Source organism: Litorimonas cladophorae (assembly GCF_014652455.1).
Classification (GTDB): domain Bacteria; phylum Pseudomonadota; class Alphaproteobacteria; order Caulobacterales; family Maricaulaceae; genus Litorimonas; species Litorimonas cladophorae.
This window is the reverse complement of sequence record NZ_BMYV01000002.1, coordinates 574,278-631,948: the sequence shown is the minus strand read 5'-3', so window position 1 is coordinate 631,948 and position 57,671 is coordinate 574,278. Positions and strand designations below refer to the sequence as shown.

Sequence of the window (57,671 nt, the reverse complement as noted above, 5' to 3'; positions counted from 1 at the left end):
AAATTACAGAAAAACAGACTTGGTGCCGTTAACGTGACAAAGCCTTCCCGCACGGCTTCACCCGTAACGGCATCTGTTTCTGCGATCAGGCGACCTTGATCATCATAGTGATAATGGAGATTTTGACCGTCAGGCAGGGTTTTAGAATAAAACTCTTATATTCTTTGCCTAAGTTACTAGATTCAAAAACTTTTTAAAACTGGCCCGATCACGTAAATCTAAATGGCTTGTTTGCAGAACCTTGTTGATCAAGTCTCTCATTTCATGACATTCAATAGGAGACAGTTCACTTACTGAAGGCTTCACAATATTATTAAAGAAATATTCTTGTGTAATATAGAAATCGAACGCCCCCATTAAATTACTACTGGCGCCAATAGGGTATCCATTTTCATCAGGAGTAATATCACACAGCCATTTCGATACCACAGGAATCACCTCTTTAAATCCAGAGATAGTCAAAGACCCAAAAACAACTTCATATTCATACTGATTATCATCAGTAACTTTTTCAAATGGATAAATTAAATCCAATGCTTCTAAAGGTTCTAAATCATCAGAGACGTACAAATGAGGCTTGAGAACAGCACTTTTTTGTTTTTGATCTTTTTGCATAATCATCTCCGAGCGACTTCAGATCCCAAATACAGGATGCAAAAGTTGCAATTCTCACTAACGTGACTTAGGGATTTATAATTTTGTTAGCTCTGTCAAAACGATTCCGTGTGTTTTTAAAAAATACATCCAAAGTTTGCATTAACAACTTTGATTTATCACATGCTACCTGCCTACCATTGGCTCATTCAGACGGACTTACGAGCCTCACATACAAGTAGCGCATAGAAGCCCCATTAAGCTTCCAACTCTGAAACCTGCCCAAGTTGCCGTTGAAATCAGGTGCAACAAAAAGCTGGCATGCGACACAAAAAATTTAACAGCTTTAAGAAATTGTTTTATTTGATTATTTCTACGCTGCGGTGTGTGAGGACACCGTAATTCTCTAAAAAAATCCCCTAGCCTTAGCGGCGCTTGAATTCCCTTCATTCCACCTACTGAATACGGTGGTTTGAATATTTTACGAGCCGGGCTCTTATAGTTTAAGTTTATTATCGCCAATGTCACCTTTGCATCAGATGCGCTGGAATAACTCAGACTGACGGCTTAACTTGAAAAAAACTGTTTAGGGTCAGGCGTCCCAGAGCTGGTTTTGAGGAAAGCTCTGCACCCTGGGGGATGAATCCAGAATGCAGGAGCGCAGAGCGGTAGAGAACAGCCCGGTTTGGCTTTGCCTCCACATGACCAATCAACTCGAATCTATCATCACTGCCGCGCATATAACCCGCCTTGGGGAAGCCCTCCTCCTCCAAAGTCTTTTTATAATGGTCGTAGTTTTTCTCTGAAAGAACGTATAATTTCGTGGCACGGTGGCGATAGAATGCAGTCCCGCCCTGTTCGGATCCGGCTAAATAATGCAGCAATGCAAATCGTCCCGGGTCGAGTGTATCTACATGTGGTAATCGCTGTATTGGCGACAGCTTAGCATCTTTGGTCGTCACTAATGAATAGTTGCATTGAACAAGGCTGACGCCGCGTTGAAGGCAGAAGACCTCTTTTAGGGCCTTTGTCAGGCACTGGGCGACTGGCTGTAAATGTACAGGATCGGCGGGCGCCTGAACACCTGGATAAAACTTTGCGTGACGTGCAAAGGGCGCATTTACGGCAGCTGCCCGAAGCGCATCTAGATCAGGATGAAAGTCATCGATAATGACGACGGGTTCTTCCGAGTTTCCAACATATTTAATTTCGAACATAAATAGACCAGCCCCAAGGCGGCAGCGACAAATCTTTACCGGTTAGTGTTACAGGCGAATTTGTGGGGAACGTCGAATACTGCGCGAGTGTCAAGCCATCGGAGATTTGAAATTTCTGTGTTTGATCGGATAAGTTCACCACGACAAACACAGCGTTATCTTCTTTGTGACGAATAAAAGTGAAGATTTTTTGAGGCTTCGAATTCTCAACCACCTTCGCTCGGGCACCCCATGCTCCATTATGCAAAACTGGGTTATCTGTTTTAAGTTGAACCAAGTCCCGGAAAAGGCCGTTCAATGGATCATCGCAGCGCCACTGAATCAAGTCCTTCTCGAAGAATTCCAATCTCTTAGTGTTTGCACATTCTTGCCCAGAGTAAATTAGCGGGATGCCCTCACCTGTGAAAGATAATACTATCGCCGCTTCATAGGCATCGCCATAAATATCTTGAGGGATACCGTCCCACGTATTTTGGTCATGGTTTGACGTGTAGGCCATTCGCATAGCGCCTTTCGGCCAATTATTCTGATAATCCGTGTAATAGTCAGCCATGTCCTGCGCTCTGGCTTGGCCATTGACAATGTCTTGCATGATTTCCTTCCAACGCCACGCATAGCTGGCATCAAAAGCACTGTTGTGAAGCTCAGGTTCTTGCCACTCTGCGAGCATAAAGACGGGTTTGATCCCATCTAATGCCAGACGAACATCTTCCCAAAAATCGGTTGGCACCATGCCCGCCACGTCACAGCGATAGCCGTCAATGCCCACGTCACTCACCCAATATAGCAGGGACTCCTTCATATAATCGCGCAATCCTTGCCGCGTGTAATCCAAATCGGCCACATCCAGCCAATCCGTGTCTTTTGGATGCCGCATCTGACCCGCCTCATCCTGCGTAAACCAGTCAGGCTGATCCCTGATCAGATGATTATCCCACGCTGTATGGTTCGCCACCCAGTCGATGATGACTTTCATATCAAGGGCATGAGCTGTATTCACCAGAGACTTGAAATCCTCGAGCGTCCCCAGATCAGGATTCACAGAACGAAAATCTTTGACGGCATAGGGACTGCCCATCGACCCCTTACGTTTCTTCTCTCCAATGGGGTGAATTGGCATCAACCAAAGGACATCTACCCCAAGCGCCTTGATACGCGCGAGATCAGCCTCAACCGCGGCAAATGTTCCTGATTCAGAATACTGCCGCGTATTGATTTGGTAGATGACGGCGTTTCTTGCCCATTCGGGCGTTTTAGCCTGAGAAAAATTAATGGATTTGGAGGTCGTGCCTAGGGCCTGAGTCATCGTTTCACTCTTGTCTACCCCACAGGCCGCAAGAGTAAGTGCGGCCACCGACAAAAGGAAAAATTTTCTCATCGCTCTTCTCCACCTTCAGTATTTTTTCCCAGCAATAAGAATTGCAATGGAATATGTACGCGGTTTCGCCACGCTCGTTCGGAATGATCGTGGCCCTCAAATTTTCGCGTCGTCCAATTCTTACCACGCTCAAACCCGGCCGAAATTACGCTCTTGTCCATGCGGTCTTGATAGCCTTCGTAGTTGTGATCAAGCGTGCGTGTACCATAGTCGAAATAGAGTCGATGCGTTGCGGGGTCAGGTAAACGCTCGGAAAAATAGGAAACCAACGCGCCATCCGCCAAAGGAAAATGCGGCGACACCATTCCGGCCGCGCCAAATACATCCGGATATTCGCTAATCGCATAGAGGGAGATTAACCCGCCCATTGAGCTGCCCATGATAGAAGTCTCTTCACGGCCCGGGCGCGTTCGATAAGCTGTATCAATATGCGGTTTCACAACTTCGGTCAAATAACGCAAATAGTTGTCCGCATTTAACTGGCCAATATCATCCCCCAAGTTGCTCGACCTCTCTGGATTTTTAATGTGAGCTTTCTGTGGGAAATAATCTGCATTGCGCGTTTCATCTACGCTATGCAGGGCAACCACTATAGCTTCGATTTCCAGGGCCATCAAAGCTTCATCCACGCCCCAGTCCCAGCCCGAATATTTAGATTGCGAAGGATCGAAAACGTTTTGACCGTCATGCATATAGAGAACAGGGTAACTCCGGTCAGGCGATGAGCCGTAAGACGCAGGCAGCCAAATTTCTATGTCCCTCGGCGCGACCAAATCCGACGACAATGTCAATCGCTCCACAGTTCCCGTGACGCCTTTAAAGTCACCAGCCATAGATGCAGGATCAACGGCTGTTTCGGTATTTACATCAGAGACAGAGGTACAGGCGGAGATCGCCATGCTGGCGAGTAAGACGGCCAACCAGCGGCTCATAGCTTGCGGAACCGAATAGCAAATCCACCCGAACGGGCCAACCGAAGCGACAAGGCGCTCTCCCTCGTCACACGCTGTGTGCGGATGTCCATGGCATAAGGGTTGTCCTCGTAATCAGCCTTAGCGCCATCCGCATAGATTTGAGCTTCATAATCCCCATCATCTAAAAAAAAGAGTTCATCGAACGTGATGTCGCGAGCGTCTGCATTTGTGACAGCACCGACGTACCAATCGTCGCTATTTCGGTCCTTGCGCGCGATGACTGCAAAGTCGCCTACGGAACCGTCGATCGCAATACTCTCTTCCCAATCGGTCGGAACATCTTTTATAAACTGAAATGCATCAGGCCGCTTTGCATATTCTTCAGGCGTATCGACAACCATCTGAATTGGAGAATAGAGCACAACATAAAGAGCGAGCTCTTTGGCCAAGGTATGTTCAATCCGAGATTTTGGGCTGTTGCGCGGAAAGTCCTTTCGTACAGGAGGAACTTCATTTGGTCGCAAAATAAATGCGCCAGCCGTATAATCCATCGGCCCCGACAGCATGCGCGTGAAGATCAAATTTGTGACATGATCAGGACCATTTGGCGGAACGCCCCAAGCGTTAAACTCCTGTCCTCGGGCGCCTTCGCGGCTGACCCAATTTGGATAGGTTCTTCTAAGCCCAGTGTCCTTTACAGGTTCATGCGGATTCATTGCAATCTGATGGTCATGGGCGCGCTTGACGACCTTTAGGTGGTGGTCCACCTGATGTTGACTATCGTGATATTCATAACGGGGCACACCGTTTTCGTCGATACGTTTGATATTCCCGTCATCCGCAACATAGCCAGATTTGATGACCCTCACTCCGCTGGCTTGGTATAGGTCCAGCGCGTCTTCTAATTGATCCTCATAGTTGGAAATATTGCCTGATGTTTCGTGATGGCCAATCAGGCGCGTCCCGACTTTTTCGCCATAGGCCGCAACGGCTTCGATGTCGAAATCGTCATAGGTTTCAGTGAAAGAGAAAACGTCGCCATTATTGAACCAATCATCATCCCAACCAATATTCCATCCTTCAACCAGAACGCCCACAAATCCGTTCTCAGCCGCAAAATCCATATAGCGTTTCGTCCGGTTGGTCGTCGCAGCATGAAGACCCTCCACATCGCCTTGTTTGACGCCCCACGTGCCATTTCGAACATGCTGGTCCCACCAAATTCCTGCGTATTTTCCAGGTTTAAAATACGACACGTCGCCGAGCGCATTCGGTTCATTCAAATTGAGAATAATATCCGAATTGATCAAATCGACAGCTTGACCTCCGATTTGGATCGTACGCCAAGGGGTTATCATGGGCAGAGACGTGACAACTTTTTTCCCGTCACTACGCGGTGCCAATGAAGCCTCCAATATACCTTCACGCTCTTGTTCGAGACTCATACCGGAATAATTGACCAGAGCGGCCTCGTGGATAGAAAGGTGCGTGCCGTTTTGCTTGCGAAACGTCGCGGGCGTGTGCGCCATTTGAATATCTGAAACAGGCGTGTTTCGATAAAGATATTCATAGCGATTATACATGCGCGAGGGAATCCACCAGCTTTCGGTGTCCCTCCCTAGATTGAATTCCGTGAGTTCATCTATGACAGAAACTGCCGCAGGTAATGCGGCCTGTTTCGGAACTTCATATCGAAACCCAATACCATCATCAAAAGCGCGAACACGGATATTGAATCTTATGCCTGGGGCGTTACTTCCAGTGGCGCGCCTAGCTTCTATGAATAGTTCTTGATGCGTGTCGCGCACAGTACGGCGCTCACCCCAAGGCTGCTCCCAACTTAAATCCACATTGCTCTTTTCAATGCCCATGATTTCAATATTCGCATCAGGACCAAATCCTTCCGCGAAGCGCAATCCGAGACGAGACGGCGCAACCGCATCTTCGCCTGCGAAGCTAACTGCATATTTCAATAGGCCGCCTTCGGTAAACACGCGCACATTTATTTCACCATCAGGACTGGAGACGCTGGCGGATTCCATAACTTCATTCCTCACCGCCTCTTGGCTTGTCGCTTTAGAGGCTTCGACAAATTCAGATTTGGCCTCCGCACAGGCGGTCAGTATTACGGCTGCACTCAGCAAAGCGGCTATGCGGATGGACATATTGGGCCTCCCCTTTATAATTTTCATTTCCTTTACATATTTTTGCAATAATTGGAAGCTAATTGCCAGTATTACCAATAATATCGTGTTTTTTTATTGCAAAATTTGTAAAATATGACACCTTCATGTTATGAAATCGGGCAAGCAAATCAGACGTATCGTAATTGTCGGAGGTGGATCCGCAGGCTGGATGAGTGCTGCAGCTCTCTCAAACGCCTTGGGCAATTCTGCGAACATCACGCTTATCGAAAGCGAAGCCATTGGCACCGTCGGCGTTGGGGAAGCAACAATCCCGCCGATACGCAAGTTCAATCAACGCCTAGGCATTTCTGAAGCTGACTTTGTCCGTGCCACTCAGGGCAGTTTCAAATTAGGAATTGAGTTCGCCGGCTGGACAAAAGAAGGGGAAAGTTATTTTCACCCCTTTGGGCATTACGGTGCGGATTTTGATGCCCACGTTCCTTTCCATCACTATTGGTTGTCTGACCACATCCATGGCCGTTCAGCCGGGCCATTGGACGATTACAGCATTTGCTATGCCGCGTCTAAATCCGGGCGCTTCGCACATCCCAACCGGGACCCTCGGCAAGTTCAATCTCGGTTAGACTATGCTTATCATTTTGACGCGACGCGCTATGCGGCCTTTCTAAGAACATATGCGGAAGCCCGGGGCGTCACCCGATTGGAGGCCCGCGTTACTGATGTAGCGTTAGATCCCGAAAACGGCCATATTCTAAACGTCAGTTTGGACAACAACCAATCTATTGAAGGCGATCTCTTCCTAGACTGTACTGGATTTATCGGGGTGTTGATTGAAGGGGCCATGAAGACGGGATACGAGGATTGGTCACGATGGCTGCCGTGTAATCGAGCGGTTGCTATTCCATCTGAAAGCAAGGGCGAACCCCTACCCTATACTCGATCCACATGCCGAGAGGCCGGGTGGCAATGGCGCATTCCGTTGCAGCATCGAACCGGGAACGGCTACGTCTATTGCGATCGTTTTTCGACGGCAGAGAAAGCCGAGCAAGTCCTACGAGATAACCTGGACGGCGCACCATTGGCAGACGCAAAACACTTGCGTTTCCTAACGGGACGCCGGAACAAATTTTGGAAAAAAAATTGTGTAGCAGTGGGTCTCTCAGCTGGGTTTATGGAGCCATTGGAGTCTACGTCACTTCACCTCATTCAATTCGCAATTATGCGTCTTCTGACCTTGTTCCCCGATACTGAAATGTCGCCGCTTTTAGCAGAAGAATATAATCGCCTAACAGTGGCAGAGTATGAACGCATACGAGACTTTCTTGTGTTACATTATATCGCCAATGAAAGAGACGAACCGTTTTGGAAAGAGATGGCAGCTTTGGAAGTTTCCGAGAGCCTTCAGTTTAAAATAGATCACTTCCGCGAAAATGGCGTCATTTCACTGGACGGCCGGGAGCTATTCGGAAAGCCAAGCTGGTTGGCCGTTCTCATCGGTCAAGGCGTTTTCCCAAAACGCGCGCCTGGACTGTCAGGCAGAGCCGCAGAACGCGGCATCCCTGTAAGCACTCGCTTTGCCCAAGTAAAAGATGCGATTACGGTCGCTACAGACACCATGCCTACGCATGCTGAAGCCATCCGTAATCTAATTGGGAACAACTAAACCGTTACATTTTTTGCAATGAACTCTGCGTGTGTCGGCAAGGGCTGAACAGTTTTTGAAATGAGCGCGTCCACGTCAGTTAAAAAATGCTCTAACTTATCGCTGCTCAACCTATCCGCCATACGATGGTAAGACCTAGGCATTAGACCCTGCCCGACCATGACCTGAACCCAACTGCTTTCCCGAAAGATATCATCAATCTCACGGTAGATGTGACCCGTTTCCTGGAACAGCTCCATCTTATGAGCCAAGCTGTCTGGCACCACCATGTTACGGCAATACCGCCAAAATTCCGTATCATCACGTTGGGTTTGCTTATAATGTAGAACCAAGAAATCGCGGACGAGCGCAAACTCCTTCCCAACGATCCGATTGTATTCGGCCCGGTTAGCTACGCCACAGTTCCTATCAGGAAAGTACTCCAAGAGGCGGGAAACATGGCTTTGCACGAAGTGAATGGAAGTCGATTCAAGAGGTTCCAAGAAACCAGATGACAGACCGAGGGATACGCAATTCTTTGACCAAAATTCGCGGCGACGGCCAGTGGTGAATGAGAGTTGCTTTGGCGTGCCAATGATGTCCCCGTCTAAATTCTCAACAAGGCGATCAGTCGCGTCCGCCTGCGTGGTAAACCCATCGCAATAAACATGACCATTTCCAGTCCGGTGCTGTAACGGAATGCGCCATTGCCATCCCGCCTCTCGGGCTGTTGATTGAGTGTACGGCAGCAGAGGCCCCGCGCTTTCACAGGCTGCCGCAACGGCGCGGTTGCACGGAAGGTATTCAGACCAATCTTCATATCCTACTTCCAGAGCACCGCCAATCAAAAGACCGCGAAATCCTGAGCAATCAATGAAAAGGTCGCCCTCAATATAATCGCCAGACTCCAGCTTTACAGAATTTATAAATCCACTTTCAGCATCTAAGCTCACGTCAACCACGCGGCCTTCCTGGCGATTGACACCCAATCTCTCAGAAAACGTTCGTAGATGCCTCGCATACAGCCCCGCATCAAAATGATAAGCGTAAGACAGTCCGCCCATTTGTGTGTTTCCAACGCGTTGGATTGGCGCAAATTTATGTGCATATGCGGCGCGGTGGTGGAGAGAGTAATCCCAGAGTGAGGCGTTTGATCCACCGAGTAATTTTGCGCGAAGCCAATAATGGTGAAACTTGAGGCCTGCTAAATCGAGCCCCGGATCGCCGAATGTATGTAAATAGCTCTCACCGAGATTACCCCAGTCATTAAACTCAATGCCAAGTTTGAAGCTTCCCCGGGTGGCACGGACGAATTCCGCTTCGTCAAGTCCGAGGCTCCCGTTTAACTTTCGGATTTGCGGGATTGTCGCCTCCCCAACTCCAACTGTGCCTATAGCATCAGATTCGACGAGTGTGATTTTGACTGTGTCGCCCAGGTATTTCGAGAGCGACGCGGCCGCAATCCAACCTGACGTGCCGCCGCCTACAATAACAACTTTTTGGATAGGGTCGTTCATGATCACATCCTAGCGCGGTAGAGCTTCAGTGCAATTAAATGCCGTACAGTAAAAAAAATGCCGCCAACGCATAAAGCGCGGGCGGCAAGGTTAAAACAGTAACTTGAGGGGAACTGCTCTATAAATTTTGAACTTAGAACTTCTTTGAAAGAGTGAAGTTATATGTCGTTCCGTAATCTTCGCGGCGGCGGACAAAGTCTTCACCAGCAGCTGTTGTATTTGTTGTGCGGAACGGTTCATCGGTGATGTTATAGACTTCAAAGTTGATGGAAGTTCCGTCCATCAACCCACCAAAGCTATCATCGAAATCATATCCAATTTGTGCATCCAGAATGGTTTCTGACAAAGCTTTTGCGCCGATGTTCTGACCATTAAACTGCAGGATTTCAGCTTGGAAGCCACTACGGTATCGTGCGTTCAGACGTGCCCGGAAACCGCTTTTTTCGTAGTAAATTTCGCCTGAGGCCGTCTCTGATGAGTATCCAGGAATATCAACTTCATTACCTTCAAATTCGACTGTGGCATCACTGTAAGTGAAGGCTGCGTTCACACCGAAACCAGAGAGGAGCTCGTTATCCGTAAGGTCTTCAAATGGCAGGCGAATGGCGATTTCAACACCAGACAAGTCACCCTTGCCGACGTTTGCGGGGCCGCCGACATTGATGAAGGCCGCATTGGGATTAGCAGAAACAAAATCTGAACCTAGGAATTGCGCGGCCAAAGATGCATCGCTAATAATTGTGTTCGAGCCTTGGACATAATCGTCAATATCTTTTACGAAACCTGCGATAGAAATTGCACCCGCAGGTGAGAAATAATACTCAGCCGACACGTCGCCATAGGTTGTTTCATAAGGACGTAAGAACGGGTTACCGCCACCAAATGACAAGCAAACATTAGCTGTATTCGCAGATACGTTCGCGAAGGAGTCAGGACGTCCATCTCCATCTGTATCCGGACACACGAGCGCGCTTGAGCTAACACCAAGATTGGCGGACAAATCGTTTATTTGCGGACGGGAAATTGCCTTACCAGCACCCATACGCAGAACGAGATTTTCGGATGCGTCAAATGAGAGATTTAACGTTGGTAACCAGTGCTCATAATCGTCACCGAGCGTATTTGCGGTGCCTGGACTAGACGCAAATGAGCCAAACTGACCGGTCGATTCTTGGTCAGTCACTACATATTGAAGGCCGACGTTACCGTTGATACGAGACACCTCTTCACCCAGCTTCAACATACCGTAAAGCGTCGTAACATTCTCTTGAATGTCCACAGTTGTAGTCGCAAATTGATCGAGACTATAGGTTCCGTTTTCGATCAGGTTGGACGGATCATAGGCAACAATATCAAATCCTATCGATCCGCTATCCGTGGACCCAATAACGTTTGTAATTGGCGATGTATTATTGGTGAAGCCCCCACCAGCACGCAATGCAGCTGGAATGTCGCTCGTGGACTTCTCGCGCCCTGTATATATCGCACCTGCCACGAGACCGTCGATGAACGGAATATCTAGTTCATGGCTCACCTCCGCGCGAAGCTGCATCAATTCATCATCAACCTCGTTATTACGGATAAAGCCAACTTGGCCCCATCCGCCTGGGTCCGTAAGGAATAGTGAAGACGCATCCGTGTAATCGCGGCCGGTTGCGATAGAATACTCGCCACTTGACGGCGTAGTAAAGGTGAAGTCATCCCGGAAGTCCGGGTTAAAATTGTCAGCACCATAGAGAATATTGCTGCCGAGACCGGCATAGCTTTCATAGTCAACACCATTGGATGAGACTGCGGAATACCCAGCATCAAACATAACCCGCGTTTTCTCGCCAACGCCAAATTCGACGTTACCACCGAGTGCGTAGATTTCAGCTTCGTTGCCTTGTGTGTCTGTCCGAAGAATAGCAGGGTTTTGTGTGTAAGATACGGAATCGACAAACGGACCAGTGCCCGTTGAGCTAGTCACAGTCGGCGGATTGTCACCTGTCCAAGCCGTTGCCAACGGCGTCTCTACGCCTCGGAATACACCAGTGTCATCGAAGTCAGAGTAGAAGCCGTCGAATGTGAAGGAAATATCGGCGGTAGGGTCAAACTGCAGCGTACCCGCAATGGACGTCCGCTCGAAATCGCGGGATTCAACACCGGATCGTGGGTTGTCCAACGGATAGGCCGTATTCGTCCCTGGCAATAGTCCAGTGCCCTGTGTTTTCAAGTCGCGTTGGAAAATTTGAGTAGGGTTGGACTGATGCGTGACACCTAAGGTAACACCAAAAGTGTTGGCATCATTCCGATACGTGCCGGAACCAAAGAGGCGATAACCGTCAGCACCAAAGTCTGGATTTAAATCGCCATTATCATTGATGACATATTTACCAGACACGACGAAGCCTTCATCTGTGTCCAAAGGTTTACGTGTCCGAAGGTCAACGGCGCCAGCAATACCAGTAGCGGCCAATCGCGCATCGGACGTTTTGTAAACAACGCCCTGCCCTATAAGCTCTGATGGAAACTGATCGAACTCGACGCCACGGTTTCCACTCGTAGAAACAACTTCACGTCCATTTAAAAGCGCAAGAGAGAATTGCGGGCCAAGACCACGAATAGAGATAGACTGCGCACGGCCACGAACACGTTGCGCCGTTACGCCTGGAAGACGGGCTAGCGAATCTGCAATGGAAACGTCAGGCAGCTTACCAATGTCTTCGGCCGTAATCGCTTCGATGATCGAGCCACTTTCGCGTTTTAACTTAAGACTGTCTTCAATCGATTGGCGAATACCCGTCGTTACAACAACATCTTCGACTTCTTCTTCAGCGACATCTTGCGCGAAGGCAGGAGCCGCAACCATCAACATGGCAAATGACGCCGTTCCCATAAGAAGCTGGCGACTTAGCGGTGACAACTCGATCATCGACTTATTCATTGGTTTTCCCTTCCGTTGCACCGTTTTATTTCATCGGCGCTATTATCAATTAAGGGATCAAACGTTTAATGGTTTAACCCTATTGAAACTCGCTTACACTTTTTTGCAATCATTTTGCAAATATTTTCTTCGGCCTTCTCCAAATTTACAAAAATTGTGGCAATTTGGACACAAAATCCCAGTTTAACGGCGTTTTCACTCAAAAATATCCAAAATATCAATGCAAACTTTTGCAAAAAGGCTTGCAAGAAGCTTTGCTTTGAAGCTAGAAGACCGAAAAGACGACTTTTAAGATTTAACTTCCAGCCGTCAGTAAAGGGATCCAATAATGAAACAGTTTGCGAAGAGATCATTATGCGGCGCCCTGTTAGCAAGCAGTGTAGCCTTTGCCATTTCAGCTTGCGCACCAACCGTTGATGCCCAACCACAAACAGCTAAGCCCCCCACCTTCGCGGCAATGCCTGATCGCATACCGCAAGACGAGATCGTCTACTTCGTTCTGCCCGATAGGTTTGAAAACGGTGACCCATCCAATGACACCGGCGGCTTTACGGGCGGAGCTCTGCAGCATGGATTTGATCCAACGAATAAAGCCTTTTATCTTGGCGGAGATTTACGAGGCCTGACGGCGCGATTAGATTATATCCAAAGCATGGGGGCCACGGCGATTTGGCTGGGTCCAATATTTAAGAATAAACCTGTTCAAGGCGCGCCAGGGCAAGAGAGCTCTGGTTATCATGGATATTGGATCACCGACTTCACGGCTCCCGACCCTCATTTGGGAACGAAAGAAGATTTGAAGACCTTCGTCGATGAAGCGCATGGTCGCGGGATGAAGGTTTATATGGACATTATAACTAACCACACTGCCGATGTGATCAGTTATAGAGAATGTTACGACCCTAATTATTCCGGTGCCGATAAAGTCGATGGCCCTTGTACATATCGTTCTGTTGCAGATTTCCCCTGGACAACCAAAGGCGGCCCAACGGGCGAACCAATCAACAATAGGTTTTTAGGAGATGCGCCCCACGTGCACACGGCAGAAAATTTTTCCAATCTAACAAATTCGAACTATGCCTACACACCCTACATTCCCGCGGGCGAAGAGACAGTTAAAACGCCCGCATGGCTGAATGATCTTCAATATTACCATAATCGCGGTGAGACGACTTGGGCAGGTGAGAACTCTATCTATGGCGACTTCGCAGGTTTGGATGACCTCTTCACCGCGCATCCTCGTGTCGTTGACGGCATGATTGAAATCTTCAAAGACTGGATTACAGAATATGAGATTGACGGGTTTCGAATAGATACGACCCGTCACGTCAACCCTGAATTCTGGCAGCAATTTTTACCAGCTATGAAAGACCATGCTGCCAGCTTGGGCAATCCGAATTTCTATATGTTCGGTGAAGTCTATGACCCTGACCCTGGCGCGCTAGCCCGTTTCACAACTGTTGACGGATTCGACCAAGTCTTGGATTTCGGTTTTCAGGCGGCGGTCTTTGATGTTGTATCTGGCAAGGAACCAACTTCCCGACTCGATACCTTTTTGAGGGCTGATGATATATATGGGCCTGGTGCTGAAAAAGGGCTTAATCAACCCACATTCCTTGGCAATCATGATATGGGCCGCTTCTCTGGATTGTTGAAAGCTGAAAAACCTTCAATGAGCCAGACAGAGCTCCTCGCGCGCACGCAGCTTGGGCACGGGCTGATGATGACCATGCGCGGCGTACCCGTCATATATTCGGGCAGCGAACAAGGTTTTGTATCTGATGGGGGTGACCAGCTCGCGCGCGAAACACTCTTCCCCAGCAAAGTTGAGGTTTACAACGACAATGATCTTATCGGGACAGACGCGACGACCGCAGAGGCAAACTTTGACACCGAACATCCGCTTTATAGGTACATCGCCGATATGTCGGCGCTTCGGGCTAAGCACGCGAGTTTTCGTCGCGGGGCTATGGAAACGCGGCTTACGGAACTGGACGGGCACGCCTTTGCATTCTCCCGTTTCGACCCAATTGACGGCACGGAATATCTTGTCGTTGCAAACATATCGTCAGAGCCGCGTATAGTGAACACACGCATCGAGCCGAATACGACCCAGTTTTCAGCATTACGCGGAGACTGCCCGGTTGAAGCAGTCACGACCGCGACTGCAACCGTCACTATTCCGGCATTTGGTCTAACAATATGCAAAGGCAATGGCCGCGCGGAGCGTCATATCAAATGAGTGAAGGAGTCGATACACTTGTGGTTGAAGACGTCTCACCAGCGCATCCGGCTTCGGATGATGCGCCGTGGTGGAAGGGCGCGCTGATTTATCAGATCTATCCTCGCAGCTTTCAGGATACAAATAGGGACGGCATTGGCGATCTGCCTGGCATTACACGACGGCTGGAGTACATAGCATCTTTAGGTGTTTCTTGCATTTGGATTAGTCCGTTTTTCACATCGCCCATGGCGGATTACGGATATGATGTCTCAGATTTTTGCGACGTTGACCCAATATTTGGAACTCTAGCAGACTTCGACATTTTGATAAAAAAAGCTCACACTGTTGGGCTCAAGGTAATTATTGACCAAGTCTATAGTCACACCTCGGACCAACATGAGTGGTTTATAGAGAGCCGATCTTCGCGCACTAATGATAAATCTGATTGGTATGTGTGGGCAGACGCAAAAGCTGACGGTTCCCCGCCGAATAATTGGCAATCCGTGTTTGGTATGGGTGCTTGGCAATGGGATGCGCGGCGCGGTCAATATTACTTGCACAATTTTTTAGTCGAACAGCCGGATCTAAATTTACACAATCCGGTCGTTCAAGCCGCAATTCTAGACGTGACTCAGTTTTGGCTAGACCGCGGCGTAGACGGCTTTCGTATTGATGCCTTGAACTTTGCTATGCATGATCGGGCGCTTCGCGATAATCCTGCCGAAACAGAATTTAAACGCCCGCCCACGCGACCTTTTGATTTCCAACGTCATGAAATGAATATGAGTCAGCCAGAGCTTTTGCCTTTCATCGAACGGATCGGCAACGTTATTCAAAATGCTGGCGCGGAGAAATTCACCGTCGCCGAAGTTGGCGGACCGCGCCCACTTTCGGAAATGAAGTCCTTTACGCAAGGAAATAAACGCCTGAGCTCTGCTTATGCATTCGACTATCTTTACGCTGAACAAATTTCGGCGGACCTTGTCAGAAAAACTCAGAAAGAGTGGCCTGGAATAGAGGGTGAAGGCTGGCCTAGTTGGGCGTTCGAAAACCATGATGCGCCGCGCGCTGTGACCCGCTGGAAGGGCTCAAATCCATCAAAACAATATTCAAAATTATTGGTGCTTTTGATGGCAGCTCTGCGTGGAAACGGGTTTATATATTACGGCGAAGAACTTGGTCTCGAACAAGGTGAAATAGATTTTGATGACTTAAAAGATCCAGAAGCCATTGCGAATTGGCCGGAAACGCTGGGCCGCGATGGCGCGCGAACACCCATGCCTTGGGACGGGAATACGAATGTCTATGCAGGATTTTCAGACGCCAAACCCTGGCTACCTCTACAGGACAACCACGCTTCTGCGTCAGTTGCACTGCAATCGAAAGATCCAAAAAGTGTTTTAAATTTCACAAAGCAGGTCATTGCCTTACGAAACGGGTGTGACGTCCTACGCCGAGGCGAAATACAATTCCCAAGCGAAGGTGAACTTCTTGTTTTTGATCGAATGCACGGCGGGAAAATACGTCGTTGCGTCTTCAACCTTGGAGACAACAATTTAGCCTATGATGGACAAGTCGATATCGATGTGTCTGTCGGAAGTGTTGGCTCACTCATTTGTCCCGGGTCAGGCTTCATCAGTAAGGCAAGTTAAGCCCCACAGCTCTCCCGTTGAATGAGTTCGGTTGGCAAACGCTCTGTCTGCATATCGTTTGGTGTCTCGGCATTTAGAAGCTTCATAACCATGAGACGTCCTGCTAGCGGTAAGTCTTGCCCGATAGTCGTCAGAGGGGGTTCAATATACCTCGCGAGTTGAATGTCGTCATAGCCAACCACAGCGACATCACCGGGCACAGTTTTCCCATGCTTTCGCAAAGCCCTAATGACTCCTATTGCGATGAGGTCTGAACTACAAACGGCTGCGTCAAATTCGGTCCCACGGCGGATCAACGCATGCATAGAATTGGCGGCAGACTCGATTTCAAAATGCGCCGGAAAAACGAGGCTGGGATCAAACGCTAAACCTGCTTGATCCAAAGCTGTTTTATACCCCTCAAAACGCTGACTAATTTCAGGCGCATTGGTATCTCCAAAAAACGCGATTCGCCGCCGACCCAGACGCGCCAAATGCGCTGTCGCTTTCCGGCCGCCACGGATATTGTCTGACCCAACTGACGTGTATTCTTGCCCTTTCAGCTCACCACCCCAAACGATAAACTTCATCGGGTGACCTACGAGACGATTAAGGCGTTCGTGCAAAAAACTTTGTCCTAAAAAGATAATTCCTTCAGAGCGCGTGCCGTCCATCAAGCGTGAGAGATCGTCATAATTTTGTGGATCGGCATGACTGACAAGATAATCGCATTGCAAAGACCGAGCTGCTTCTCCGATACCGCCAAGAAGCTCTTGGAAAAACGGGTCAAGAAGCCAGCCCTCCCGGCCTTGTGGTTTCGGTACGATAATAGAAATCGTCGCCTTAGCAGACCACCTAGAGTTAACAGGCAACCCTCGCATGTTATAGCCCTGCACGCGCGCAAGTTCCCATATGCGGCGCTTCGTATCGTCATTGACGACAGGGCTATCCGCGAGGGCGCGAGATGCCGTAGCAATCGATACACCAGCAGCTTTTGCAATATCGTCAAGTTTGACTTTTTTGACCACAGTTCAATCGACCTCTTCATAGGGCACAAAGATAAGTAGCGCTGCGCCGAAAATCATCACTGAGCCCCCGACCACAAGTGTTAGGATAGATTGCCCACCCAGCAGCTTTGTCAACACCGTTCCCATAATTGTACCAACTATCAACTGAGGAATGACAATAAAGTAGTTAAATATACCCATATAAGTGCCCATCCGCTCTGCTGGGAGCGCATCCGCGAGGATTGCATAAGGCAATGTAAGCACACAGGCCCAAACAATTCCGATGCCAATTGCGCTCACCCAAAAAAGGCTAGGCTCAAGCTTCCAGATAGCAATGAAAGACAATCCTCCAACAATCAATGCCAGAGCATATGTCAGTTTCAATCCAATCGCCCGGGTAATCAGGGGGATTAAGAGCGAAAAACCCCATGCCACCAGTGAATAAACCGCGAAGATATTATTTACCGCTAAAGAGCCATCTCCATAGGCTTTGGCAGACGGGTCGCTTGTCCCAAAATGGAAAGATGTGACCGCGGGCTGCAAATAAACCCACAGTGTAAAAAACGCGAACCACGAACAGAATTGCACAAGCGCGAGGCGCTTCATTAAAACTGGCATGGTGGCTAGATCGTCCATCAATGACCCAACCATGCCCGGCGCGCGATCAGACTTTAGCCGAAGACTATTATATCCTAACAATAAAGCTAAGATGCCTACCATCACGGCAAAGACCGCAAGCTGTCGTTCAGCAACGCCCACTGCGATAAGGCTGAACGTTAGAGCTGAGACTATACCAAACCCAAATGCGGCAATTCCAAATGAACGCGCGGGCGGGACGAAGCGGTCAGCCTGACGTGCGAGAGCTAGAGCTGAGGTTTCCGAAGCCTCAAAGATTTCGAGTTCCTCTGACGAATATTCATTTGTGGTAAAAATTGTCCAGAGGACAGACAAGAACAAAAGTCCCGCCCCGATGAGAAATGCGACTTTGACACTATCTGGGACCGCTAGACCATTGGCTGTATTAGAGGCGCCAACAGTTGTTGCCCATTCTGGAAGCTTAGAACCGACATACCCGCCAGCACCAATAAAGAAGCCTTGGATCGCATATCCCAGCGTTCGTTGTCTTGTGTTGAGATTATCTCCCACGAAAGCGCGGAATGGCTCCATCGAAATATTTAGCGCGCTATCCAAAATCCATAAAGAGCTGGCCGCAATCCAGAGTGCCGGTGAGTTCGGCATGAAGATGAGCGCGAAGCTCGCTAGTAACGCACCTAGCAAGAAATAGGGACGTCGCCGTCCAAATCGAGTCCATGTTCGGTCCGAAAAATACCCCACAATAGGCTGAATTATGAGACCCGTCACAGGCCCTGCGAGCCAAAATAGAGCCAAAGTATCGGGCTCGGCGCCTAGAGAGGAAAAAATACGAGATCCATTCGCATTTTGAAGCGCAAACCCGATCTGGAGTCCGAAAAACCCAACGGCCATATTGAGGATGGAGAGAAGTGGTAAGCTAGGTTTGAGCGCGCCTAGTGCGTCAGAGTTGCCAGTGTTGGACATCGTCATGGAGTTCCCTTTTTACAACTCTTAGACCCGCTTGTCAGCAGTTGCAAATTATCTACAATTTTAATGCAATTATTTACATAGTGAAGCAAGACACAATAATTTCGTGACTGCTATGGGACTGCACAGCCCTCACAGATGGCTTTGTCACGGTAATGCAGGTTTTCAGACATTCCACCAATGCACAGCGATGAAAGCATGAAGTTTCTCCCGAAACCGCTACCATCCAATCATTCTCAAACCGTCAATTTGGGTCCAATTTCGTTCCAACATAGTTTTCTGGGATGCCAGGAAAATCATGAAAACTAACGGGTTCAATGCTCAGATGTTCTCATCAGAAACAGAGAACGAAAACCACAAAAATTCTGATCCAGCCATCAAACTCAAAAACTGCTTTCGCCCGACGCTCAGATCTACAATCTCATCAACCATCGACGCCATCTCATTTCAAAAAACACGCTCCTGATGTTCGGGGATGAAAGTAATTTGGAATGGGCACTGGCGACAACACCAATGTCTCCGCGAACGCTAAATTGCGGCAATGGAAGCTCATAGTCGTGGACGTGACAAAGCCGTGCAAAGTAATAAAGTAAATTTAGGTTTTCACCTTATGAGGCGACTAAAAATGAATTCATTGAGAACTTTGCCCCTTTCACAGGCCTTCAAAAAGGCGACTTTGACCATTATTCTGGGTTCACTCGCTACATCTGGCTTCGCAAGTGAATCTGATACGAAAATAAACCAGTCCGTGTCTATCGACGACATATTTAGCAATTCTATGGTCCTTCAAAGAAGCGCCCCGATTAAATTTCGCGGGACAGCAAAGAGTGGGGAACCTTTTTCCCTTGAATTTGCGAGCGAAAACAAAACAGTCCAACCCAATGCTGACGGGCGGTGGAGCGCCAGTTTTACAGCATTACCTGAAGGCGGACCGTTCAATTTGGTCGTAGAAGGAAAGGAAGTCATCTCCGATATATTGATAGGGGATGTATTTTTATGCTCAGGTCAATCCAATATGGAATATCCTATTTATCGAGCGCTTAACCCTGACCGGGAGTTAAGCGCGGAGCATCGCCAAAATATTCGATTGATTACGATCCCAAAAGCCACCGCACTGACGCCAGAATACAATTTTGAGCCTGATAGTAATTGGGTTGTCGCGAATTCAGAAACCTTAAGAAACTTTTCCGCCGTTTGCTATTTCACAGCGCGTGATCTGGAGCTAGCCGCCGAGGTTCCAATTGGCCTAATCGATGCGTCATGGGGTGGTACTAAAATCGAAAGCTGGATGAGTGTTGAAAGCCTGAAAACCACAGGACAGAGAACAAATGATATAGATTTGTTCGAGATTTATACAGATGACAAAAGAGCAGGCATGGAAGTGTTTGGTGAAATGTGGGACGATTGGTGGCGCAACCGAAATCCTGACAAGGCAGAGCCTTGGCTGGAACCCAGCAGATATGACTGGACAGACGTTCCAGATTTCACCAACTGGAAAAACTGGGGTTTGGCGGGGCTCGAGAATTATAATGGGCAGGTTTGGTACCAGACAGATTTCATTCTCACGAAGGCGCACACCGAGGCCAGCTATATTGAACTGGGATCAATTGATGAATTGGATCATGTCTGGATCAATGGACAAAGGGTCGGCACACAGTTTAGTTGGGGCGGAGACCGCCGCTATCCAATTCCAACAGGCCTCCTGAAATCCGGGGTAAACTCTATCGTAGTCAACGTTGCGAGCGCTTGGGATATGGGAGGCATGATGGGTCCAAAAAGCGCCCTCAAACTGACCAATGACGCTGACATTGACATCGCCCTATCAGACTGGTCCTACCGAAAAGCTGAACAGCCAGGAATGGATGCCCCCTTTGCGCCTTGGGAGTCGGTATCTGGTATTACGGGAATTGGCAACGCAATGCTCGGACCACTACGAGGCCTAAAAATCAAAGGCGGGTATTGGTATCAGGGCGAGTCCAATGCCGGAGATGAATATTCATACGAACCTTTGTTAAACGGACTTTTGCAGGACTGGAAAACATACTTTGGCGATGACGCGAAAATGGTTATCATCCAACTGCCAGAATTTGGATCCGTGAGTGACACCCCCGTTGATAGCGGATGGGCCAAGATTAGGGAGGCCCAAAGGCAAGTCGCATTGAAATCAGAAGATGCCGCGCTCGTTGTCGCGATGGGCACCGGCGATGCCTACGATATCCATCCACCCAATAAGCAGGAAGTCGCGCACCGCGCGGCCGACGCCGCCGAGAACTTATTTTACGGGAAAGACAATGCTAATACCAATCGAGACCCACTCGAAGCAAAGCAATCCAGTATTGACGTCACTGTCGCATTATCGGGTTCCAATCGCGCGCTAAAAACACTCTCATCAAATCATGTCATTGGATTAGAGCTCTGCAGCCCGACGCTATGCCAATACGTCATGGGTCAGGTCGAGGACAGTAATCTAATTATCAGCAGGCCGCAAAGCCTGAGCGCGACAAAGGTCCGATATAATTGGTCGGACGTGCCATATGGCAATCTTTTTGATGAGTCCGGTCTTCCAGTGGGACCCTTTGAAATTGCTATCGACTAGTTGCACTAATCTTTTGGCTCTCGAGCGGACCGAGATAGCTTTCCTGTATATCGCCTTGGTTTACCTCAACGCGTTGGAAGACCACACCAGGATCTATGCGCCATAATTTTACGCGATGCTGCCCCGCCGCGTTGACAGAAAAGTCGTGCGTGAGCGTGATTGCATTATTAGCTACGGCTTCGTTCCAAAAAACATCTGTATCCGAGGGAACAGCTTTCAAAGTCTGAGTTTGAGCAATTTGATCATTAACAGACGTGGCAAATGTCAATCCCCCTTTACCCCAATAATCGAGGCTCGGAGCAACAGAGACGGCAAGCCGATAATCTCCTGCCTTAGGCAGAATCACGTCATAAACCAGATGGGGACTGTCCTTACCCAATGTGGAAGGTTTAGCCGAGACTGGATAGGCCGCGACGGCAGATCCGGTTCGGGAAAGGTTGTCTATTGTCTTCCATGTCACATTCCCATTAAGGGCTTGGCTATAGTTTTGGGCATCAATGGCAATGACGCCATTGTTCATCACATAACCTGACAGGTTATTAGAATACTCAAGTCGCAATAGAGGCACCTCAACTACCTGAGTATCGTTGTCATCGTTCACGATTTCGATTTCGGCAATAGACGCTCCCACTGGCACCACCTTCCAATTAACGGTGATATTTATGAGTTCTTCCTGATCGAGCGTCCCTGATAATTTGGATAGCGTGACACCCTCTGTTAGGGAATTAGCTTTCCAGGGCAGAGGTTCCTTACCCGTATTGAATAAGGTGAAACTGGCGGCTTGATCGTGAACATTGTCGATTCTCGGGGTCCGGGCAATAGCTTTGCCGCCGGAATAGGCCGTCACCTCACTGGCGATTGACACGAAAAGATCTCCGTTGATCGGTACATCAATTCGCGTGATCTCCGGCATATTGTTCTGATCAGGCTGCTGCCAATAGGTATATCCTATGTGGGTTTGCGACGCGAAATGGTTCCATTTTCCATCCGCAATTTCCGTGTGGTAATAATCAGTCAGCTCTGCGTCGCGAGCAAATAAAGCTTCCACCTTATCAGCCCAGTCATTGGCAGAGGCTCGGCCCTGCTTAGCGTAAAGCTTATTCTTTGCCGCCGCTATGTATAGGTGGTTTAAATTGGAGCTAGCTTTAATCGGCCACCAAACTAGTTGGTCATAGGCATCATGGTAGCGCTCATCGAGATCCGTACGAACAATGTCAGCAAGTTGCTCCAACTTAACCCATTCTTCCCAAACACGCTCTGCCTCATTGTAATTGATGAGACTGAAGGTGTCGGGTGAAATTAGCTCCGGCTTTCTACGGGCATTAAGTTTGGTATATCCTTTTATCAGAGCACCAATCTCGGCTGCGTGTTCAGGCCCGAATTGATTGCTGGACCAGCTCTCGTAATAATTTGGTAGGTCCTCTAATGAGGTAAAGTCGTTGTCCCAACCCATATCCAGGAAGAAACTGATAGGAAATTCCATAGGTTTAAGATCGCCAACATTGACGATCCAAAGCTCATCCGCACCATATTCACTAGCCAGATGCATTTGCTCCCAAACCCGTTCAATCTGCGTCGTGTTCAGCCATTTATAGTTCCTAGGCCCCCCGACATAATCAAAATGATAGTAAATGCCGTAACCGCCATCGCGCTCGGCATCGAGCTCTGGCAAGCGGCGAATATTGCCCCAATTATCATCCGCAAATAATAAGATCACATCTTCCGGAACACGCATGCCTTGATCGTAATAATCCTGAACCTCCTTGTAGAGAGCCCAGACTTGCGGTGTTTCCTCCGCTGGCTTTCCAGTAACGTCAGTAATAATTTCACGCTGATCTTCGACGATGTTTTCCAACAGAGAAATGGCCGTACCTTCGGTCATCGCCTCGTCCCCGTCACCACGCATACCGATCGTAACAAGGACTTCATTATCCTTCATACGCTCCATACCCCCGCGCCAGAAATCCTTCAGATTTTCCTCGTTGATGTTATAATCCCATGCTCCATCTCCATAGCGTTCCCATTCAACATGGGCACGCCCCAAAGGCTCATGGTGAGATGTTCCAACAACTATGCCATAGTTTCGAGCCAAGGCGCTATTGTCCGGATCGTCGTCGTAATAGGCTTTGCCCCACATAGCTGGCCAAATATAATTGCCCTTTTGGCGCAGAATTAATTCGAAAACTTCAGCGTAAAATTCATCGCCAAACCCACCATAGTTTTCATTCACCCAGCCATAGAGCGCCGGGTTTTCATCATTTAAGAATATTCCCCGATATTTGACATCGGGCTGATCGCTGCGTTGTCCAGCCGTCAGGTAAAGAGTTTCTTTCTCCCGGATCGGAACATCCGCCCACCAATGCCATGGTGACACACCCATCCGTTCAGAGAGATCATAAATTCCGTAGATCGTACCCCGCATATCAGATCCGGCAATGACGAGGGCTTGACTTACGCCCTCGACCGGCTCGTCAACAACAGCTTGGGTATAGCCTTCCCAGACTCCATCAATGGACGAGATATCCAACTTCCCTTCGGAAATCATCGTCTGCAAAAGTTCGGAGGTTTGAACATTACCGACGATAATGACCCGCCCTTTATCCAGATTTGGAGTTCCGCTGACCGCAACAAGGTCATTTTCAAAAGACTTTACTGCCTGCAATATTGCAGGCTCCGCGTCGTCCTCTACACGGATGGAGGTTGCGACACCGTCTACAATTAATTCAAAGCTGCCAATAGCTGCATTTTCGCAAACAACGACCGCTCCCTCGCAGACTTCAACCACGGTAAACGGCATGGCGTCGGATTGCGACACTTCCTCTGAACCGCTGCAAGCGTTTAGGAATGCTGACAGCAATAAACATTTGAAAATGGTAGAGAGTGGATGTTTCATAGCGGTTAGTATCTCCGTTTATTTCGGGTCTTGAACGTAAAGCCCGAAGACTGCGCCGACAAATCCCCCTGCCGTCCGGGTACTCAGGATTTTGCCATCCAGATCAGTCCTTAAATCGGTCCAGCTCTGGTTATCCGTGCTATAAGCGAAATCATAAGCACCGCCTTTGGCCTCAATTCTCAAATAAAGCGGCAAGCTCATATCTTTTGGCAACGCATTGGATGCAACAACTTCCCCGTTGATTGGATCATCCCCGCCGGCCTTGCGTCGGAGTTGCATCATATGATCACCAGTGGCGTTTTTCGTAACGCCTAAGGCATAAAAATAATCGTCGCTTTGAAAAGCCGCCAATCCTGTCTCTGTACCAGCAGCCACAGGCAATTGGTCAATCTTGGTTGTTGCCGTGGCATTGAGATGTTGCTGACGACGTCCGAGCATGGTTGGCTGCTCGCCCTCGCCCAAGCCAGTACCTATATCCATGATATGGAGCTGTCCGTCATCCACACTGTGCCAATTTAATTTTGGCACACGCGGCATCATCCAATAAAATGGAAGCTCCGCTGTTTCAAAATCGTCCATGATAATGAAATTGCCAGAGATCGGGATGGCAGGGGCATCGGTTACAGGAAGGGCCGGCCGAGATTGTACATAACCCACCTTCTCTTCGCCTTGGATGATGATCGGCCATCCGTCTTCCCAACGAACAGGCATAAGGAATGTTTCGCGTCCGGTATTATAAAAGTCGCCTTCATAGGGCCGCACGGCCAAGAATGTGGCCCACCAATCGCCTTTCTCATCTATCACATAATCGGCGTGTCCAACTGAGGTAATGGGGTTGTCGCGATCCGGGTCCAAATGCCGATGCGTCATAATGGGGTTGCCTTCAAATGGTCTATAAGGTCCCTCAACTTCACGCGACCTTAGTATGACTTGCGAATGCCCGACGGCTGTTCCCCCTTCCGCCGCGCTGAGATAGTAATAGCCGTCCTTGAAATAGATATGTGGGCCTTCAATCCAGATGGGATTTGCTTCAGGACGCACGCCGCCATCGATCAAGACTTTAGGCTCTGAAATCGACTCGAATGTTTCCGGGTCGACGGCCCGTATCCAAATGGCACGATGGCCTTGATATCTGGGTTCCCCAACAGGAGCATCGTTATTCATGAGATAAACGGTGCCGTCATGGTCAAAATATAATGACGGATCAATACCACCCACCTCAGGCAACCAAATCGGATCAGACCAAGGTCCCGCAGGGTCCTCAGCGGTAACAACAAAATTTCCGCCGCAATCCACGCAGGTATTCGCTACATAAAATGTGCCGTCGTGGTATTCAATTGTCGGTGCAAAAACTCCGCGAGAGAGCCCCAATCCGTCAAAATTCAACATGCTTGGCCGATCAATCACATTGCCTATTTGTTTCCAGCTAACAAGGTCAGTGCTCTCAAAAACAGGAATTCCGGGAAAGTAGGAAAAGGTGGAGTTGACCAGATAATATTTATCGCCAGCCTGCGTAATACTTGGGTCAGGATAAAATCCGGAAAGGACTGGATTTCGATACTGCGTCCATGCCTCAATCGGTGAGGAGTGAACAGGATCCGCCCCCTCATATTTAAGCCAGTCAAACCGGGCGGTGGATTCAGAATTCAGGTCGGCAGTTTCATTGACACTTTCAATACTGCCTGCACAACCACTCAGGGCCACCGCACACCCAAACGCCAATATTGAGTTTAAAAAATCAGATCTCATTTGCTACTCTCCGGTAAAAACCAACTGACGTTTAGAATTTAGATGCTGCTCATCGAAGCATTCTCAAACCCTCTCGCAACAACATCACGCAAAGCGCCAGAGCCAGAGCCAGAGCCAGAGCCAGAGCCAATTGCCGTACTGGAAGCCACACCCTTACAGCGCGTACCAACAGCGAAAAACTTTTCGGAAAAGGTAGCGTTCAATGTCAATTCTGGAATGAAAGCAAACTTACCTTGTTCAATATCAGTCACCGCCTCAGGTGTGACTGTTAAAGAAGCACAAGCAGCCAATCGTAGAACACCGCTACCTGCTCCCAAAAATTTCCGCTGGTCCACGCGCGCTTTACTCCCTGTTTATTCTAGTTTTTGAGAACCATCTAAAGAAAATTGACAACGTTGTCAAATTTTGCGGTAGTTTGACATCGGTATATTTAAGGTTACTTTTTCCCGATCGGTCACTATTAGTACAAGAACTTCTACAACCGAGCTTATTTTGGAACGAAAAAAAGCCTAGACCCGCCACACCATTTTTAGGGCTTTGTCACGTTGATGTCAGTTCTCAAAAAATCTGCTCATTTCCAGCGATAAAAACCGCAATCTAAACCCATCACCGATTCCATCCAGACATTATCCAACAGGCTCCCTGGCCCTAATTCCAGTTCAACTCGAGTTTTCAAGACGTCACGGAACCCATTATGGAACGCGGCTTCAATGTTTCATACGAACCTATTCTGAGAGCTTGATAAGTTTCGACCCACATTTTCTGAAGCGTATATAGTCTCGATCTGAAAGTACTTCGCCTGTTTGTCATTTAGACGAAGTCTGCATAAAGATAGGTAGGAAAATAGTTTTCTTATGGCGAGCCGATGATGACGAAGGAGCGGTTCTGAACACTGTTGTTTGCAGATGGCGGAATCCTAAAGCGACGACGTGTCCGCAGCGTACATCCCTAAAGAACCAAAGGTCAAAAAAAGTGGCATACCGCAACGGCCTTAGGTCGCGCTTAAGAAAGCAACTAAATGAAAACCGTCAAGCGCTCAGATAACGCGACAAGGCCGCTAACCAATATGAAATTTGAACTGACCGCTACTGGGTGGGGAGCTTCTCATTTATCGCGCCAGAATGCAGCACGGGGGCAGCCTCAATATTTTCCGCGTCGATAATTGAAGCGACCTGCTCCAAGGCGGCAACCAACATGGCCTGTTGCCAGCTAGGAATTTTCTCAAATCGTGTCCTGAAGGTTTCTTGCAACAGGTTCGGCGCTGACAAGATCGCGGCTTCCCCCTCTGGTTCCAGTTTCACCCAAACCTTGCGTCTGTCTTCGTCGCTTTTCCGCCGGGAAACGAATCCTCGCTCCACCATTTTATCGACAAGCGCCGTGATCGTTGCGTGTTTGAGATGGGTAAGTGTTGCAATTTCCCCTGCGGAAGTTTCGCCGCGATCCTGCAGATGCAGTAATACATTCAGCTGAGAAGGCGTAAGTCCTACAGTCTGCGCCAAAATCTTTGACGCTTGATCTGTACGTTGCTGAATCTTGCGAAGGGCAATCAGCGCATCATTGACTCTGGTCGTCACGATCTACTTTCTTTGACTATCTATAAGCGGACCAAGCGACCGCTTTAGCGGGCCGAGATATGGTTCGAATTTCCGCCATTGTCCAACACCGTTTTTATTGATCGGTTTACGCACTTGCTCTGAACTTGCGGTACGGACGGCACGATCAGTTTTGTAAAACTCTAAGCAGCCAGTCTCGAACGGAAGTTCGCAATAATCCAGTATTCGTCGCACTTGCCCAGCTAGGTCATCTAACACATCCTCATGATCAACTCGCAATATGCGCCCTTTCGGTAAGACTTCATCCCAATGCGCCATCATTTCAACATAGGCCACGTAATATTCACCTATGTCAGTAAGGTCATAGGTAAACTCCTGTCCTTCAGCGAAGAGTTGTTTGAACCCTGACCAGCAGCAATCCAATGGGGAGCGGCGCGCATCAATGATCTTTGCATTGGGTAAAAGGGCATGGATCAAACCTAAGTGCCAAAAATTATTGGGCATCTTGTCGGTAAAGAATGCCGCGCCGTGTCGGTGAATTTTCGTCGCCTGAATATATTCTTCGCCAAGACTACGGAGCTCGTCAGCGCTCATATTTTTCAATATTCGCGGATAAAGGTCGCGATCCGTTATTTGATTGCGACCTCTTAACCGGTGAACAATCGAGAGGATGTTTGGCAACTCCAATGTACCGTCAACCTGACTATGAGAGGCTAGGATCTGCTCAATTAAAGTGGACCCCGCGCGCGGCAAACCGACGATAAAAATCGGGTCGGGAGCTTTAGCTCCATGTCCTACTAATCCCTCAATCGTCGATCTGGTGACATGCTTGACTTGTGCGTCAAGTTGTTCGCGCATTTGCGTCGTGGTGTACCGGGTTTGCTTTGATTTCAATCCATTGCCTAAGGCGTAATTCTCAAAAGATCTTTCGTAATCGCCGCCATCTTCAAAGGCTTTGCCCAACGCAAAGGCGATGTGAACGCGGCCCATAAATGCGAGATTTGGATTTTGCTGTATCGACTGAAGTGTATCGAGCTCTTCGGCTGAGAATTGATATGTCTTTAAATTGGCCAGCGCCGACCACGCATCCCCTGCCCCAGCGTCAGCTTTGACGGCCGCGCGGTAAGATGCAATTGCCTCGTCTGACTTGCCATAGGTTTTCAGCGCATGCCCACGTGAGGTCAATGTCGTAGAGTCGTTGGGAAGGATCTTCAGAATTTCATCGAACAGGTCGAGCGCGCGTTGATAATCACCCGATTGCATGGATTCGATCGCGTAGAGCGACTGAAAGACAGGACGAGTTGGGTCTTTATCATATAGACGTCGCGCTTGCTCTAGGCTCTGCGCAAACCTTTGTCGTTTGCGTAGGACTTGAATAAAATCAATGCGCAGTTGGATATTTTCAGGCTCGAGCAAGATCGCTGTTTCGAGCAAAAACTCCGCGTCATCATGAACACCCAAACGAGTCCCAATTTCGGCGAGCAGGCGCATGCCTTCAACATGTCGCGGGTTCTTCAACAAGAAGCTACGTGCGATTTGCTCGGCTTGCAGAACACGGCCTTCGTAAAGGTGATTGGTCACTGCAAGGAGGTCGCGCGGAAGCTTTTGCAGACGAAGCACTTGCGCCTCGGCTACTTGCGCATCAGTCGCACGTCCCATTTCATGCAATAGCGTGGCTTGCGCGTTCCAGCTCGCGGTGAGGGTCGGGTTATATTGGGTCGCGAGCTGAAACGCTCTCAGCGCGCGATCAGTTTTGCCTGTACGGAGACATAAATGGCCATCTTCTTGAAAGGCGCGCCCATAGTCTGGAGAGGTTTGCTTGAGCCTCTCCAGATATTCTTGGGCGGAGGCCTCATCATTCACATAACGTGCGCAGACGGCAGCCATATAAAGCGCATCTCTATGTTCGGGGAGCTGTTCCAGAAAAGGGCCTAGCTGGGCTTGAGCCGTGTCGAAGGCCCCCGATTGCATATCCCGGCGGACGCCTGACAAAATGGCAGCTATCTCTATGTCAGTGTAAGTCACGCCTTATCTAAACGCGCAAAGCCTCGATGGATCAAGGCTTTGCAGGGTCTTTTAGTGTTTTGGTTGGGACTAGTAATTGTAGGCCAAACGAATACCGAATGTGCGCGGGCGCATTGGGTTCACGCGTTCACGGTCGAAGACAAAGTTGTTGCTGAGCTCCGCGTACTCATTCGTCAAATTTGTCGCAAAGAGTTCTGCCGACCAGTTCTCCGCTGTGACCCCCAAAGTCGTTCCTAACAGCATGTAGCCATGTGTCTTCGCTTTGTTGATCTCAATGATGTCTGACACCGCAGAATCAGTGAAGATGATTTGTGGCATGATATGAGCCGTGAGCGATGAACCCGCGACTTCCTGAGAAAGCTCCCACTCGTAACGCGCTCGGAGGTTGCCCTGAAAGCCTGGCGCAAAGGCCAAGTCTGAGCCAACCAAAACATCATTTGTTGGGGTCAAGACGTCAGTGACTTCAGTATCCAAAAAGGAGAATGCCCCCGCAATGGTGAGGCCTTCGACGGAGTATGGCGCCCAGGTGATATCACCCTCGACCCCTTTAATTTCTGCATTTGCAGCGTTGTCAGAGAAAAACAGGTTAGAGATCGAAGGATCGAAAATCGTGGTTTGAAGGTCTTCTACTTTAACGAAGAAAGCCGAGCCATTCATTCGGAAGGAATTATCAAAAAACTCTGTTTTCCAACCAAATTCATAGTTCTGAACATCATCTGTGTCTAACGCAAACGGGACTGTGAAACCGTTCGGTCCTGCTGCGCCACCTGGACGATTGAGCAAGCCGGGACGGAAGCCTTCTGAATAGGTTGCGTAGAGCAAGTAATCCGTTGTTGGCTGCCATGTCGCCGTTGCTTTGACGATCACGCCATCCGTCGCGGCCTTATCAGGTGCGCCGACCGTGTTGTTTGGTGCAAATTGCGCGGAGATATTTGTACCTGCTCGCTGCGCATCTTCTGTTTGACCTAAATTGAAGAATGAGGAGTTGGCGGACCCTTCCAGATCTACTTCAATATCGTAGTAACGCGCACCCAATGTCAGCGCAAATTCGTCCGTAAAGTCGAATGTCGTTTCACCAAAGAAACCCAGCTGCTTGTCGGTTCGCAAGATGTCATTTCGGAAGACAACGCCTTCCGGGAACGGACCAGCTTCACTGAAATATCCGGGGGATGCGCTTCCAACTTCGCCCGTTACAGACGTGTCTGTCAGAGCGTAGTTCGGCGCGAAACCGCTTTGACCGTTAAACCCAATCGCATTGACAGACCCAGGATAGATGAAATCGTTTAGCTCCGTTAGTTCTAGGTCACTGAAGAAGCCACCGAATGTCGCGCGTAAGCGTCGATCGCTTGGTGTGTTGAAACGCAATTCATGCGTTTGAACTTTTGTCTCCGTATTTGATTTCACATTTAGATCAGGAGCCTGACATGTTCCGGATGGTGCACCACCTGGATAGGTGACGGAACCGTCGCAGATGTAGTATGGAAGGTATTGGCCAACGAAAAGATAGTCGGAATAATCAACTTTTTGGTCAGTCGTGCGCTCCGTGTATGCACCTGTGTAGAGTGCGTCGAGTGCGCCAAGACGCCCTTCGAGGGTCCAACTTGTATTGTGGAAATTATCTTCGATCGTATCTTCGCTAAAACGTTCAATCTCGTATTCGCCCAGCTCTGGGTCAGCAAAAAAGACACCGTCACTGTCGAGTTGTTGTTGTGCATGGGTGAGCGATAAGCTCCAATCAGAATCAAACTCATACAAACCACTCAGGCGGAAACCCGCATAGGTCGTGTCATTGAAGTCTTCTTCAGCGATTGCGGAATTATTCGCTTGAATAAATGTAACACCGGACAAATCAGCTCCAGCCTGAAATCCCTCGCGGCCTGCGGAAACCACTGTACCATTGTCCCGTGTTGTACCCGCAGAGCGGAAGCGTGCAGATTCCGACGCATCGCGTGTACCTGCAACGTTATCGATATACCCGCCTTGGTTGTCGGAATAGATCACGCCGCGAAGTGCGAGTTTGTCCGTCACAGGCACATTGATCATCGCTTCGACGCTATTGCTCATTTCGCCACCCTTGGTGAAAGACGTAGACGCCTTAAGATTGGCGTCAAATCCATTCAGATTCGGCTTGTTTGTGATCAAACGCACCGTACCCGCCTGCGAACTGGCACCGAACAGGGTGCCTTGTGGTCCAGAGAGAACCTCGACGCGCTGTAAGTCGGCTGCATAGACATCAAGATTTCGTCCCGGTTGCGCCAAAGGCTGTTCGTCCAAGTAAAAGGCAACATTTGGTGCGAGGCCCGCAACGCCAGCAGTTGTCAAGTTCGGAGTCGTAGAAGCAAGACCTCTAATATAAATCGTGCTTTGCCCGGGACCTGCACCGCCAGCCGTGACACCTGGCAATTGGATAAGGTAATCCGTAAAATTCTTAACGCCGAGCTGATCCAACTCTTGTTCACCTATGGCGGCGACAGTGACGGCGGTGTCTTGCAGGCCGGTAGGTCGCTTGGTCGCTGTTACAATAATCTCGTCAAGACGGCTCGCTGTCGGCTCAGAGGCGTCTTGCGCTGTAGCAACGGACCCAGCCGTGCAAGCCAGTGCGAAAACAGAAGCGCCTGTAAGTAGTCGATACATAGTAAGTCCTTGACCTTTAACCCGCGCAAGAGCGGCGCCGAAGGCTGCCGAATTAGGAATTAGCGCGAGGGTGAACGCGGCCCTTACCACTTGTTTCGATAATTGAAATAAGAATATGGACGATTTGAAAGAATTATACACAACACAGCGCCCATTTTATTGGCATTTTGGCTAAACATATGTAGTTGACGCTACGTCACGCGTAATAAATTGCTTCGATAGCGGAAAAATCTCCGTTCATCACGCTCGCCATATAGTCACTGAATGGACATCGAATGAAGCGGCCTACTGATACCGATATGGAATATGATATCGATTACGAAATTGGGCAGGATAATATTGAGGTCATGGGCCTGGATGTTCACAATCCGGTTTTCTTTACTGCGGCGGGTCTGATATTGCTATTTTCTGGCCTGACCTTGGCCTTCCCGGAACCCGCAGCAGCAGTCCTAGCCTACGGCAAGGCCTCGACTTTGCAAAACTTCGACTGGTTGTTCGCAATCACCCCGGTCGCTATTCTCATTTTCTGTCTGTTTCTCGCGATCTCTCCATTAGGTAAAATCCGATTGGGTGGACAAGACGCTAAACCCATTCATAGCTATGCCTCTTGGGTTGCCATGTTGTTTGCAGCAGGGGTCGGTATTGGCTTCATGTTCTGGGGCGCAGCCGAACCATTAGCCTATCACACGAATTGGGCAGGCACGCCTCTCGCCGCGGTTCAGGGATCAGAGGATTCAAACCGCTTGGCCTTTAGCGCGACGCTTTTTCACTGGGGTCTCTCACCTTGGGCTGTCTATGCGATTGTCGGGCTGTCCCTTGGGTTCTTTACGCATAATAAAGGCCTCCCAGCTTCAATTCGATCTACTTTTTACCCTTTGCTCGGAGAACGTGTCTGGGGTTGGCCAGGTCACATAATCGATCTTCTGGCGGTGGTTTCCACAATTTTTGGCCTCGCAACCACAATAGGTTTGGGCGCAACCCAAGCCGCCAGCGGGCTAGGATATATATTCAACTTCGAACCTAATCTTTGGATTCAAATTGGGCTCGTCGCATCCATGACGGGCCTTGCTATAGTCTCGGTTCTTCGCGGGATGGATGGGGGGATAAAATTTCTTAGCAATATGAATATGGTTTTTGCACTGGGCCTCCTTCTTTTTGTGATCGTTGCGGGGCCAACGACTTTGATTATGACAGGTATGGGACAGAATCTTGTATCCTATATCACTGACACACCCTCTCTCACGAATTGGATTGGGCGCGAAGATCAACAGTGGTTCCATGATTGGACAATATTTTACTGGGCGTGGTGGATTTCATGGTCACCGTTCGTCGGTATGTTTATCGCCCGCATTTCGCGTGGCCGAACTGTCCGTGAATACTTCTCCGTCGTCTTACTCGCGCCCTTCGTCATCTGCATCGCTTGGTTCACAGCCTTCGGCACCACGGCGATAGAGCAATATGAAAATGGCGTTGGTGATTTGGCAAATGGTGTTGAAAGCTCATCCGTAGTCTTGTTCCAAATGTTGGCGGAAATGCCTTTCGGTAATATTGCGTCGCTCGTCGCGATCGCATTGCTTATTGTCTTCATTGTAACATCAGCAGATTCAGGCGCGCTTGTCGTTGATACCATCACGTCGGGCGGAAAAACCAATGCGCCTGTACAGCAACGTATTTTTTGGGCAGCAGCTTTGGGGCTAACCGCCTCAGCATTGCTGGTGGGTGGAGGGAAACAAGCTCTGCAATCACTACAGGCAGGAACAATCACAGCGGCCTTACCTTTCACCATCATCCTTCTGGCGTGTTGCGTGAGCCTCTATATCGGCATGAGGCACGAGCATAAAATTTTGGTGAACTCAACTAAATCAGAAGACGCAACCACGGATAGATAACAAAGCTAAGGCTAATAAGTGGAACATCGTCCACAAAACCGAGGGTCGTTTTTATAAGCCTTCATCGCTCAAATACCTTCTTTCAGATACTTGGCTTGAATAGAGGTCGCCGCGATGTTTGAGTAGATACTAAACAACTTCAGAATGTGGGCAGATAGACTGATTTGGGGTTCGGGCGTGTCGGAAGCTACGGGTCAACCATCACAGACATATCGCGTTAAGCGAGTTCAACAATTTCCAATCTCGTCGCCGTTTGTTCAACTCGACCAAAGATATGATTTACTTGGGAGCTGCGATTTTCGCCATTATTTCACGCGGTGCAAAAAACTACCATAAGTTTGGCGCCCCAATTGATACGGCCTAGATCGATTTTTCGCCAAAGAGCTGGAAGCGGGAAAATGCTGGGATAAAAACGATAGCGAAGCATTTGTAATACAAATGAAACATTAGAAGTTAATTGGTCATACACCCCAATTATTTTTATGGAAATTCCAAGCTGTTTGGATGATGTTCTCAAGACTGGAATGTTGGGGTTTAAAACCGAGAATTTCTTCGGCGCGGGCAGCATCGGCGAAAAGCTGCGTCAGGTCACCTTCGCGGCGTGGACCCTCGTCATATGGCACTGCCAAGCCTGTCACCTCTTCAATTGCGTTGATAATTTGAAGAACGCTATAGCCTTCGCCCGTACCGAGATTGACTTCGGCCTGCGAGAGACCATCATCCATGGCGCGGATCGCACAGATGTGGGCCAGCGCAATATCGTTCACATGTATATAATCGCGCACGCAGGTACCATCCGGTGTGTCGTAATCTGTGCCAAATAGCTTCATGCGGCTGCCCAGACCTGCCGCAGCTTTGAGCGCATTTGGAATGAGATGCGTTTCGGGATCATGCTCTTCACCAATCTCGCCGCTCGCATCCGCGCCAGAAGCATTGAAGTAACGGAAGGTCACATAATTTAGGCCATAGGCCTTGTGGTAGCTTTGAACCAAATGCTCAATCGCGAGCTTGGTTTTACCATAGACACTAAACGGATTCTGAATTTCAGATTCCAACAAAGGCATATTTTGTGTTTCACCATAGGTCGCGCAAGTGGAGGAAAAAATTAATCGATTGGCTTTCGTCTTGCGCATCGCCATCAGCAGGTTCAACGCACCAGAGACGTTATTCTCATAAAATCCTTCGGGTTGATTTTCACCCTCCCCGACTTCAATGGAGCTAGCAAGGTGGACAACCGTTTCGACCTTTGAATAGGTCTGAAAAGCCATGAGGGTTGCAGCGCGGTCTCGGAGATCCACAGTGACGTGTGGCCCCCATTTCACGGCATGTTTATGACCAGCTTGAAAATTGTCGAAAACAATTGGCGTTCCGTTACTTTCCGCAATCGTCTTGCAAACATGCGCCCCGATATAGCCGCCTCCACCGACAACAATAATTTCTCGACCTTTCAGGTCATATACCTGCTCAGTCATATTAAATCCTTGCCTGGAAAAAATTGTTGTCCCGACCTGTTGGGTCACCCAGTCGTGACCAATTCTCGAATTAACTTGAGCGTTTTTAAGAGGTCCGCGGCACCCGTCAATGGAAGACAGCTTGGTGCGTCACACAAAGCAGCGTCGGGGTCAGTGTGAAATTCTAGGAACACGCCATCTGCGCCTGCGGCCACGGCAGATTTCGCAATGATAGGGACGCCTTCGCGACGCCCGCCAGTCGAGGCCCCTGCCGTGCGCGGATCGGCGCCGGGCAATTGTACCGCATGGGTTGCATCAATCGTGACTGGAACATCTAAATCATGCATCGCACCAATGCCCAGCATATCAACGATCAGATTATTATAACCAAAACTGGTGCCGCGTTCGCACATGATGACGCCAAGGTCGGGTGCGACTTCGCCCACTTTTGAGATAATGTTTTTGACATCCCGCGGCGCAAGGAACTGGGCCTTTTTAACGTGAAGCAATCCGCCTGCCGCTTGGGTCGCTTCCGCCATTGCGACGACTAGATCAGTTTGGCGGCAGAGAAAGGCGGGTAATTGAACAAGATCGGCTATCTCAGCAACGCGCTCAGATTGGTTGGCCTCATGAACATCCGTACAAATGGGAACGCCCAGCTCAGACTTCACACGCGCGAGCATGCCTAAACCTTTATCGAGACCCGGCCCGCGATAGGACGTTATGGAAGATCGATTGGCTTTGTCAAAACTGGCCTTAAAAACATAAGGCAGACCAAGGTCCGAACAAATGCGTTTAAGCTCGGACCCCACTTCGAGGGCAAGACCGACGTCTTCGAGAACATTTAATCCCGCGATGACCGCAAGAGGGCCGTCGCCGCCAATTGTCCAGTTTCCGTTGGAAAGCTTGGTGGTTTTCATCGCTTTTACTCACTTCTGTAATTCTTGGACGGCGTCTCGCTGATTTAATTGGGACCGTCAAGCCGCACCTAAGACCCTGGGATTTTATGCAAAAACGACAGTTTTGTGTCCGTTTAGTAAAACCCGGTCTTCCAACAAGTAACCAACCGCACGGGAGAGAACGCGTTGCTCAATCCCCCTACCTTTGCGAACTAGGTCCTTCGGCGTATCGACATGCGTGATTTGTTCGACATCTTGGACGATGATCGGGCCTTCGTCCAAATCTGCCGTCACAAAATGGGCAGTCGCACCGATCATTTTCACGCCACGTTTATGGGCCTGATGATAGGGTTTTGCGCCTTTGAATCCTGGCAAGAAACTGTGATGGATATTGACACAGCGGCCCGCAAGAAACGTAGAAAAATCATCCGATAAAATTTGCATATAGCGAGCAAGAACGACTAGTTCGGCCCCCGTCTCTTCAACAATAGCTTTGATCTGAGCCTCTTGCTGGGGCTTGGTTGCCTTTGTAATCGGCAGGTGATGATAAGGAATATCGCCGAAATTTTTCAAGTGTAATGCGGATTTTGGATGGTTCGAGATAATGCCGACAACATCCATATCTAATTCACCAACCCGCATCCGATAGAGCAAGTCGGCAAGACAATGGTCAAATTTTGATACCATCAACACAACACGTTTCTTGCGGCGGCGATCGGTAAGCGTCCAATTAAGCGACAAAGTCTGCCCGAGCCCGCCTAATCTATCTGAAAGATCAGCCGGCAAATCAGCCTCAGACGCGAAACCAAAAACAACGCGCATGAAAAACTGGTTGTTACCGGAGTCTTTATATTGCTGAGCGCTCAAAATATTGGCGTTGAGATCAAAGAGAAACCCGCTGACCTTGGCCACAATACCAGGTTGATCAGGGCAGGAAAATGTCAGCGTAAAACTCGGTGTAGTCATTTTAAATTCTCAGTTGGATCAAGATGTCGCCGACACCATAGGCAACCTAAAGGGCAGTGGCGAGACTAAAGCCAGGGTTTTGGTTCGACGAGATGTCCCCCCAAATGGAAAGTCGCCCCTTTATGGCAGGATAGGTAGAGGATTTGGATTGGATCTTCGCCTGAACTGACATGATTCAACACGTCAAACATCGCGTTCCGTCGCGCGTCATCGGCATAGACAAGCGCGTCATCCAAAATTACAGGCGCACTCGCCCCCCCGCGTGCCAGCAGCCGTGCATAGGCCAAGCGCGTCAGAATCGCGAATTGCTCTTGCGTACCACCGGAAAGTTGCGTGATTGCTTCGCTACGGCCGTCACGATGAACTGTATCCACACCCAAATTATCGCCCAGCCCAGCACGAGCACCAGGGATCACCATAGATAAAAGCGGCGCGAGTTCTTTGGCGACGGGCGCCGTATAGGCTTCACGCAAACGCGATTGGGTTCGGGTCAGCGTTTCGCGCAGGAGCCGACGGATATCTGTCTGGCGAGAGTGACGAGATAATTCTGCCTGATGACTTGCAAGACGGGCTTCGAGCGCCGCGACTTTCGCATCTGCATCTTCACCCTCAAAGGCCGCATCGCGACGCGCAATGAGACCCGCGGCTTGCGTTTTTAGCGCCTCCATCCCAGCGCGGGATTGAGCGACGACCCGTTCTAAGCGTTTCATTCGCGCTTCCAACATATCTAATGATTGGACGGGTGCTTGGGAGTTCATGGCCTCGACCTTAGCTTTGGCCGCCCGCGCATCTGTTTCATATTTGAGCTTCTCGACGGCGAGAGAATTGGCTTGCGCGGCGCGTTCACCTTCCGTCTCCGGGAGGTTCAACCCTGCGAGACGTTCGCGCAAACGGGCTTGTTCACTTCCAAATTTAGCGAACTTGGTTTGGAGTTGCTCAAGAGCTTCTTCGATGACTGTCAGCTTGGCACGGGTAGCGCGTAAATCATCTGCGATATCAATGTCACACCCGGGTGTGTCCGTCAGATCGCTTCCCAAATCATTAAGGCTGTCCGTCAAGGATTCAATTTCGGATAAGCCCGCTTCCAAATCTGTTTCCAATGCCGCTCGGCCTTGTGGGGCCAGGCGTGCCAGATCCGCAGTGAGACGTTTGCGATCAGTCTCCCAAACATGTCTTTGATCGGCCATACGGATGGCTTGTGTGACATCGGTCACCCCAAACTGTGATAGCAGATTTTTATACTCAGCTTGGGCTTCCACCTGCTCGGCGGAAAGGTCACGCAAGCGTCCGTCATCACTGCGCAGTCGACCAATACCGTCCAAATGCAACACGGTATCGCCCGACAGCTCAAATGGCCCGCTATCTAGAGCACGCCCCTCTACGACAACCTTACCTGCGCCGTCAGGCGAAAGTTCCAAAAAGAGGCGGGTGGACAAAGCCCGAAGTTCAGCGTCCACCTGACGCATTCGATCTGCGGCGCGGCGAAGTGGCTCAATATCTGCGCGACGGATTGGCGGCAGATCAGCAATCGACTCTGTCAGCGAATTCAGACTCAATTGGCCTTTATCTAATTCCTCTACCAGTTCTGACAGGCGCGCTGTCTCTCGCCCAGTTTGCTCAAGGCGTTGAGTTTGTCGGGCTAAAATTTCACGTCGAGAGCGCAAGCGCCCCTGCTCTGCAGTCTTGGCTTCAAACAAGTCAATTTCTTTGCGTAATTCGTCCCGTTCGCGGCGTTTTTCCGTGAGGCTAGCTTTCAATACAGCTTCATCACCTTCGATCGCGACAAGGGCTTTTTGTGTGGCATTAAATGTGACCAGTTTTTCAATCTGCTCATTTTGACGAGCTGTCGCACGTTCGGCTGAGGCAATGGCCTGATCGCGTGTGGCCCTAAGAAGCGCGAGCGCGTTGGCAAAGCTCCGCGCCGCAGTGATAGCTTCTCGAGTTGTCTCGATTTGTGCTGCTATATCAACTTGGCTGGATTCTAACTCTAAGCGCTCCAATTCGGAATGCACGCGCGCCAACTCAACACCTGTCGCTTTAGTCAAATCCCGAAGGCGAATCGCCTCCGTCAATTCAGCCTGGGTCGCCTCCACGGCGGCCTGCGCGACCTGCAAAGGGCCACCTTTTTTTGCCGCGCCAGTTTTTGTTAAATAGGTTGCCAGCTCCGTTTCGACACGGGTCAAATAATCACGCGCGCGCTCGCCGCCGATCAATGTGCCGAGTTCGCCTTCGAGGCGTGAGGCAACTTGGCCGTCATCCTTCACACCCACCATAGAAAGGCCTTGGCGCACCCAGAGCAGCCCAGATGGCCCATCATTGAGGTTTGCAGCGCGTAACAGCTCTGTTACTTTTTCTTCGGCAGCGCGATCCGTGGCCAAAACTTGGCCAGTGTCGGCGTCCTGTAAACGAGCACCTTTCTTTTTTAGGAAGACCTTGGTCAGACAATAATTTCGTCCGCCAGACATAAATGTAATCTCGCCTTCAGGACCATCGATAGACCCCGCCGTTTGCAAGGCTTTCACATCTTGGCGTGCGCTAGAAAACGGTTTGAAGAGGAAAATTGCGAGCGCTTCCAAAATCGTCGACTTACCAAACTCATTGGTTTGGCAGACGACATTCAACCCGTTTGAGAAACCCTCAAGCGCAACACCTTCCGCTCCGAAGGGACCGACATGGCGGAATTTCAGGCTGGTTATTCTCACGCACTGTCTCCCGCATAGCGAAACAGCAGGCGGAGAGCTTCCGACGCAATTTGCCGATCTTCACGCGATATATCTGGATCTTCGGATTGGGTGAGCAATACGTCAGCCGCTTCGCGTACCGAACCTTGCGCGTCGAGCGCTTCGATGTCCTCTGGCACGACAACCAAACTTACATCACTCTCTCCGCGAATTTCGAACGAAGCCATCTCGCCTTTCATTTCATCAAGAAAACTCTCGAACAGCGCCCACTCTGAGACCGTCATCTTGCCCGAAACATCTAGACGCGCATGAGTACGCCGCAATGGTTGCCCCGATGAAAAGGTCTGACGTAAACTCTCAATCTCATCTGCAACCGTTTCAGGTTGCAGGGCCGTCGTAAGAACAGGCCAATCATAGCGCGCTGTCGAAATGGCCTCGGTCTTCGGCGTGGTCTCCGCCGCTAAAGTCACCGCGAGCACTTGCCCCCGTGCACCCGATTTGTGGCGGTCAGGTTCGGGCGTTCCAGGGTATTGAAGTCGGGCATTGACCTCTCGTCGCGCGTGCCAGTCACCAAGCGCAAGATAGTCTAGTCGTGCGGTTTGTGCGCGGGTGGGCGGGATGATCTCACGGTCTGTATCACCTTCGGCGCCAAACCCTTGAACTGACCCATGTGCAAGGCCAATGCGCAGCGCGCCCTCTGGCGTCTGTGCAGTGTCCATCCAAACCGTCAAATCTTGGCCATGTTGAATCCGTGTCCACGGCGCCGGTAAGATGAAAACGCCTATTTCGATTTCGACGGGCTGGGGGGTGCGCAATAAGTGAACATTTTCGGGTTTCACTGCATCCACGCGGTCCCATAATCCATCAGACCCATCGGGGTCATGATTGCCAGGAAGAAGCCACCAATTGACATCTTTTGCTTCACCCATAATTGCGAGGGGTTGCCGCAGCGTCGAATTGGACGGAATAGCACTATCCCACACATCGCCTGCCACGAGCACATGCGCAGCACCTTGCTCTCTCGCAACATCTGCTATGCGCTCAATCACGGTTTGCCGGGCCAGACGCAGCGCACCTGCAATCTCAGCTGGGAATTGCCCAAAGCTTTTTCCGAGCTGCCAATCGGCCGTATGGATGAAAGTAAACGCCATACACCACAGGACCGCGCCGCGCGAGTCGCGTCAAGCAGCGTATTCAACGCAACAAAAGTTAATTCAGTGATCCCAGGAAATCCGAGGAGAACGCCTCTAAACGACAGTTGTCGTTTTATACTTGCATTACGACAACTGTCGTTATAAAGCTTGGGCATGAGCAAAAACACCAAACCTTCGGCAGCTGAAACTGCGATCCTATCTATCCTCTGGGAACACCAACCTAGCACGGTCAAGGCCGTCCATGCGAAATTAAGTGTTACAAAGGATGTGGGTTACACAACGACCTTGAAGCAAATTCAACGCATGCATGACAAAGGTCTTGTAACTCGCACCCAAGGTGAAGGGCGGTCTTTCCTCTACAGTGCCACACAAACAGAAGATCGAACCAAATCGGTCCTTTACGAGCGTTTTGTTCAAAACGCTTTTGGCGGGTCCACAAGCGAACTCGTCATGCATGCCTTAGGCAATGAAAAAACCTCAGAGGCGGAGATCGACGCGATCAAAGCCTTCCTTGCCAAGCTCGACAAATAAGGAGACGAAAATGGGGCCCGAATTCACGCATATTTTGGACAGCCTGGGATGGGCTGTGCTGCATTCAATCTGGCAAGTAGGTATCGCCTTTCTTGCAGTTGTTATCTGGCGCTTTGCTCTGCGGGGGCATTCCCCCGCATTGCGGCACGCTGGTCAGCTTACAGCATTAATTGGATGTTTGATTGCGTTTCTTTGGACCTTTGCGGCCTATCTCGGCCAAACTCCCTTGAATTTCGGCGTCATGACTGCAGATGGGGGTGCCACCCTATCCGCAGTTGCCGGAAGCGAAACCCAAGGTCGGTTTACCAGCTTGATTACGCCATTTGACCCTGCGGCCCTTATAGGGCGAGCAGATGTCAACTTTTCCCGCGTAACCCCGATCCTAGCGTGTCTGTGGGCTTTGGGCTTCGCCATCATGAGTTTACGCTACGCTTTTGCCTTTGGCCAAGTACAGCAGCTCCGTATCTTGGGCGTGTCTGCACCCTCACCGCAATGGCAGGACCGCTTCACGCTACTCCTTCGACAAAGTGGCATTTCGGAAAATGTGAAACTATTGGTGTCTTCCAACATCTCAGGGCCCATGACGCTAGGTATGTTAAAGCCAATTGTACTCGTGCCTATTGGCTTCCTGTCGGGATTACCCAGTGATCAAGTTGAAGCAGTCCTCCTTCATGAACTCGCCCATATTCGCCGCTATGATTACGCACTGAACCTCATTCAAACCGCCGTAAAAACCGTTCTATTTTTCCATCCTGCCATTCACATTATCGCTAAATGGGCTGATCGTGACCGAGAACAAGCTTGTGATGATCTGGCTGTGCGTCAAGGTCGCGATCCACTGTCCTTAGTTCGTGGATTAGCCTCACTTCGGCTGAATGCCCAGCCACGCCTTGGTATAGCCGCAACAGGAACTGGCGAAAATGCCCCTTTGATGGATCGTTTGACAAGATTGACGGGCGGGACCCAAACTGGCGCACATTCGCGGGGTCGTCCCGAACACGTTGTGATGTCCTTGGTTAGCGCCCTGCTCATCGGCTCGGTCTATTTAGGAAGCACCACGCGCGCAAACGCCCATCCTGTACCGCCCGCACCATCGGCGCCACTACCGGCAGAGATGAGTGCCACCCTGCCAGACAGCGTGATTACGGTTCCGCAGACTCCACCAGTTCCGCCAGTGCAACCTACACCGCCAGTGCCACCAGTATTGCCCCCACTCGATTTATCGACACTCAAAAATGAGGGAGACTTTCAAAGTTTCATCGAAACCGACAAAGCCATATATAAAAGCTTCGCGATTGCCATGGACCAATATGAGGATCGTTTAGAAGCCTACGCGAAATCCAACCCGCTAGATGCGGACGAAATGGAAGATGTCGCGGAGGTATATGAAGACTTCGTCGATGACATCAAAGATTTATTTGAAGACCGACGAGAGGCGATTGAAGACAGATATGAAGATTATGCAGAGGCAAGACTCGAGGGATTAAAGGCCGCGCAAAAGGGTCTCACAGCAGCCCAGCGTCAGTCTTCTCACCTCAACAGTCCGCAAATTCATGACGCACAGACTAAGGCGTTGGCCAAAGCGCAGGCAGAAGTAGAACGCGAATATTTGCGCAGCTCCGCTGAAATCGAAAGACAAGTAGAGGCCCAACAAAGGCTCATCCAAAATAAACAGCGCCAAGTTGAAAGCATCGCGAGAGCAAAAGAAAATCAAAAACGTGCGAAAACACATCAGGCTGAGGCGAAAGCTCACCAAGAACGAGCACGCATCCAACAAAGAGAAGCTCATAAATCGGTCATCGAGGCCCAAAAGCAGTCAACGAAGGTCTCAAAAAAGCACGCATCCCTTGCGTATAAACATGCAGAAAAGGCCAAGAACAAAGCTCTCGAAAAGGCAAAATCTCACGCTCAAGCGGACCACCTTTCCCGTGCGAGACACGAAGAGTTTCGTGATGTTGTAATCACCGAACTTTTAAATGACGGCTTAATCAAAAACACCAAGGAGACCGTCTTCTTGTCCCATCCAGACAACGTCATGAGCTTGAACGGCAAACCGCTTTCCACCAAATTGCGTGGTAAATATTGCGAGCTGCTCGACACCTATGGCTTTGTTGACAATCGATCTGAAATAACGATTTCACCAAAAAACATGACCATACTCACCGATTGGGAGAACGGCCGTCACACAACCCGCGTGACCTACGGCACATATTCGAATTAATCTCCCGCTCACTTACTAAAAGCCCCACCAGAGGTCCACCATGACACTTTTTTTAAAGCCGCATCTGGCGGCGACGGTCGCGCTCGGCCTAATTTTCGCCCAGTTGCCTGCTCAGTCGGCTCAAGCCCAAACCGCGCAAGACTTCTCGCCAGAGTTCTTTGCCCAATACGCACCGCGAACCGCAATTGATATGATCGCGCAAATTCCGGGCTTCCAACTCCAAGGCGCAGATGACCGCCGTGGATTAGGGCAAGGCGGCGCAAATGTGTTGGTCAATGGGGGACGCCTAACGGGGAAGTCGGACGTGGGCAGTCAGCTTTCCCGTATTGTTGCAGGAAATGTGGTGCGGATCGAAATTCGCGATGGCGCCTCACTGGATATTCCAGGGCTTTCAGGTCAGGTCGCCAATATTGTCACCAAAACTACAGGTCAGTCTGGAACGTGGAGCTGGGCTCCACAGTTCAGAGAACGCCAACCCGTCAACCTCACACATGCCCATTTAACGCTCTCAGGGAAAACGGGGAACCTCGCCTATTCCGCAGAACTCAAGAACGAAGCGAACCGCAATGGCGATTGGGGGCCAGAAATCTTGACCGCAGCAGATGGAACAATCTTTGAAGTCCGTGAAGAGTTGGGTCGCTATCATTATGATGGGCCAGGCGTTGTTCTGGATTTGAATTGGACGCCGAAGGAAAATCACATTGGCAATTTAAACTTAGAATTCAACAAGACCAATTCCGCCAATCTCATACGATCCAGTCGACGCGCTGAAGATAATCCTCTCGGAACAGAACGCGGCCGAGACCTAGAAACAGTTTTTACGGGTGGCGAGAATGAGTGGAACGCAAAAATAGGCACAGATTACGAGTTTCCTGTCGGTCCCGGAAAACTCAAAGCAATCGGATATTATCGTTTCGAACGATCCCCGACGCGTAGTGTTTTCTCGGTCTTTGCACTGGATGGTGAACAATCAGATGGGTCGATCTTTGACCGGCTGGCCGACGAAGGCGAAGCGATTGCACGCACTGAATATAGTTGGTCCCCAAAAGATGGGCGGGATTGGACTTTTGGCGTTGAAGGCGCGTTCAATTATCTGGACATCGTGTCCGAGCTGCAGGTTTTTAACGACGGGGTGTATATTGCGGAAGCTTTGGATGGGGCGACCTCTCGCGTCGAAGAGCGTCGCACGGAAGCCACCCTCACCCACAGTAGGGCGCTTTCGCCCAAATGGGACCTTCAAGTTTCTGGAGGTGTCGAATATTCACAATTGGAGCAAACAGGGGGCCTGACACGCGACTTTGTTCGCCCCAAAGGCTTCCTGCTGGCGACCTATAAACCAGATGAAAGCGTGTCCTGGCGCTTAAAACTTGAACGAGAGGTTGGTCAACTCAGCTTCTTTGACTTCATTTCCTCTGTAGATGTTATCGACAATATAGACCGCACGGGGAACGTGAACCTGGTGCCTTCGCAAAGTTGGTTCGTCGGCCTAGAATATGATAAAGACTTTGGACAAGGTTTCACAGTCAACCTAAACCCTTACGTTAGTCTCATTTCAGATCTCGTCGACCGCATCCCAATTGGGGAAGATGGTGACGCCGTTGGTAATGTAGACGATGCCATACGGTATGGGGTCGACTTTAACACAAGTATAAAAGGCAATCGTTGGGGCTGGGATGGCACCCAGTTTGATCTAGACATTCAATGGCGCGACAGTCGGGTTGATGATCCTGTAACACGCATCTCAAGACCCTTGAGCCGAGATTTAAAAACCTTCTGGCACGCACGTATGCGCCACGATATTCCTGATACAGATTGGGCCTATGGCGGTGGTGTCCGCGAATACGCCGACTATAAGGGCTTTCGTCTTTTCACGACGGATGACCCCACACTCGACAAACCTATTACATATGGATTTATCGAACATAAAGACGCTTGGGGAATGAAGATTCGAGCCGAACTCACCAATCTGCTTGGCTCACGCGAAGACTTCACCCGTGAGGTCTTTACAGATCGTCGAGACCGAGGCGTCCTGGGTTTCACCGAATTTGAGTCACGAGCATTTGGCCCCATATTGAACATTGAATTCAGCGGAACATTCTGAGCCGGCTCACATATTTTTGCCGCGATCTAGATACGTGGCTCAGTATAAGCCCCCTCGACAGGTGAAGCCCTCATCTAACAAGAGAGCTGAAAACAACTGTCAGAAGGACAACAAGGTAAGGTAAGTCGGACGTAATATAATTTTTGGTGCTCTCCCGGCTTTCCAGCTTCGCTTTAGACCATCTGTTGGGTTCCGTTTGATTTCTGACATGACACGAGCAAAATTCTTGGCTATGCCGCAATTTGGCGCACAAAATCATCTAAATGAAGTTTATATCATGAAAATTGCGATTGCTGGTCTAGGATATGTCGGTCTGTCCAATGCCATTCTACTAGGGCAGAATAACCAAGTTTTTGCTTTGGATGTCGATCAATCCCGCGTGGACATGCTCAACCGCAAAGAGGCCACTGTTGAAGACGGCGTGGGTGAAAAAATGCTGCGCGAGGTCCCGCTTGATATTACGGCAACGATTGATGTGGCCCTAGCCATTAAAGGGGCCGAATTTGTCCTGATCGCTACGCCTACAAGTTATGACACGCTCACCAACCAGTTTGATACGTCCAGTGTAGAGACTGTCATTGGCTACGCGGCCGAGCATGCACCTGAGGCGACCATCATTATCAAGTCGACGATCCCAGTCGGGTTTGTATCGCGGATGCGGCAAGAACATGAAAATATTATCATTTTTTCTCCCGAGTTTCTACGCGAGGGCAATGCGGTTCATGATAACCTCTATCCTTCACGCATTATTGTCGGAGATCACTCAGATGAAGCGCGTCGTTTCGCTGATTTGATGGTCGAAGGTGCCCACAAAGATAACATCCCCGTTCTATTCACGGGAGCTAATGAAGCTGAGTCAATCAAGTTGTTTTCTAACACTTACCTCGCGATGCGTGTGGCTTATTTCAATGAATTAGACAGTTTTGCCCATATGCACGGGCTATCTTCTAGCGAAATCATTGAGGGGGTCTGCATGGATCCACGCATAGGGGACCATTATAATAACCCGTCTTTCGGCTATGGTGGGTATTGCCTTCCGAAAGACACAAAACAGCTTTTGGCCAACTATGAGAAAGTCCCGCAGACTCTTATTAGCGCGATCATCGCCAGTAACGTCACGCGCAAAGATTATGTTGCGGATGCCATCATAGCAAAAAATCCAGAGCGTGTCGGAATCTATAGATTGGTCATGAAAGCTGGGTCAGATAACTTCCGCGCCTCGAGTATTCAAGGCATCATGAAACGCATTCGGGCCAAAGGTATTGAGGTCGTAATCTATGAGCCTGAGTTGGCTTCGGATGATTTCTTTGGCGCAAAAGTGATTTCAGATCTCAGCAATTTTAAATCCATGTCTGACGTAATCGTCGCCAACCGCGTGACAGATGATCTGGAAGACTGTCTTGATAGAGTATTTAGCCGGGATTTGTCTGGCAAGGATTAAAGGCTTAGCCTTCTATCTGGAATTGAGCGTGAATCAAATTGCTGAGTATCTAAATGTCTAATACCTCACCCGCCAAAACAGGTCATCACTCGTATATTTCATCTATCGATGGCTTAAGAGCAGTTGCGGTTTTATTGGTCCTGTTGTTCCATTTGGACCTTCAGTTCGCGCACTCAGGCTTTATTGGTGTTGACGCATTCTTTGTCATTTCAGGCTTTTTGATCACACGAAACATCACACAAAGTGTTGAGCGCGGATCATTCAGCTTTCTGGATTTCTATTTCCGACGGGCAGCAAGGCTTATGCCTGCGGTCCTAACGGTCGTGTTGTTGACTTTGATTGGCGGGTACTTCTTTCTATCTGCCCAGGATTATAACCGACTAGGTTTCTCGAGCTTCCTCTCTTCAATTTCCCTCTCTAATATCTTCTTCTGGACGGAAGCTGGATATTTTGCTCAGGCGTCTGATACAAAACCTTTGCTCCACACTTGGTCCCTTGCCGTAGAGGAGCAATTCTATCTGGTTTGGCCAATTTTCCTTTTTGCTTGCTTGGCATCGGGGCGAAAATTGCTTGTGATCTCAATGGCGGCGCTTGGCTTGCTGTCGTTTGTTGCAGCTGTATATTTTCATCGTGAAAATCCAGATATGGTCTTTTTCCTTGCCCCCTTCCGGGTCTTCCAGTTTGCCATTGGCGGTCTGATCAGCTTTTTGCCAGCGTGGAAATTTAGAGATCGCCTCTCAATTATCGGCATTCTAAGCGTCTTATCTCTATTCGGCCTCGCGGCGGCCCTTCCAGATGATCTATCGGGCTTCCAGCATGTCGTAACCGTGATGCTATTGCCTGCATTGCTGACTGGCGCATTTCTGTTTACCGCGAAATCAAACGTCCAAGAACGTATATTTGCATCTCCAATTTTGAAGTATTTAGGGGAGCGGTCTTACGCGATCTATCTCGCGCATTGGCCGATCATCGTTTATTGGAATATGGCGACAGATTACGTTCTCAGCCCATTTGAGCAAGCCGGCCTATTCGTGGCATCCGTCATTTTAGGTGAATTGTTACATCAATGCGTAGAGAAACCGTTCCGCTTGTCCCGTTCGGCAAGCCCCGCGCGTGTTCTTCGAACGAAGTTTTTCCTCCTTGCAATGGCTTTCATGAGTGGGACTTTGGCGATGAACGTGACATATTTTAATGGGTTTGCCAAAGAGGGTGCAGCTAATTCACAGGCAATCTCTCAGGGGCCTCTGACCGCGTCACTTGGAACTGATGGAGTTGCTGATCAGGAAGGGCGTTGCTTCATGCGTCCGCAGGACGCGCCAGAACTTTATGGCGTGGAACGCTGCGCAACAGCGCCAGTGGGAAAAATGCCAAAAGTTTTGGTATTTGGCGATAGTTTCGCAGGTGATATGTATGTCGCTTTAAAAGGGGGATTTAAAGCACCCTACTTCGGCCATTATATCATTCCAGGTTGCCCAATTGAAAGTCCCTCGAAAGTGGCAGCGAACAAAAATCAGTGCCAGGCACATTACAAAAATGCGTATGAAAACGTTATTACGAAAAATAGATTTGATTATGTTGTTCTCGTCGCGAATTGGACGAAAGTCTCCGACAAAGATATCGTGGAAACGAAAAAATACTTGGAGTCTCTAGGGGTCAAAGTCGTCACGGTTGGATTGCGCCCTCGTTTCAGAGAACGTGTGCCTGACATCCTACAAAAAGCTGGCGAGTCAAATGCCGCAAGGACGCGAGCAAACGTCCTCGTCAACCAAGATTTCATTAAGCGTGCTGACGCCATGAAGATCTCGCAAGGCGGAGCTGATGACTATGTAGATCTGATGGATCTACTTTGCCCAGAGACCTGTGATATTGAGACTCCAAATGGCGACTTGATATACCGTGACGATAGCCATTTCACGCTTAAGGCGTCCTCATGGGTTGGTCGAGAAATCCGAAACTCTTACCCCGACCTATTCAACCAGTCAGTTTCACCCTAAAAAAGTATATCGATATGTCTGATGGGTCCCGTATCTGTTCTCGAGCATGAGGCTGCCATTGAGCGCACTGAGCGTTGTGAATTTATCGGGCCCCGTTATCCCAGTGAGGAGTTCGTCATTTGCGACGCGAAACTTGTCGCCACTGCCGAGGATAATCACATTTGGTGAGACCCCAATATCATAAGCGACTATGGCCGCGTGGGAGAGCTGAGGATAATCTTCATTGTCGATCATGATCATCATGAATCCGCCGGATTTGGGAGGTGTGATCGTTTTGGCTGTCTCGTTCAGAAGATAAACTCCACCACTATACATATTTTTTATTTGTGTATGGCCAGTATGGGTTTCACACCTGATGGCCTCAGTCCAATCGGTCGCATTTTCACTAACTTTGATCGATAAGGCATTGTTCCCGATTAGGCCCATCTCGCCATAAGATTGGTAGCCCGTCTGGAACTGAAGGCTCGCGGTATCCGAAAGAGCGGCTTTGTTAATTTTAAGCCGATGACTGTGACCTTCATTGTCAAACAGCGCGTTTTCAGACTTAACGACGAACCGATTGAGATTATCGGCCTGGGCATTCACACCGAACTGCGTCTGCATGGTTTCAGGGATTTGAATCTCTGCCCAGCCAGTGTCGAAGAAGCCATATAGGCGTCGATCATCACAGATCAGGCAGGTCCAGCCAGCGTTAGGTTCCAGCATCTTCCAATTGCCCGAAGCGTCACTTCGGGCAATAAAGTCCTCGAAGCCAGTCCAATCTCCTGTCGCGGTGGGCCCGACCAAATATGCATCGCCTACGATAGGACTCGTCGGTGGTGTTGAGGCCCTAGATTTCACGCTGAGCTGGGCCAAACTGTCCAAACGCAACATAGCTTCGTTATAGGTAATGTACTTCAAGGCCTGCGCAGGCATGAGGTAAGGCAGGTTCAAATTTGGGGTTTGGGTCATTCAACTATCCATTGTTTCGTTCGAAGGAATGAAATAGCTTAATACAGGCTTTGAGAGCGTGGATGCGTTTCGTATAAATAACTGCGACCCCGAGCGGATTTCGCAAGGAATAATCTTATGAAATGCTCTATTGTTATGCCCGTGCTGAATGGCGAACCTTACATACAGGCCGCTATAAACTCAGTCATTACTCAGGATTATGACGATTGGGAGCTGATCATTGTCGATGGGGGATCAACAGACGCGACGCTTCAGATAGTTGCGAAGCTTCAAACAGCAGAGGCTCGCATCAGGCTGATTCAACAGACGACTACGGGGATGTATCCAGCTATTTTCGAAGGATTCGATGTAGCGACGGGTGATATCTTCAGTTGGCTGAACTCGGATGATCTCTATCCGTCTTGGGCTTTACGTGTGGCAACAGACTTTCTGAAGGTCTCTGAAAACCGAAAATGGATCACGGGGTTTCCAGGGGCATGGGATCGCAATGGCGCGCTAAGGTATCTTCTGCCGATAGGAATTTGGCCACAGCGGTGGATTAAAAGAGGCTACTTTCATCCCAACTTCCTGGGATGTATCCAGGCTGAGAGTAGCTTTTTTCGCTGTGAAATCTGGAAGCGTTTTTCAGCGCAGGACCGTAGCGAGATTTGCGCTATGCGGCTCGCGGGGGATTACCTCATCTGGCGTAAATTCGCCGAGCATACACGCTTGGTGACGGTTCCAACTTTAATTGGCGGCTTCCGCAACCATGGCGGAAATCGATCAATTACGCAGGCAGCAATTTACATGGAAGAAGTCTACGAGACCGGTACATTGAAGTTGCAGCCACGAATTGGGCGGCGATTGGGGCAAGTTTTTTCGGCAATGGCTTGTGCCTTCGGATATCGCGCCGCCCTGCGGGAAAGCGCGAGGCTGAACCAAGACAATCAGACAGAGCCGCCCGCCTCTATTTAAAGGTTCGTCTTCCATTGGTTGATATCGAACCCGTTTTTGTAAAACTCCAATCCGAGTGATTTTATCAAATCGGATCGAATGAAAATTGCGTCCATCTGGATGAGACGATCCTCATAATAGCAAATATCAACGAGGTCGAAGAGCTCAAATCCATATTTTCGAATGACACTGAGCCGTTGGTGGATGTCTTTAACACCAGCTTCGATACAAATGACACTGCAGTGTTCTAAGGTTTTTTCCGCGCCTAAAATCACATCAATATCTGGGCCATCAATATCGATTTTTAGTAGGTGCGGCCTTGGAATATCCAGATCGGCCATCACTGCATCAAGCGTTTTCATCGTAACACTTCGGTCATTCTCGGCGTTGTCCCCATCTAGCGGTGATATACGAGCATGCGTAATATCTTGATCGTCAACGACGGACAGGGTTTCAAGCGCGACAACGTCGTTGAGCTTGCCTATTGCGTGAGGAACAATCAAAAAAGAGGGAACCTGACCGAAGTAATTCTCGCGGATAGCTGGAAAAAAATCTTCAACGGGTTCGCAGAGAATATGCGGAACCTTTGGGAAAGCTGTGATGAGCTCCTGCGTAGCCTCATGGACACCGACGTCAATCACCGAAGCAATCGGAATGTTCAGGCGCTTCAAAAGCGCAAAACTATCTTTTTTTGTTGGCTGACGGCGCAATGGCGCAGGTTTGAGATAAAAGGCAATTCGGCCTTTAATTTTAGAGAAGATATTTGACATGAGAGCTCAGATCATACTGTTGAATATCTAAACTAAAGCGACATTCATGGGCTAAAACTATGCTACATTCTTGTATTTAGCGCAACGCATTGTATTGTGTGGTGATTGCTCTTTTCAGTGCGCCGGATACGAGAACGAGACTTACATGATTTTGTTAGCAGGTGGGGTGTTGAAAAACTATCAACCCCCGATTTCCGTGATTCTAGAGGCGATTTCTGGGAATGTAGTTTCGGCCGAAGGCTTGCCGACCAACCCTGCCAGCGAAAGTGAAAAGGATACGTCTGGCGTCATCGCGTTCTCAAAGTCTGAGGAACCTTGGGCACTCTTCGAGACTCACTTTGCCGAAGCAGAGAAAAAGCCGCATGTTTTGGCGTTTTATTTGCCAGCAAAACTCGGATTGGCGCATTATTTAGCCGCCGGTTTAAAGCCTGATGAAGCCGCATTTGCGTGGATCACAACAACTAAAAGCGTTCTTAATTTTGTTCGAAAACACCGCAAGTCCGTATTTTTGGTAAATGCGGACACAGCTTTGCAGTTTCCTGAAGAATTTATAGAAATTTGCGTCAACAAGTACAGATTTAACGGCACAGACAGGGTCGGTGATCTCCCTAGAAGGCCACCCGTGAGCGATTTGCACGGCATTTTCGCCAATCAAATCATAAGACAAAATCAAGACGTCTTGAAACTCCAACAGGAACTCGAGGCGCGTTCCGAACCGATCTCGCCCTATTCCACTCCAGATGTATTTGATTTGAAATCCGTGTTTGAAGAACTGAACGCTTCAACAGAAAACTATGAAATCGCAAAGGCGCAGATCAATCAACTTGAAGCCAAAGGTGTTAAAGCTTCTCAAAAACTTGAGGACATCAGTACTAGGTTCGGCAAACTATCTGACGCAAACCAGAGTCTAGAGAGTGAAAATAAGTTATTGCTTGAACAGATGGAAGCCATGCAGGCCGATCTCGTTGGAAGCCAAGACGCCCTTGAGCAGAACAAAGCGCTCTATGTCGAGCAGCTTGATGCGGTGCGAGCAGAATTAGCCGACAATAATCAGCGCTTTGAAAAAAATAAAAGTCTGCTTTTAGAGCAACTTGAAGCGGTTCAAGCAGAATTAATTGAGAGTCAGAAAAATCCCGATGGGAAGAAGCTTCTCAATGAAAACGCTCGTCTTAAGTCCGATTTATCAGACCTGCAGGCAGCCCATGAAGCCACCCTGTTACATGCCAAAGAACTCGCTGAAGCCAATGCAGAGGCCATAGACGACGCAAGGCGATCGAATATGAAAGATGACCTGATGAGCGAGCAAATGGCGAGTATTCAATCCGACGCAACTGAAACTTATCATAATTATTTAAAGGTCTCTACGGAACTTGAGGAGCTGAAAAAAGTTGCTCGTTGGAAAGAGGGTAAGACCGAACGTTTAGTCGCCGAATTGGAAAACGATCTCGCGCGAACACATAAACGTATCGACAGCCTACAGAGCAGTTTTTCTTGGAAAGTAACGCGCCCCGTACGAATATTATCGCGGGCAATCGGTTTGGCGGGTCGCAGAGCGTCTCAAAGTGACGTCAATCGCGTCTATCAGTCGGGATTATTTGATGTGGATTGGTATTTAAAAACCTACCCTGATCTGGCTAATATATCCATGAGCCCTATTGAACACTTTGTAAATTATGGCGCATTTGAAGGTCGGTCTCCTGGCCCGAAGTTTAACACGCGGAAATATACGAAAGACAACCCGGATGTTCTGATTGACGGTGTGAATCCTTTATTACACTTCTTGGAGTCTCGGAATGAAAATTAGCGCCCAACTCACTGGCCATTCCGCACTGTTGACTGGAGAATAGTTTTGGCCAAGACACCAAAAACGAAAATGGGGCACCTTCTTTACTTAGGGGCTGGCAGATGCTCACAGCTCAACGAATATATAGCCGCAACTAATAAAAACATCGTCCTGATCGATGCGAATATCGATGTTTGTAATATCTTAAAGTTCGAAACGCGGAATGCGCCCCATATTACGGTTGTAAATGCGGCTGTTACGGACTCGGCGAGGCCAGAAAAGCTCAAAATTTACAATTTTGAGGATATGAGCGGCCTATATGAACCAACAGGACTATTGGATATTTATCCAGGATTGGAACTTCAAAAAGAAATTCAGGTTCAAACGCAAGGCTTTTCTGATGTCGTCAAGGCTTATATCCCGTCGCGCGCAGACTTCGATTTAATCGTTGATATTTGCGGGGGTGAAGGCTCCGTTATTTCAGAGATGCTGAGTGGTCCCTATTTCAAAAACGTTAGACGCTTCAACGTTGTGAGCTCGAATTCCCAGCTCTTCAAAGGCGCGACCCTGGCGAAAGAGATTCTGAAAGCCTTCAAGGACAAAGGCGTAGATGCTGATCTGGAAATCGATGAAAACGAAGATTTCGTGACCATATCTGGATGTATCGACATAGCTCTTTTAGAAAGACTCCGCGTCGAAAAGCAGATGAAAACCCTCGAGTCTCAAAAGAAAACTCTTGAGAAGAATTTTTCAAAGGAGAAGAAAACGAATGCGGATTTACGCAAGAAACTCGATTTAGAAACCAAAAGCCTTGCGCGTGAAAAAGAGCTGGTATTGGCGATTACGCAACAGCGTGACGCAGAACAGATCGAACTCAAAGAAAAGCTGAGTCAATTTGAAGCCCAAAACGCGAAGAATGAAGATCAGCGAAAAACTTTAGCGCATGAGCTTAAATGCCTGAAAGCGGATCATGACGCATTAAAACTAGAACATGAGACCAAGTGTTCAACTGCAGCAGAACTTAGTGACAAATTGAATGTCGCGGAGCGCGGTCATAATCAATTGGCCCAAGAACTTGAAAACCTAAAAGCAGATTATGCGGCATTAAAGCTTGAACATAAGAGTAAATGCTCAACCGCTGCGGAGCTTAGTGACAAACTAAATTCAGTTAAACGGCGCTGTGAACAGCTAGAGGGAGACCTAGCAACCGCGCAAAGTGCGGAACGTACATCTCTTTCGGAATTTAAGGCCTCGATGAAGGGGACTTATACCGCCATAATCGATGCCTTCGATCATCAAGTGTCAACACTAACGGCCATCTCCGAAGGAAAGTCGAAACAACTCGACGCCCTTTTGGAAGAGAAAGAGCGTTATGAGAAAGTCTCAGCTGAAACGGAAGCCGAGAAACAAAAATTAGTACAGGCGAGGCAGAAGATTGCGGCCTTGAAATCTGATTTAGCTGAGCGCGAAGCGAGTTTAGCGTGGCATAAAAAGAGATACATCGAGCAAGTTGGCGCCACCGACACGCCTAAGATTGATGTGGCCCCGCCGAAGTCAAAACCTAAGCAACTCACTGTTACAACTCCGAAGGTTGTGCTGGTAGGAAGCGTCCCCCGATCGGGCGGAACTTGGGTTTTCAACGTTATTCGTGGCGTGTTTGAAATTACGAACACACCATATGCTAGCGGCTGGTACAAGACATTTGAAGGAAAGACAGATGTCAAATACCACCTGATCAAAGTTCATAATGTCGATGATTATACGGGTCCAATTTGGAAAACGATTACCAACCACAGATCTTTAGAAAGGCGTGTTAGCTCCCTCGTTCGCATGGGTTGGGTGGAAGACTCCGAAGCTGGAATTTTGAACGCGTTGAAACATCAGGCTCAGCTTTACAAAATTTGGGATCAGCGATCTGATTTGGAAGTGAATTTTCAACATATATCAGACAAGCCCGAAAGCGTTATTTCAAGCATTGCTAAAGAATTAGGTTTTTCTTTGAACGAAGCCCAAGTTTTGAAGGTTTTAGAATTTATCGAAAATTTAACTCCGCCCCAAGGTCCAGGCGTAGACCCTATAACACTTTTGCATCCAAAGCACCGGGTGACGGATATTGAGGCGAATGATAAGCGTGTAGCCCGAGTTTTGAGCATTATGCGAAGCAGAAAGAATAAGAGTAACCCCTGAGGCAGTTTGGCTATGAATCCACTCTCTTTTGGCGGACTTTTACCTAGACAAATTGGATTAAATGACGTTTAAGGGCGGCAGATGTATGAGTTTATATCTGGGGCAAATCACGAAAAATTTAAAGTCTCGAATACTTATGGTGTTTGATATTGTGGAATACAGGTGGAGTTATCACCTGGGATGGGCATCGTATTGACCACTTCGAAAGTTGAATTCGAGAGGAAGTTTCAGGGCCGAGGAATGGGTAATAAAAGCAAATCACATGGATCGGTAAATAGCGGAGTCATTGCCCATGATGACGAATGGCAATTTCCCGCTATCACCGAGAAAAATGCCTATCATATGGTCAAAGAACATCTATTTGATGTGAAAGGCGTTGTTTACCTCGCATTCCCTTGGGCCACTTTCCTAGATAAATATAACACTAAGCGCAGCGATGCGATGCCTTTACTGGCAAAGCTTAAGGAACTGACGGCAAAAATTGCACCAAACACACGTGTTGTGACCGTCTGCCAGCATATTCATATGATGAAGTTCATTGATATGTTTTTTGACCACCGTGTAACAGATATCTTTTGGACTCACGCCGTAAAGAATGAGTTTTCAATTAGTCAAGATCGCAAGATCGACTTACATCCTTTCCCCCTATATTCTGTCCAATTCCCCAAGAAAGAAAATTGGCCACTTGATCAAAAACGGGCGCATCTGTTTTCGTTCATCGGAGCGCGTGCAAATCAATGGTATCTGACAGAAGCGCGCAATTGGATTTTGGATTTGCTGGGTGATGACAAACGCGGTTTGGTCGTCGGTAGGGACAGCTGGCATTTTAATAAAATCGTCTATGATTACCAAATTCGTAAAAACAGTGACACTCAAGATAAACTAATCAATGTGGATGCGTCGGAGCAGTTCAAGCAAACCCTCAGAGAAACGACATTTGCACTCTGTCCTTCAGGTAGCGGCCCCAACTCTATTCGTCTTTGGGAGTCGATCGCAGCCGGATCAATTCCCGTCATTCTTGCCGATACATATCTAACGCCGGGACGCCAAAAGATCTGGGATGAAGCGGTCGTTTATTGCGATGAGTCACCTGAAGCGATCAAGGCTCTACCTGATCGTTTAGAAGCTATCGCTAATGATCCAGAGCTCTTGGCGCATAAGCGCCAAATGTTAGGGCAACTCTGGATTCTTTATGGAATGGACACATTCATTTACGATATTCAGATGCTCTACCTCCAGATCGCCAACGGTGATTTCGGACAGGATGATTTAACTTTAGGCACATGCCATAATGACACCTTAGTGAAAATGGCGAAGACGATTTCTCGTCGCGAAAACCCGTCCAAGTTCGATCTTTCGATGTTCTTGAACGCGTGCATTAGCGGGTTGATGATTGATCGAGAGGGTTTCGCTGCGAGCTACGCCCAAAATGCCTCTATACAAAAGCTCCTGTCGGAAGCGATTGAGAAAAATGTAAACCCCGCTTCTGTGGATCGCTATAAACGCGCAAAA

36 protein-coding genes and 1 pseudogene (1 of these 37 only partly in view) are annotated in these 57,671 nt (G+C 49.0%); 15 read left to right on the top strand and 22 right to left on the bottom strand.

The window, feature by feature from the left end:
* Nucleotides 1-168 precede the first annotated feature (168 nt).
* From IE073_RS10655 to IE073_RS10635, 5 genes are all read right to left on the bottom strand, one after another.
* Entirely contained in the window at nt 169-615 is a 447-nt protein-coding gene (locus IE073_RS10655) for a hypothetical protein (RefSeq protein ID WP_189585478.1), read from the bottom strand.
* A gap of 533 nt (nt 616-1,148) precedes the next feature.
* Entirely contained in the window at nt 1,149-1,811 is a 663-nt protein-coding gene (locus IE073_RS10650) for a DUF6445 family protein (protein ID WP_189585475.1), read from the bottom strand.
* Entirely contained in the window at nt 1,798-3,117 is a 1,320-nt protein-coding gene (locus IE073_RS10645; protein WP_233350012.1) for an alpha-amylase family glycosyl hydrolase, read from the bottom strand. Before IE073_RS10645 ends, IE073_RS10650 begins: the two co-directional genes overlap by 14 nt.
* Nucleotides 3,118-3,185: 68 nt before the next feature.
* Entirely contained in the window at nt 3,186-4,121 is a 936-nt protein-coding gene (locus tag IE073_RS10640; protein ID WP_189585469.1) for an alpha/beta hydrolase, read from the bottom strand.
* Nucleotides 4,118-6,268, bottom strand: coding sequence for a glycoside hydrolase family 97 protein (locus IE073_RS10635; protein ID WP_189585466.1), 2,151 nt, complete (start codon nt 6,266-6,268; stop codon nt 4,118-4,120). The genes IE073_RS10640 and IE073_RS10635 overlap by 4 nt, the downstream gene beginning before the upstream one ends.
* A gap of 130 nt (nt 6,269-6,398) precedes the next feature.
* Here IE073_RS10635 and IE073_RS10630 point away from each other — a divergent pair, with 130 nt between their 5' ends.
* Complete coding sequence (locus tag IE073_RS10630) at nt 6,399-7,913, top strand: tryptophan halogenase family protein (protein ID WP_189585463.1); 1,515 nt, start codon at nt 6,399-6,401, stop codon at nt 7,911-7,913.
* Here the strand turns inward: IE073_RS10630 and IE073_RS10625 are convergent.
* Nucleotides 7,910-9,409 (bottom strand): tryptophan halogenase family protein, encoded by a 1,500-nt coding sequence (locus IE073_RS10625; protein WP_233350010.1) that lies wholly within the window; start codon nt 9,407-9,409, stop codon nt 7,910-7,912. The genes IE073_RS10630 and IE073_RS10625 overlap by 4 nt on opposite strands.
* A gap of 133 nt (nt 9,410-9,542) precedes the next feature.
* Nucleotides 9,543-12,335: a TonB-dependent receptor gene (locus IE073_RS10620; protein WP_233350008.1), complete on the bottom strand. Its 2,793-nt coding sequence runs from the start codon at nt 12,333-12,335 to the stop codon at nt 9,543-9,545.
* Between the two features lie 328 nt (nt 12,336-12,663).
* On the opposite strand from IE073_RS10620, the gene IE073_RS10615 reads away from it, so the two are divergent.
* On the top strand, nt 12,664-14,577 hold the full coding sequence (locus IE073_RS10615) for an alpha-amylase family glycosyl hydrolase (RefSeq protein ID WP_189585460.1): 1,914 nt from the start codon (nt 12,664-12,666) through the stop codon (nt 14,575-14,577).
* Complete coding sequence (locus tag IE073_RS10610; RefSeq protein WP_189585457.1) at nt 14,574-16,211, top strand: alpha-amylase family glycosyl hydrolase; 1,638 nt, start codon at nt 14,574-14,576, stop codon at nt 16,209-16,211. Before IE073_RS10615 ends, IE073_RS10610 begins: the two co-directional genes overlap by 4 nt.
* On the opposite strand, the gene IE073_RS10605 is transcribed toward IE073_RS10610, so the two are convergent.
* Together IE073_RS10605 and IE073_RS10600 are read right to left on the bottom strand one after the other, a co-directional pair.
* Complete coding sequence (locus tag IE073_RS10605) at nt 16,208-17,218, bottom strand: LacI family DNA-binding transcriptional regulator (protein ID WP_189585454.1); 1,011 nt, start codon at nt 17,216-17,218, stop codon at nt 16,208-16,210. The two genes, IE073_RS10610 and IE073_RS10605, sit on opposite strands and share 4 nt — an antisense overlap.
* A 3-nt stretch (nt 17,219-17,221) precedes the next feature.
* Nucleotides 17,222-18,760, bottom strand: coding sequence for an MFS transporter (locus IE073_RS10600; RefSeq protein ID WP_233350006.1), 1,539 nt, complete (start codon nt 18,758-18,760; stop codon nt 17,222-17,224).
* A 622-nt stretch (nt 18,761-19,382) separates the two neighbouring features.
* Here IE073_RS10600 and IE073_RS10595 point away from each other — a divergent pair.
* The gene (locus tag IE073_RS10595) at nt 19,383-21,353 is read left to right on the top strand and encodes a sialate O-acetylesterase family protein (protein ID WP_189585452.1); all 1,971 of its coding nucleotides are present in this window, start codon (nt 19,383-19,385) and stop codon (nt 21,351-21,353) included.
* Here IE073_RS10595 and IE073_RS10590 read toward each other — a convergent pair.
* Genes IE073_RS10590 through IE073_RS10580 form a run of 3 tightly spaced genes read right to left on the bottom strand, consistent with a single transcriptional unit; the run spans nt 21,343 to nt 26,330 of the window.
* Entirely contained in the window at nt 21,343-24,246 is a 2,904-nt protein-coding gene (locus tag IE073_RS10590; protein WP_189585449.1) for a glycosyl hydrolase 115 family protein, read from the bottom strand. The two genes, IE073_RS10595 and IE073_RS10590, sit on opposite strands and share 11 nt — an antisense overlap.
* A gap of 18 nt (nt 24,247-24,264) precedes the next feature.
* Nucleotides 24,265-25,995, bottom strand: a complete 1,731-nt coding sequence (locus tag IE073_RS10585; protein ID WP_189585446.1) for a glycoside hydrolase family 43 protein — start codon at nt 25,993-25,995, stop codon at nt 24,265-24,267.
* 38 nt (nt 25,996-26,033) lie between these two features.
* Nucleotides 26,034-26,330, bottom strand: a complete 297-nt coding sequence (locus tag IE073_RS10580; RefSeq protein WP_189585442.1) for a hypothetical protein — start codon at nt 26,328-26,330, stop codon at nt 26,034-26,036.
* A gap of 481 nt (nt 26,331-26,811) precedes the next feature.
* On the opposite strand from IE073_RS10580, the pseudogene IE073_RS14305 reads away from it, so the two are divergent.
* Nucleotides 26,812-27,039: pseudogene (locus IE073_RS14305) on the top strand (hypothetical protein); the annotation flags it as partial.
* 41 nt (nt 27,040-27,080) lie between these two features.
* Here IE073_RS14305 and IE073_RS10575 read toward each other — a convergent pair.
* The 3 genes from IE073_RS10575 to IE073_RS10565 all read right to left on the bottom strand — a co-directional run bounded on the left by IE073_RS10575 (nt 27,081) and on the right by IE073_RS10565 (nt 32,207).
* Nucleotides 27,081-27,569 carry a MarR family winged helix-turn-helix transcriptional regulator gene (locus IE073_RS10575; protein WP_189585439.1) on the bottom strand — a complete coding sequence of 163 codons (489 nt, stop codon included), beginning with the start codon at nt 27,567-27,569 and terminating at the stop codon, nt 27,081-27,083.
* A gap of 3 nt (nt 27,570-27,572) precedes the next feature.
* Entirely contained in the window at nt 27,573-29,519 is a 1,947-nt protein-coding gene (locus IE073_RS10570) for a sulfotransferase (RefSeq protein ID WP_189586288.1), read from the bottom strand.
* Nucleotides 29,520-29,642: 123 nt separating this feature from the next.
* The gene (locus tag IE073_RS10565) at nt 29,643-32,207 is read right to left on the bottom strand and encodes a TonB-dependent receptor (protein WP_189585436.1); all 2,565 of its coding nucleotides are present in this window, start codon (nt 32,205-32,207) and stop codon (nt 29,643-29,645) included.
* 275 nt (nt 32,208-32,482) lie between these two features.
* Here IE073_RS10565 and IE073_RS10560 point away from each other — a divergent pair, with 275 nt between their 5' ends.
* On the top strand, nt 32,483-34,096 hold the full coding sequence (locus IE073_RS10560; RefSeq protein ID WP_189585433.1) for a BCCT family transporter: 1,614 nt from the start codon (nt 32,483-32,485) through the stop codon (nt 34,094-34,096).
* Between the two features lie 461 nt (nt 34,097-34,557).
* Here IE073_RS10560 and galE read toward each other — a convergent pair whose 3' ends face one another.
* From galE to IE073_RS10535, 5 genes are all read right to left on the bottom strand, one after another.
* On the bottom strand, nt 34,558-35,568 hold the full coding sequence (galE, locus tag IE073_RS10555) for a UDP-glucose 4-epimerase GalE (RefSeq protein ID WP_189585430.1): 1,011 nt from the start codon (nt 35,566-35,568) through the stop codon (nt 34,558-34,560).
* A 44-nt stretch (nt 35,569-35,612) separates the two neighbouring features.
* On the bottom strand, nt 35,613-36,467 hold the full coding sequence (gene kdsA, locus IE073_RS10550; protein WP_189585427.1) for a 3-deoxy-8-phosphooctulonate synthase: 855 nt from the start codon (nt 36,465-36,467) through the stop codon (nt 35,613-35,615).
* Nucleotides 36,468-36,551: 84 nt separating this feature from the next.
* Nucleotides 36,552-37,412: a formyltetrahydrofolate deformylase gene (gene purU, locus IE073_RS10545; protein ID WP_189585424.1), complete on the bottom strand. Its 861-nt coding sequence runs from the start codon at nt 37,410-37,412 to the stop codon at nt 36,552-36,554.
* A gap of 65 nt (nt 37,413-37,477) precedes the next feature.
* Nucleotides 37,478-40,114 carry an AAA family ATPase gene (locus tag IE073_RS10540; protein ID WP_189585421.1) on the bottom strand — a complete coding sequence of 879 codons (2,637 nt, stop codon included), beginning with the start codon at nt 40,112-40,114 and terminating at the stop codon, nt 37,478-37,480.
* Nucleotides 40,111-41,244 (bottom strand): metallophosphoesterase family protein, encoded by a 1,134-nt coding sequence (locus IE073_RS10535; protein ID WP_189585418.1) that lies wholly within the window; start codon nt 41,242-41,244, stop codon nt 40,111-40,113. The genes IE073_RS10540 and IE073_RS10535 overlap by 4 nt, the downstream gene beginning before the upstream one ends.
* Nucleotides 41,245-41,400: 156 nt before the next feature.
* Here IE073_RS10535 and IE073_RS10530 point away from each other — a divergent pair, with 156 nt between their 5' ends.
* The 5 genes from IE073_RS10530 (at nt 41,401) to IE073_RS10510 (ending at nt 49,535) form a co-directional block, all read left to right on the top strand.
* Nucleotides 41,401-41,778 carry a BlaI/MecI/CopY family transcriptional regulator gene (locus IE073_RS10530; RefSeq protein ID WP_189585415.1) on the top strand — a complete coding sequence of 126 codons (378 nt, stop codon included), beginning with the start codon at nt 41,401-41,403 and terminating at the stop codon, nt 41,776-41,778.
* A 10-nt stretch (nt 41,779-41,788) separates the two neighbouring features.
* Complete coding sequence (locus IE073_RS10525) at nt 41,789-43,999, top strand: M56 family metallopeptidase (RefSeq protein ID WP_189585412.1); 2,211 nt, start codon at nt 41,789-41,791, stop codon at nt 43,997-43,999.
* Between the two features lie 40 nt (nt 44,000-44,039).
* Nucleotides 44,040-46,100: a TonB-dependent receptor plug domain-containing protein gene (locus IE073_RS10520; RefSeq protein WP_189585407.1), complete on the top strand. Its 2,061-nt coding sequence runs from the start codon at nt 44,040-44,042 to the stop codon at nt 46,098-46,100.
* A gap of 277 nt (nt 46,101-46,377) precedes the next feature.
* A complete protein-coding gene (locus tag IE073_RS10515; RefSeq protein WP_189586285.1) occupies nt 46,378-47,541 on the top strand; it encodes a nucleotide sugar dehydrogenase in 1,164 nt (387 codons plus the stop codon).
* Between the two features lie 53 nt (nt 47,542-47,594).
* Nucleotides 47,595-49,535 carry an acyltransferase family protein gene (locus IE073_RS10510; RefSeq protein WP_189585404.1) on the top strand — a complete coding sequence of 647 codons (1,941 nt, stop codon included), beginning with the start codon at nt 47,595-47,597 and terminating at the stop codon, nt 49,533-49,535.
* On the opposite strand, the gene IE073_RS10505 is transcribed toward IE073_RS10510, so the two are convergent.
* Nucleotides 49,527-50,486 carry a DUF2793 domain-containing protein gene (locus IE073_RS10505; protein ID WP_189585400.1) on the bottom strand — a complete coding sequence of 320 codons (960 nt, stop codon included), beginning with the start codon at nt 50,484-50,486 and terminating at the stop codon, nt 49,527-49,529. The genes IE073_RS10510 and IE073_RS10505 overlap by 9 nt on opposite strands.
* A gap of 117 nt (nt 50,487-50,603) precedes the next feature.
* Here IE073_RS10505 and IE073_RS10500 point away from each other — a divergent pair, with 117 nt between their 5' ends.
* Complete coding sequence (locus IE073_RS10500; RefSeq protein WP_189585397.1) at nt 50,604-51,440, top strand: glycosyltransferase; 837 nt, start codon at nt 50,604-50,606, stop codon at nt 51,438-51,440.
* Here the strand turns inward: IE073_RS10500 and IE073_RS10495 are convergent.
* Nucleotides 51,437-52,189: an FkbM family methyltransferase gene (locus IE073_RS10495; protein ID WP_189585394.1), complete on the bottom strand. Its 753-nt coding sequence runs from the start codon at nt 52,187-52,189 to the stop codon at nt 51,437-51,439. The two genes, IE073_RS10500 and IE073_RS10495, sit on opposite strands and share 4 nt — an antisense overlap.
* A gap of 145 nt (nt 52,190-52,334) precedes the next feature.
* Here IE073_RS10495 and IE073_RS10490 point away from each other — a divergent pair, with 145 nt between their 5' ends.
* From IE073_RS10490 to IE073_RS10480, 3 genes are all read left to right on the top strand, one after another.
* The gene (locus IE073_RS10490) at nt 52,335-53,993 is read left to right on the top strand and encodes a coiled-coil domain-containing protein (protein WP_189585391.1); all 1,659 of its coding nucleotides are present in this window, start codon (nt 52,335-52,337) and stop codon (nt 53,991-53,993) included.
* Nucleotides 53,994-54,308: 315 nt separating this feature from the next.
* Nucleotides 54,309-56,159: a coiled-coil domain-containing protein gene (locus tag IE073_RS10485; protein WP_189585388.1), complete on the top strand. Its 1,851-nt coding sequence runs from the start codon at nt 54,309-54,311 to the stop codon at nt 56,157-56,159.
* Between the two features lie 240 nt (nt 56,160-56,399).
* Nucleotides 56,400-57,671: the 5' portion of an exostosin domain-containing protein gene (locus IE073_RS10480; protein ID WP_189585385.1), read on the top strand. It continues 1,095 nt past the right edge of the window; only the first 1,272 of its 2,367 coding nucleotides appear in the window; its start codon is at nt 56,400-56,402; its stop codon lies beyond the right edge, outside the window.

Bases quoted from the DNA above. Each gene is read 5' to 3' on its own strand.
- IE073_RS10655 (WP_189585478.1), bottom strand. From the start codon at position 615: ATGCAAAAAGATCAAAAACAAAAAAGTGCTGTTCTCAAGCCTCATTTG.
- IE073_RS10650 (WP_189585475.1), bottom strand. From the start codon at position 1,811: ATGTTCGAAATTAAATATGTTGGAAACTCGGAAGAACCCGTCGTCATT.
- IE073_RS10645 (WP_233350012.1), bottom strand. From the start codon at position 3,117: ATGACTCAGGCCCTAGGCACGACCTCCAAATCCATTAATTTTTCTCAG.
- IE073_RS10640 (WP_189585469.1), bottom strand. From the start codon at position 4,121: ATGAGCCGCTGGTTGGCCGTCTTACTCGCCAGCATGGCGATCTCCGCC.
- IE073_RS10635 (WP_189585466.1), bottom strand. From the start codon at position 6,268: ATGTCCATCCGCATAGCCGCTTTGCTGAGTGCAGCCGTAATACTGACC.
- IE073_RS10630 (WP_189585463.1), top strand. From the start codon at position 6,399: ATGAAATCGGGCAAGCAAATCAGACGTATCGTAATTGTCGGAGGTGGA.
- IE073_RS10625 (WP_233350010.1), bottom strand. From the start codon at position 9,409: ATGAACGACCCTATCCAAAAAGTTGTTATTGTAGGCGGCGGCACGTCA.
- IE073_RS10620 (WP_233350008.1), bottom strand. From the start codon at position 12,335: ATGAATAAGTCGATGATCGAGTTGTCACCGCTAAGTCGCCAGCTTCTT.
- IE073_RS10615 (WP_189585460.1), top strand. From the start codon at position 12,664: ATGAAACAGTTTGCGAAGAGATCATTATGCGGCGCCCTGTTAGCAAGC.
- IE073_RS10610 (WP_189585457.1), top strand. From the start codon at position 14,574: ATGAGTGAAGGAGTCGATACACTTGTGGTTGAAGACGTCTCACCAGCG.
- IE073_RS10600 (WP_233350006.1), bottom strand. From the start codon at position 18,760: ATGACGATGTCCAACACTGGCAACTCTGACGCACTAGGCGCGCTCAAA.
- IE073_RS10595 (WP_189585452.1), top strand. From the start codon at position 19,383: ATGAATTCATTGAGAACTTTGCCCCTTTCACAGGCCTTCAAAAAGGCG.
- IE073_RS10590 (WP_189585449.1), bottom strand. From the start codon at position 24,246: ATGAAACATCCACTCTCTACCATTTTCAAATGTTTATTGCTGTCAGCA.
- IE073_RS10585 (WP_189585446.1), bottom strand. From the start codon at position 25,995: ATGAGATCTGATTTTTTAAACTCAATATTGGCGTTTGGGTGTGCGGTG.
- IE073_RS10570 (WP_189586288.1), bottom strand. From the start codon at position 29,519: ATGCAATCGGGGGCCTTCGACACGGCTCAAGCCCAGCTAGGCCCTTTT.
- IE073_RS10565 (WP_189585436.1), bottom strand. From the start codon at position 32,207: ATGTATCGACTACTTACAGGCGCTTCTGTTTTCGCACTGGCTTGCACG.
- IE073_RS10560 (WP_189585433.1), top strand. From the start codon at position 32,483: ATGAAGCGGCCTACTGATACCGATATGGAATATGATATCGATTACGAA.
- galE (WP_189585430.1), bottom strand. From the start codon at position 35,568: ATGACTGAGCAGGTATATGACCTGAAAGGTCGAGAAATTATTGTTGTC.
- kdsA (WP_189585427.1), bottom strand. From the start codon at position 36,467: ATGAAAACCACCAAGCTTTCCAACGGAAACTGGACAATTGGCGGCGAC.
- purU (WP_189585424.1), bottom strand. From the start codon at position 37,412: ATGACTACACCGAGTTTTACGCTGACATTTTCCTGCCCTGATCAACCT.
- IE073_RS10535 (WP_189585418.1), bottom strand. From the start codon at position 41,244: ATGGCGTTTACTTTCATCCATACGGCCGATTGGCAGCTCGGAAAAAGC.
- IE073_RS10530 (WP_189585415.1), top strand. From the start codon at position 41,401: ATGAGCAAAAACACCAAACCTTCGGCAGCTGAAACTGCGATCCTATCT.
- IE073_RS10525 (WP_189585412.1), top strand. From the start codon at position 41,789: ATGGGGCCCGAATTCACGCATATTTTGGACAGCCTGGGATGGGCTGTG.
- IE073_RS10520 (WP_189585407.1), top strand. From the start codon at position 44,040: ATGACACTTTTTTTAAAGCCGCATCTGGCGGCGACGGTCGCGCTCGGC.
- IE073_RS10515 (WP_189586285.1), top strand. From the start codon at position 46,378: ATGAAAATTGCGATTGCTGGTCTAGGATATGTCGGTCTGTCCAATGCC.
- IE073_RS10510 (WP_189585404.1), top strand. From the start codon at position 47,595: ATGTCTAATACCTCACCCGCCAAAACAGGTCATCACTCGTATATTTCA.
- IE073_RS10505 (WP_189585400.1), bottom strand. From the start codon at position 50,486: ATGACCCAAACCCCAAATTTGAACCTGCCTTACCTCATGCCTGCGCAG.
- IE073_RS10500 (WP_189585397.1), top strand. From the start codon at position 50,604: ATGAAATGCTCTATTGTTATGCCCGTGCTGAATGGCGAACCTTACATA.
- IE073_RS10495 (WP_189585394.1), bottom strand. From the start codon at position 52,189: ATGTCAAATATCTTCTCTAAAATTAAAGGCCGAATTGCCTTTTATCTC.
- IE073_RS10490 (WP_189585391.1), top strand. From the start codon at position 52,335: ATGATTTTGTTAGCAGGTGGGGTGTTGAAAAACTATCAACCCCCGATT.